Annotated in this window: 48 protein-coding genes and 6 tRNA genes; 11 read left to right on the top strand and 43 right to left on the bottom strand. The window is 65.9% G+C overall.

Going from position 1 to position 55,158, the window contains the following annotated elements:
• On the top strand, positions 1-784 hold a 784-nt coding region (locus tag QZ994_RS02020; RefSeq protein ID WP_290867469.1), incomplete at its 5' end, for a DUF2779 domain-containing protein.
• Between the two features lie 62 nt (positions 785-846).
• Here QZ994_RS02020 and QZ994_RS02015 read toward each other — a convergent pair.
• From QZ994_RS02015 to QZ994_RS01825, 39 genes are all read right to left on the bottom strand, one after another.
• Entirely contained in the window at positions 847-1,059 is a 213-nt protein-coding gene (locus QZ994_RS02015; RefSeq protein WP_290867466.1) for a hypothetical protein, read from the bottom strand.
• 150 nt (positions 1,060-1,209) lie between these two features.
• Positions 1,210-1,464: a DUF6156 family protein gene (locus QZ994_RS02010; RefSeq protein WP_290867464.1), complete on the bottom strand. Its 255-nt coding sequence runs from the start codon at positions 1,462-1,464 to the stop codon at positions 1,210-1,212.
• A gap of 7 nt (positions 1,465-1,471) precedes the next feature.
• Positions 1,472-1,711, bottom strand: coding sequence for a hypothetical protein (locus QZ994_RS02005; protein ID WP_290867462.1), 240 nt, complete (start codon positions 1,709-1,711; stop codon positions 1,472-1,474).
• Positions 1,712-1,735: 24 nt separating this feature from the next.
• Positions 1,736-2,173, bottom strand: coding sequence for an Ohr family peroxiredoxin (locus QZ994_RS02000; RefSeq protein WP_290867459.1), 438 nt, complete (start codon positions 2,171-2,173; stop codon positions 1,736-1,738).
• A 48-nt stretch (positions 2,174-2,221) separates the two neighbouring features.
• On the bottom strand, positions 2,222-2,677 hold the full coding sequence (locus tag QZ994_RS01995; protein WP_290867456.1) for an ArsC/Spx/MgsR family protein: 456 nt from the start codon (positions 2,675-2,677) through the stop codon (positions 2,222-2,224).
• A 9-nt stretch (positions 2,678-2,686) separates the two neighbouring features.
• Positions 2,687-3,529 (bottom strand): ankyrin repeat domain-containing protein, encoded by an 843-nt coding sequence (locus QZ994_RS01990; protein ID WP_290867454.1) that lies wholly within the window; start codon positions 3,527-3,529, stop codon positions 2,687-2,689.
• 15 nt (positions 3,530-3,544) lie between these two features.
• Positions 3,545-5,305, bottom strand: coding sequence for a SagB family peptide dehydrogenase (locus tag QZ994_RS01985; protein ID WP_290867451.1), 1,761 nt, complete (start codon positions 5,303-5,305; stop codon positions 3,545-3,547).
• Positions 5,306-5,314: 9 nt separating this feature from the next.
• Positions 5,315-5,911, bottom strand: a complete 597-nt coding sequence (locus QZ994_RS01980) for a hypothetical protein (protein ID WP_290867448.1) — start codon at positions 5,909-5,911, stop codon at positions 5,315-5,317.
• Between the two features lie 45 nt (positions 5,912-5,956).
• On the bottom strand, positions 5,957-6,469 hold the full coding sequence (locus QZ994_RS01975; protein ID WP_367172247.1) for a group II truncated hemoglobin: 513 nt from the start codon (positions 6,467-6,469) through the stop codon (positions 5,957-5,959).
• A gap of 272 nt (positions 6,470-6,741) precedes the next feature.
• Positions 6,742-6,818, bottom strand: a tRNA-Asp gene (locus tag QZ994_RS01970).
• 64 nt (positions 6,819-6,882) lie between these two features.
• Positions 6,883-6,958: transfer RNA gene (locus QZ994_RS01965), tRNA-Glu, on the bottom strand.
• 96 nt (positions 6,959-7,054) lie between these two features.
• A tRNA-Ala gene (locus QZ994_RS01960) sits at positions 7,055-7,130 on the bottom strand.
• 94 nt (positions 7,131-7,224) lie between these two features.
• A tRNA-Asp gene (locus QZ994_RS01955) sits at positions 7,225-7,301 on the bottom strand.
• Positions 7,302-7,352: 51 nt separating this feature from the next.
• Positions 7,353-7,428 (bottom strand) — tRNA-Glu (locus QZ994_RS01950).
• Between the two features lie 79 nt (positions 7,429-7,507).
• Positions 7,508-7,583: transfer RNA gene (locus QZ994_RS01945), tRNA-Ala, on the bottom strand.
• 124 nt (positions 7,584-7,707) lie between these two features.
• Entirely contained in the window at positions 7,708-9,099 is a 1,392-nt protein-coding gene (gene gltX / locus QZ994_RS01940; protein ID WP_290867447.1) for a glutamate--tRNA ligase, read from the bottom strand.
• Positions 9,096-10,382: an O-succinylhomoserine sulfhydrylase gene (locus QZ994_RS01935; protein WP_290867444.1), complete on the bottom strand. Its 1,287-nt coding sequence runs from the start codon at positions 10,380-10,382 to the stop codon at positions 9,096-9,098. The genes gltX and QZ994_RS01935 overlap by 4 nt, the downstream gene beginning before the upstream one ends.
• 4 nt (positions 10,383-10,386) lie before the next feature.
• A complete protein-coding gene (gene purF, locus QZ994_RS01930) occupies positions 10,387-11,913 on the bottom strand; it encodes an amidophosphoribosyltransferase (RefSeq protein WP_290867442.1) in 1,527 nt (508 codons plus the stop codon).
• 35 nt (positions 11,914-11,948) lie between these two features.
• Positions 11,949-12,476 carry a CvpA family protein gene (locus QZ994_RS01925; RefSeq protein WP_290867439.1) on the bottom strand — a complete coding sequence of 176 codons (528 nt, stop codon included), beginning with the start codon at positions 12,474-12,476 and terminating at the stop codon, positions 11,949-11,951.
• A gap of 22 nt (positions 12,477-12,498) precedes the next feature.
• Positions 12,499-13,458 (bottom strand): SPOR domain-containing protein, encoded by a 960-nt coding sequence (locus QZ994_RS01920; RefSeq protein WP_290867436.1) that lies wholly within the window; start codon positions 13,456-13,458, stop codon positions 12,499-12,501.
• A 49-nt stretch (positions 13,459-13,507) separates the two neighbouring features.
• On the bottom strand, positions 13,508-14,926 hold the full coding sequence (gene folC, locus QZ994_RS01915; protein ID WP_290867434.1) for a bifunctional tetrahydrofolate synthase/dihydrofolate synthase: 1,419 nt from the start codon (positions 14,924-14,926) through the stop codon (positions 13,508-13,510).
• A 108-nt stretch (positions 14,927-15,034) separates the two neighbouring features.
• Entirely contained in the window at positions 15,035-15,910 is an 876-nt protein-coding gene (gene accD / locus QZ994_RS01910; protein WP_290867431.1) for an acetyl-CoA carboxylase, carboxyltransferase subunit beta, read from the bottom strand.
• Between the two features lie 2 nt (positions 15,911-15,912).
• The gene (trpA, locus tag QZ994_RS01905) at positions 15,913-16,731 is read right to left on the bottom strand and encodes a tryptophan synthase subunit alpha (RefSeq protein ID WP_290867428.1); all 819 of its coding nucleotides are present in this window, start codon (positions 16,729-16,731) and stop codon (positions 15,913-15,915) included.
• Positions 16,728-17,975 (bottom strand): tryptophan synthase subunit beta, encoded by a 1,248-nt coding sequence (trpB, locus tag QZ994_RS01900; protein ID WP_290867426.1) that lies wholly within the window; start codon positions 17,973-17,975, stop codon positions 16,728-16,730. Before trpB ends, trpA begins: the two co-directional genes overlap by 4 nt.
• A 45-nt stretch (positions 17,976-18,020) precedes the next feature.
• Positions 18,021-18,683 (bottom strand): phosphoribosylanthranilate isomerase, encoded by a 663-nt coding sequence (locus QZ994_RS01895; RefSeq protein WP_290867424.1) that lies wholly within the window; start codon positions 18,681-18,683, stop codon positions 18,021-18,023.
• Between the two features lie 110 nt (positions 18,684-18,793).
• Positions 18,794-19,633 (bottom strand): tRNA pseudouridine(38-40) synthase TruA, encoded by an 840-nt coding sequence (gene truA / locus QZ994_RS01890; RefSeq protein WP_290867476.1) that lies wholly within the window; start codon positions 19,631-19,633, stop codon positions 18,794-18,796.
• A gap of 78 nt (positions 19,634-19,711) precedes the next feature.
• Positions 19,712-22,489, bottom strand: a complete 2,778-nt coding sequence (locus tag QZ994_RS01885; protein WP_290867423.1) for a FimV/HubP family polar landmark protein — start codon at positions 22,487-22,489, stop codon at positions 19,712-19,714.
• A gap of 302 nt (positions 22,490-22,791) precedes the next feature.
• Positions 22,792-23,925, bottom strand: a complete 1,134-nt coding sequence (gene asd, locus QZ994_RS01880; protein ID WP_290867421.1) for an aspartate-semialdehyde dehydrogenase — start codon at positions 23,923-23,925, stop codon at positions 22,792-22,794.
• Between the two features lie 42 nt (positions 23,926-23,967).
• Positions 23,968-25,053: a 3-isopropylmalate dehydrogenase gene (gene leuB, locus QZ994_RS01875; protein WP_290867419.1), complete on the bottom strand. Its 1,086-nt coding sequence runs from the start codon at positions 25,051-25,053 to the stop codon at positions 23,968-23,970.
• A 27-nt stretch (positions 25,054-25,080) separates the two neighbouring features.
• Positions 25,081-25,728 (bottom strand): 3-isopropylmalate dehydratase small subunit, encoded by a 648-nt coding sequence (leuD, locus tag QZ994_RS01870; protein ID WP_290867417.1) that lies wholly within the window; start codon positions 25,726-25,728, stop codon positions 25,081-25,083.
• A 5-nt stretch (positions 25,729-25,733) separates the two neighbouring features.
• On the bottom strand, positions 25,734-25,865 hold the full coding sequence (locus QZ994_RS01865) for an entericidin A/B family lipoprotein (RefSeq protein ID WP_290867416.1): 132 nt from the start codon (positions 25,863-25,865) through the stop codon (positions 25,734-25,736).
• A 37-nt stretch (positions 25,866-25,902) separates the two neighbouring features.
• Positions 25,903-27,312, bottom strand: a complete 1,410-nt coding sequence (gene leuC, locus QZ994_RS01860) for a 3-isopropylmalate dehydratase large subunit (RefSeq protein WP_290867414.1) — start codon at positions 27,310-27,312, stop codon at positions 25,903-25,905.
• A 170-nt stretch (positions 27,313-27,482) separates the two neighbouring features.
• Complete coding sequence (gene gltA, locus QZ994_RS01855; RefSeq protein WP_290867412.1) at positions 27,483-28,793, bottom strand: citrate synthase; 1,311 nt, start codon at positions 28,791-28,793, stop codon at positions 27,483-27,485.
• Between the two features lie 81 nt (positions 28,794-28,874).
• The gene (locus QZ994_RS01850) at positions 28,875-29,168 is read right to left on the bottom strand and encodes a succinate dehydrogenase assembly factor 2 (protein WP_290867410.1); all 294 of its coding nucleotides are present in this window, start codon (positions 29,166-29,168) and stop codon (positions 28,875-28,877) included.
• Between the two features lie 59 nt (positions 29,169-29,227).
• The gene (locus QZ994_RS01845; RefSeq protein WP_290867409.1) at positions 29,228-29,929 is read right to left on the bottom strand and encodes a succinate dehydrogenase iron-sulfur subunit; all 702 of its coding nucleotides are present in this window, start codon (positions 29,927-29,929) and stop codon (positions 29,228-29,230) included.
• A 29-nt stretch (positions 29,930-29,958) separates the two neighbouring features.
• Complete coding sequence (gene sdhA, locus QZ994_RS01840; protein WP_290867407.1) at positions 29,959-31,731, bottom strand: succinate dehydrogenase flavoprotein subunit; 1,773 nt, start codon at positions 31,729-31,731, stop codon at positions 29,959-29,961.
• Positions 31,732-31,734: 3 nt separating this feature from the next.
• A complete protein-coding gene (gene sdhD / locus QZ994_RS01835; protein WP_290867405.1) occupies positions 31,735-32,097 on the bottom strand; it encodes a succinate dehydrogenase, hydrophobic membrane anchor protein in 363 nt (120 codons plus the stop codon).
• Between the two features lie 24 nt (positions 32,098-32,121).
• On the bottom strand, positions 32,122-32,553 hold the full coding sequence (sdhC, locus tag QZ994_RS01830) for a succinate dehydrogenase, cytochrome b556 subunit (protein ID WP_290867403.1): 432 nt from the start codon (positions 32,551-32,553) through the stop codon (positions 32,122-32,124).
• A gap of 148 nt (positions 32,554-32,701) precedes the next feature.
• Complete coding sequence (locus QZ994_RS01825; RefSeq protein WP_290867474.1) at positions 32,702-33,406, bottom strand: GntR family transcriptional regulator; 705 nt, start codon at positions 33,404-33,406, stop codon at positions 32,702-32,704.
• Positions 33,407-33,749: 343 nt separating this feature from the next.
• Between QZ994_RS01825 and QZ994_RS01820 the strand changes: the two genes are divergently transcribed.
• Complete coding sequence (locus QZ994_RS01820) at positions 33,750-34,739, top strand: malate dehydrogenase (RefSeq protein ID WP_290867401.1); 990 nt, start codon at positions 33,750-33,752, stop codon at positions 34,737-34,739.
• A 116-nt stretch (positions 34,740-34,855) separates the two neighbouring features.
• Positions 34,856-35,884: an aldolase/citrate lyase family protein gene (locus tag QZ994_RS01815; protein ID WP_290867399.1), complete on the top strand. Its 1,029-nt coding sequence runs from the start codon at positions 34,856-34,858 to the stop codon at positions 35,882-35,884.
• A gap of 12 nt (positions 35,885-35,896) precedes the next feature.
• Here QZ994_RS01815 and QZ994_RS01810 read toward each other — a convergent pair whose 3' ends face one another.
• On the bottom strand, positions 35,897-37,519 hold the full coding sequence (locus QZ994_RS01810) for a GMC family oxidoreductase (protein ID WP_290867397.1): 1,623 nt from the start codon (positions 37,517-37,519) through the stop codon (positions 35,897-35,899).
• Between the two features lie 114 nt (positions 37,520-37,633).
• On the opposite strand from QZ994_RS01810, the gene QZ994_RS01805 reads away from it, so the two are divergent.
• The gene (locus tag QZ994_RS01805; RefSeq protein WP_290867396.1) at positions 37,634-38,056 is read left to right on the top strand and encodes a hypothetical protein; all 423 of its coding nucleotides are present in this window, start codon (positions 37,634-37,636) and stop codon (positions 38,054-38,056) included.
• A gap of 7 nt (positions 38,057-38,063) precedes the next feature.
• Here QZ994_RS01805 and prpR read toward each other — a convergent pair whose 3' ends face one another.
• Positions 38,064-40,058 carry a propionate catabolism operon regulatory protein PrpR gene (gene prpR / locus QZ994_RS01800; RefSeq protein ID WP_290867394.1) on the bottom strand — a complete coding sequence of 665 codons (1,995 nt, stop codon included), beginning with the start codon at positions 40,056-40,058 and terminating at the stop codon, positions 38,064-38,066.
• 245 nt (positions 40,059-40,303) lie between these two features.
• Here prpR and prpB point away from each other — a divergent pair, with 245 nt between their 5' ends.
• From prpB to acnB, 6 genes are all read left to right on the top strand, one after another.
• Positions 40,304-41,188 carry a methylisocitrate lyase gene (gene prpB / locus QZ994_RS01795; RefSeq protein WP_290867392.1) on the top strand — a complete coding sequence of 295 codons (885 nt, stop codon included), beginning with the start codon at positions 40,304-40,306 and terminating at the stop codon, positions 41,186-41,188.
• Positions 41,189-41,221: 33 nt separating this feature from the next.
• Complete coding sequence (gene prpC / locus QZ994_RS01790; RefSeq protein WP_290867390.1) at positions 41,222-42,385, top strand: 2-methylcitrate synthase; 1,164 nt, start codon at positions 41,222-41,224, stop codon at positions 42,383-42,385.
• 78 nt (positions 42,386-42,463) lie between these two features.
• Positions 42,464-45,082: a Fe/S-dependent 2-methylisocitrate dehydratase AcnD gene (acnD, locus tag QZ994_RS01785; RefSeq protein WP_290867471.1), complete on the top strand. Its 2,619-nt coding sequence runs from the start codon at positions 42,464-42,466 to the stop codon at positions 45,080-45,082.
• Between the two features lie 12 nt (positions 45,083-45,094).
• Positions 45,095-46,282 (top strand): 2-methylaconitate cis-trans isomerase PrpF, encoded by a 1,188-nt coding sequence (prpF, locus tag QZ994_RS01780; protein WP_290867388.1) that lies wholly within the window; start codon positions 45,095-45,097, stop codon positions 46,280-46,282.
• Between the two features lie 152 nt (positions 46,283-46,434).
• Positions 46,435-46,986, top strand: a complete 552-nt coding sequence (locus QZ994_RS01775) for a hypothetical protein (protein ID WP_290867386.1) — start codon at positions 46,435-46,437, stop codon at positions 46,984-46,986.
• A gap of 271 nt (positions 46,987-47,257) precedes the next feature.
• Positions 47,258-49,849, top strand: coding sequence for a bifunctional aconitate hydratase 2/2-methylisocitrate dehydratase (gene acnB / locus QZ994_RS01770; protein ID WP_290867385.1), 2,592 nt, complete (start codon positions 47,258-47,260; stop codon positions 49,847-49,849).
• A 98-nt stretch (positions 49,850-49,947) separates the two neighbouring features.
• Here the strand turns inward: acnB and QZ994_RS01765 are convergent, their stop codons facing one another.
• Positions 49,948-50,616: a hypothetical protein gene (locus QZ994_RS01765; protein ID WP_290867383.1), complete on the bottom strand. Its 669-nt coding sequence runs from the start codon at positions 50,614-50,616 to the stop codon at positions 49,948-49,950.
• Between the two features lie 119 nt (positions 50,617-50,735).
• Positions 50,736-52,532: a lipase family protein gene (locus QZ994_RS01760; protein ID WP_290867381.1), complete on the bottom strand. Its 1,797-nt coding sequence runs from the start codon at positions 52,530-52,532 to the stop codon at positions 50,736-50,738.
• Positions 52,533-52,893: 361 nt separating this feature from the next.
• On the opposite strand from QZ994_RS01760, the gene QZ994_RS01755 reads away from it, so the two are divergent.
• Positions 52,894-55,158 (top strand): penicillin-binding protein 1A (locus tag QZ994_RS01755; RefSeq protein WP_290867379.1); only part of this gene is annotated, 2,265 nt, incomplete at its 3' end.

Below are 55,158 nucleotides of genomic sequence, written 5' to 3'. Positions count from 1 at the left end.
GGAGGTCATGGGCCGCGAGCTGGCCGCCGAGTTGCGCGCCGAAGGCCACACCGACCTGCGCTCCGTGCCCGAAGCCCGCCTGCCCGACGCGCGCCGCCGCCGGGCCTGGCGCGCCGTCCAGCAAGGCTCGCCCGTGATCGAAGCCGAGCTGGGCCAGCAGCTGCGCGCCCTGCCCCGCCCCCGCGCCTTGCTGCGCATCGACACCATCGGCTACGCCACGCCCATCTGGGTCGGCACCCAGCCCTACCAGGTGCTGCCCTGCCAATGGACCGCCGAGATCGAAGACCCCGACACAGGCCGCTGGCAGACCCATGCCTTCCTGGCCGATGGCCTGAGCGACCCGCGCCGGCGCTTCGCCGAGACCCTGCTGTCCGCCCTGGGGCCCCGCGGCGCCGTCATCGCCTACAACGCCGGCTTCGAGCGCAACCGCCTGCGCGAGCTGGCCGCGCTCTTTGCCGACCTTGCCCCGGAGCTCGATGCCCTGCAAACCCGCATCGTCGACCTCTTCCAGCTGGCCCGCGCCCATGTCTACCACCCGGCCATGCGGGGATCCTGGTCCTTTGCCTCGGTCACCCGCGCCTTCGCGCCCGATCTCCCGGAAGACGGGCTCTCGCCCCAAGCTGCCTTTGCGCTGTGCATCAGCCCCAAACAGAGCGAAGCCCGCCGCCAGACGCTGCGTGCCCAGCTGCTGGCCCACGGGCAGCATGAAGTCACGGCCCTGATGCGCCTGCTGGTCAGCTTCGAGGCCCCTGGTCCGACCCTGAACGGAGCTGACGACGCTTGAGTGTTCGCCCCGGCCAAAAGCAAAGGCGCCGCACGGGCGCCCTTGGCATGGACGTCTGGCGCTCAGGCGGCCAACTTGCCCTTGCGCAAATCGGAAAGCAGCTTCTCTGCGCCCACCGCAAGACCGGATGCGTCAAAGCTCTTGCCGTACAACACCGTCCACACCAGCTTGGACAAAGACTGCTCCAGCCGGGTGGCCACCTCGGCCGACACGTAGCTGCCTGCAGGCACACCGGCTGCGTTGTCGGCCGCGATGTCGAAAGTCTGAATGGCCATGGTCACACTCCTCTATGGATGAGGGGCTCTCACCGCGAAAGCCCAGGCCTTCAAGATACGCAAGAGCCCTAATCCAAGGAGCATGCTGAGTCTTTGATCTGGCGCAAAACCCCGATGGCATCGGCCCTTTGCGCCGATGTCCTTTCACCTTCACAGGCTCAGCACGCGGGGCGCTTCGTCCTGCTCGGTCACCGTGGCTTCGCGCAGGGTGCCGTCTTCGCCATAGCGGTAGTCGTGGCGCATCTCCACCTCGCCATACACCAGCTTCTCCACCCACTGCATGCGGCCGGCGGTGTCATAGGCCGCACGGAAGTAGGTGTTGCGGTTGCGCAAGGCCTCGGGGTCCAACTCCTCGGCCATGCACAGAGGCAGGCTCACGCCACGGTAAGTCAGGAAGTAACGCAACGCCGCCTCAGTCATCCGGATTGCCCCAGGGGTGACTGCCCGGCACCAGCTTGGCCTTGATCCCAGCCTTCTCGATGGCGGCCATGTCTTTGTAGAAAGTGGCCTCGTGCACCAGGGTACCCGTCTTGGTGGTCACCCCCACGTAACGGGCCACCGTGTCCACGTCACACAGATACCCCCCGCCAGGGTCGGTCGTCGTGCGGATGTGGCCATTCCAGTCCACAAAAAAGCCTTCGGGCGTGCTCATGGTGCAAGGTCGCTTTCTCTGGATTCAAGCCGTCACCGGGGTGTCGAGCACCGCGCTCAGGGTCAGGCTCACGTTGTTCTTGGTCGCGTCCACATAAGGGCAGATGCCCTTGGCGCGCTCGATCAGGTTGTCGGCGTCGTCCTGGCTCAGGCTGCCGGCCATGTGCACGGTCAGGGTCAAGGCCATGCGGTAGGCGTCTTCGAAGGTCACGAACATCGACAGGTCGGCCTCGACGTAACAGCCCCGCAGCGGCACGTGCCCCTTCTTCGCAATGTGGCGCACCGAGTGCTCGAAACAGGCGGCAAACGCCCCGGCGAAAAGCTGCTCCGGATTCGGGCCATCGCCCTTGCCGCCCATGGCCGCGGGCACGGCCAGCTTGAGTTTCACGCTGCCGTCTTCGCTCTGCACTGTGCCGGTGCGGCCGCCTTGCGTCAGCATCTGGGCTTTGTAGACGAGGTCCATGGGGTGCTCCTGTTCCAGGGTCGAGGGTGGGGGAAACGGATGCCGACGTCAGGCGGCGGTATGAGGGCTCGGACAAGCTCTACGGGCGGCCACTTCGGGCGCAGCAGCACAGCCCTCCATCGAAGCCGATGTCGATGTCGATGTCGATGGGCCCAGGCCCACAAAGTCTTCGACCGCGGCCACCTCGAAGCCCACCATCCACGCGCCATCGGGGCGCTGCATCAGCGGCCGTCGGATCAACAAGGGCTCGGCCAGCAGCAGGTCCAGCGCGGCCTCGGCGTCCAGGGTCTCGGGCACCACCTCGCCCGACTTCACGCGGGGCGCCGCCCGGTTGAACCACTGCGCCACAGGCAGCCCCTGCAGACAGGGCATCAAGGTCTCGCGCGACCAGGCCGCGTCCAGCAGGCTGCGTCGCTCCAGGGTGTGGCCCGCGGCCTCCAGCATGGCGCGTTGCCGGGCATTGCCCCCGCAGCCAGGCTTCTCGTAGAACACAAGGTGGGTCATGGTCAAGGCTCAGGCCGGTGCGCCAGTCCGGGTGGCCGCACGCAGGAGTTGAAGGCATTCCAGGCTGGCCGCCATGTCCATGGCCGAAAACCCATCCTGGGTCTCGATGAACGGGTCGGCCCCCAGGTCCAGCAAGACCCGGACGATGCCCGGCTTGCTGCTGGAAGAGGCGTACATCAGGCTGGTGGCGCCGGTCGCATTGAGGTGGTCGATGGGCACACCCGCCTGGGCCAGCAAGGTCACCAGCTCCGGCTTGTTCGACACACAGGCCAGCCACAGGGCATTGTTGCCGTCGCCATTGGTGGCCTCCAGGCTCACCCCCTGAGCCAGCAGGGCCTGGGCCATGGCCAGGTCACCGCGCCAGGCCGCCTCCATCAAGGGCGTGTTGCCATGCGCGCCCGGGGTGTGCACATCGGGATAGGCGTGGGCGGCCAGCCAGTCGACCAAGGCTGGCGACAAGGGCTCGGTTTTGGCCAAAGACCGCTGCGGTGACAACGCATCGTGGTCCTGGTCCGGGTCTGCGTCGATCAAGGCCTGCGGTCCCGCCTGGGCCCAGGCTTCCCAGCCGCCGATCAGGTCCACCACGGTGTTGAACCCGAAGTCGCTGAACATCTCGGCATAGGTCTGGCTGGCATTGCCGTGGTAGCAATAGATGAACACCGGGCGCTGCTTGTCTTCGCGCAGCAGCAGGCGCTCGTGGTTGCGACCATCAAGGCGCTGGCTGCCGGGCAGATGGCCCCGGGCATGGTGGGCCGCGTCTCGGGCATCGAGCAGCAAGGCTTCAGGGTGAGCGGCCAGCCAGCTGGCAGCATCACGGGCCTTCAGGCGCAGGAATCGGGTGGAGGCGTTCATCCTTGGCTCCGGGGTTCAGGCATCGCTCAGGCTCACCTCAGGGCGGCCGGCATACGGGGGCTCGGAGCCGATGCGTGCGTCCACGATCGGCGCCCCCACGGTGAAGTGGTACAACGCCTGCAGGCCATCGCCATGCAGGCCCAGCAACTCGTGCACCGCGTCGTCGAAATAGCAGCCGATGCCCGTGCCACGGAAGCCCTCGGCCTCGGCCTGCATGTAGAGCACCTGCCCCAGCAGCCCCGACTCCTGAAACAGCGTGCGGTAGCGCGCGGGCGACTCGCTGACGGGCCCATCGAATTCGGCCAGCAGGCTCACGGCAAAGCAGGCATCGCTGGCGATGGCCTGATGGCAACTCAGCGTGCGCAGCGTGCCCGACAAGGTGGGGTGCGCCACCAGACGGTAGAGCGGCAGCCCTTGGGGCGCCTCGTCCACGCTTTGCCAATCCTGACCGGTCTGCAGGTGCTGGCGCAAGAGCGCCTCACCGTCCAGCGAACGAGGCAGCACATAGGCCCCGGGGGTCAGGCCCTCCACACGGTGCACAAACAGCACCGGGTGCACACAAGGCGCAGCCGGCCAGGCGTCAAAAGGCAGCCCGGCTGTGGGCAGGATCGCGTCCAGCAGGCGGAAAAACGCACCAGCCGGCATCTGCGCACGCTTGTCGAAATGCTGCGCACTGCGGCGCTCGCGGATCAGGTCGGCGGCCGGCAGGCCCCAGCGAGGCGGCAGCACGTCCGGTGGCATCTGACGCCAGCCTGTGCCCAGCCCCGGCACCGGATCTGGATCTGGATCTGGATCTGGATCTGGATCGATCGGAACCATCCCACACGGCGTCTGCTCACCACCTCCCCCCTCCCCTGCCGACACGGCCCGGGTGGCGCGGGCCACCTCGTCAATCACCGGCCAGCGGTACATCGGGTGGGCATCCAGCCGGCTGGCCTGCCCCTGCCATTCGCCCGAGGCGGCGGCCATCCGCGCCTGCAATGCCCACAGGCTGCCCTGCGCGTCGACCGTGGATTCGGCCGTCCATTCGGCCAACTCCCCAGGCCCCACCCGGATCAGCATTTCCGCCTCCTCACGCTCGGCCTTGCCGAAGTCGGCATCGCGGTCCACACCCAGCATCGTGGCCAGGGTCGCGTGGTCCAGCGCGGGCAGCAGCCGTGCCTGCCACCCCAGGGTGGACGCCGCATAACGCAGGCCTCCCAGGGCATGACCCGCGTCCAGCTGGCAATAGCGAAAGGCCCGCTCGCCGTACTTCCAGGCTTCGCGCCACTGGATCGAGCTCAAGCCCACCCACACGCCGGGCCCGGTCGCATCGTCCAGCGGCATCGCCCAAGGCTGCCGGAGCACCAGCGCGTGCTCGTAGGGCGCATAGTGGTACAGTCCATCGGCCAGACCGGCCACACCCAGCGCCATCACATAGGCCTCGGTGGGGTGCAGGTTGCCGCTCGAGGGGTTCGCCCGAACGGCCCAGCGGTCCGGCCCCTGCTGCTTCCAGGCCGTGAGCCCGAAGCTGAGCTCCAGCAGGGCAGACACCGCCTGCAGCGAGAGGGGCCACACGGCCGGCGCGTCATGGCCCGTCACGCCCAACACCCCTGCCCAGCTGGCCGAAAGGCCATCGGCAACCAGGGGCAGCCTTCGCACCGGGGCGCCATCCCAACGCCGAAATGGCGCGGGTTGGGCGTCCCAGTCCAGGGTCTCGGGCCCGGCCGCATAGCGCTGCAAGCGGTGCTTGCTGCGCTCATGGTAGGCCTTGACCTGGGCGTCTGCGCTGGCCATCGCGCGTCCTCAGACGGGGCGGTTTTCGTAAAGGTTGCGCACCGGGCCCATCAGCTTGCAACCCTCTTCGAAGGTGATGCTCGGGAAGGTCTGCGTGAAGCTGGCGGCCTTGTCGACGATGGCGTCCACCTTGCCCGCGGTATCGAGCTTCTTCAGGTCGTTCTTTTCCAGATACAGCAACTCCAGGGTCTCGTTGTAGACCGTGGCTTCGTCGATCGGGAGGATGTAGAACGTGGCCGGGCCCAGGGTCACCTGGTAGCGCTTAGAGAGGTCGATGTTGTCGCAATAGAAAAAGTACTTGCCCTTGGGCGAGAGCGCAGTGCCCAGCACGTCGACCACCATCTGCAGGTACTCGAAACTCAGCAGAAAGCCGGCGATGAAGGCGATGTGGTCTTCACCTTCCTGAGCGGCCGCAATGATCTGGTCTGTGCTGATCTCCGGCGGGCGGGCCTCGTCGGCACGCTTCTCGGCCAGCTTCAAGGCGATGTCACCGCGGAAACCCACGCGGCCGGGCTTTTTGGTCGGGCCCTTGAGCACACTGTTGAGCAAGCGGCCCTGTGCCTCCAGGGTGGCCAGGGCGGTGTTTTGGATGGCGGCGGTGGTCATGGTTGGCTTTCTTGGTTGGTGAGCGGAAACACGGAACAAGGGGGATCAGGTCTGGGACTGGTGCGGCGCAGCCACCTGGCCGGGCGCCACCTCACGCGGCCGACCGGGATGCGGTCGCATGTCCCCACCGGCATCGGTGTTGCGAATGAAGTCGGCGACCTTGTAGAAGGCCGCGTCGAGCTCGGCGCGCAGGCCCTCGTCGGGGCACTCCTGGGCCAAGGCCTGTCGCATGCAGGCCATCCAGGCGTCACGCGCCGCGGCATCAATGGGGAAAGGCTGGTGGCGACGGCGCAACATCGGTGCGCCGCGCTGGGGGGTGTAGGCCTTCGGCCCTCCCATCCATTCGCTGAGGTAGGCGACCAGCACGGCCTTGGTCGGCCCCAGATCGGGCTCGTGCATGGCCCGCACGGCCGCGGCCTCGGGCAAGGTGTCCATCGCGCGGTAAAACGCGTCGACCAGGCGAACCACCACGGCGTGCCCACCCAGGCGGATGAAGTGGTCGTTGCTCGGGGCCGCCGTGACGGCGGGCAAGGTCGCGTGGGGGTGGGGCTGGCTCATGCTCAGCCTGACCGCAACTGTTGTACCTGAGCATCACACCCGGTCTTTCAGGGGCCAGGAAGCCCGTTTTCCCTGGGGAAACGGCCGCGAGACCAAGCCACAAGCCCAGGAGCGACCACGGCCTGCCACGGGCCCTTTGTCGCGTTGCCCACAAACCGGACGGACACTGGCCGCCGTCCGGGTGCACGCACCCACGGCCCGCAAACACACAGGAAAGCGAGGCGCGCAAAGCAAAAAGCCCTGACGCTTTCGCATCAGGGCTTTGCTTTTTTTGGCGGAGTGGACGGGACTCGAACCCGCGACCCCCGGCGTGACAGGCCGGTATTCTAACCAACTGAACTACCACTCCGCAGTGGCAAACGACTTCGTTGATCTTGAGCACATGCTCTCGATCCACCAAGCGCCGTCAAGCTTGGTGACCCCTAGGGGATTCGAACCCCTGTAGCCACCGTGAAAGGGTGGTGTCCTAGGCCTCTAGACGAAGGGGCCTCCGTCAATCATCAAATTGTATACGATTTTTACTGCGTCTCGCTACCGGTCCTGACGCCACCTGCGATTTCCTGGGGCCAAACCCCAGGGCATCTTTGGTGGAGGTAAGCGGGATCGAACCGCTGACCTCTTGCATGCCATGCAAGCGCTCTCCCAGCTGAGCTATACCCCCACGTGATTCCTCACGACAGGGCGCCAGACTGGCACCGAGACTTCGTATCCATCGTCACCTTGCTGCGTCACCAGCAAGGCTTTCTTCAAACCTTTGGCGGAGTGGACGGGACTCGAACCCGCGACCCCCGGCGTGACAGGCCGGTATTCTAACCAACTGAACTACCACTCCGCAGTGGCTGACGTCTGTGGCTGCTTTCGCAACCCAAGTGCCGTCAAAACTTGGCGTCCCCTAGGGGATTCGAACCCCTGTAGCCACCGTGAAAGGGTGGTGTCCTAGGCCTCTAGACGAAGGGGACTGAATCCTTCTAAGTTCTCATCTCTTCGACGCCTTGCGACACAATCCGCAACCGGATCACCGACCCAACCAGATGTTGGTGGTGGAGGTAAGCGGGATCGAACCGCTGACCTCTTGCATGCCATGCAAGCGCTCTCCCAGCTGAGCTATACCCCCGTCGTGATTTCTATCCTTGCGGATCGTCATCGTTTCGGTTTGCCCGGCTGCCTTGTTGTTTCAAACAAAGCGTCGTTGAAGCGAGAATGAGAGTATAGAACGGTTTCGAAGTTTTTGGCAAGCCTCACGCTGTTTTCAGCAAACGTTGCAAAACAACGTCACGTTCAAACAACGCCAGCACGGCGTCCACAGAAGGCGTCTGGGCGCGACCGCACACCAGCAGGCGCACAGGGATGGCCAGCAAGGGCATCTTCAGACCGTGCTCACCCAGGGTCTCCTTCAGGGCCGCGGCCACACCGGCCTTGTCCCAGGACGCGGTTTCCAGGCGCTTGGCCAGCGAGGCCACTGCGGCCTTCACGGCATCGGTCAACAATGGGGTCAGCTCTTCGGCAGGCGGCGCCACATCGGCCACGTACATGCTCAGCCAGTCGGCCAACTCCACCGTGGTGCTGCAGCGGTCCTTGAAGAGCGCGCAATGGGCCACCAGGGCGTCATCGGCCACGCTCAGTCCGCGGGTGCGCAGGTGCTGGGCCACCAGGGCGGCCAGACGGGTGTCGTCCGCCGTCTTCACGTAGTGGGCGTTCACCCACGACAGCTTGGCCGCATCCCACTGAGCGGGGCTCTTGTTCAGGTGCGTGCCATCGAACCACGACACCATCTGCTCGATGCTGAAGAGCTCTTCGTCACCATGGCTCCAGCCCAGGCGCGCGAGGTAGTTCAGCATGGCCTCTGGCAGGTAGCCCAGTTCTTCGTAGTTGGACACGGCCACGGCGCCACGGCGCTTCGAAAGCTTGGCGCCGTCGTCCCCCAGGATCACGGGCAGGTGGCCAAAGGCGGGCAGCGTCGCACCCAGGGCCTTGTAGATGTTGATCTGCCAGGGGGTGTTGTTGATGTGCTCGTCGCCACGGAAAACATGGGTGATGGCCATGTCCCAGTCGTCGACCACCACGGCGAAGTTGTAGGTGGGCACGCCGTCGGCACGCTGGATGATCAGGTCGTCGATCTCCTTGTTGCCCACGGTGATCGGACCCTTGACCAGGTCGTCCCAGGTCACTTCGCCATCCAGCGGGTTCGCAAAGCGCACCACGGGCTTCACGCCCTCCGGCACAGGCGGCAGCACCTTGCCCGGGGCCGGACGCCAGCGGCCGTCGTAGCCGGTCTTCTCGCCACGGGCCTTCTGGGCTTCGCGCAAGGCGTTGAGCTCTTCGGGGGTGGTGTAGCAGAGGTAAGCCGTGCCGGCGGCCAGCATCTGGTCGATCACGGCCTGGTAGCGGTCCAGACGTTGCATCTGGTAGATCGGACCTTCGTCGTAGTCCAGCCCCAGCCAGTGCATGGACTGCAGGATCTGCTCGACCGAATCCTGGGTGGAGCGGGCGACGTCGGTGTCTTCGATGCGCAGCACGAACTGGCCGCCGTGGTGGCGGGCGTAGGCCCAGGAATACAGGGCCGTGCGGGCGGTGCCCAGGTGCAGGTAACCGGTGGGCGACGGGGCGATGCGGGTGCGGACTTGGGTCATACGGTGTGGGTGCTCAGACCGCGGGCCAGGTCGGCCTTGAGGTCGTCAATGTGTTCGAGGCCGACCGCAACGCGGATCATGCCCTGGGTGATGCCCGCGGCCAGGCGCTGCGCTTCGGCCAGGCGGCCATGCGAGGTGCTGGAGGGGTGGGTGATGAGGGTCTTGGTGTCGCCCAGGTTGGACGTGATGGAGCACAGACGGGTCTGGTCGATCACGTGGAAAGCCCCCTGACGCAGGCGTAGGGCGGGCTCTTCCAGGCCGTTGACCGGCGGCACCGTCAGGGGCGCACTGCTGGGCTTGACGGTGAAGGACACCACGGCGCCACCACAGCCGCTTTGCTGGCGCATGGCCAGTTCGTGCTGCGGGTGGCTGGGCAGACCTGGGTAGAAGACCTGGTCGACCGCGGGCTGGGCTTCCAGCCATTGGGCAAGCTGCAGTGCGTTCTCGCTCTGGGCCCGCATGCGGATCGACAAGGTTTCCAGGCCCTTGAGCACGACCCAGGCGTTGAAAGGCGAGAGCGTCATGCCCGCGCCGCGCAGGGTGGTCATCAGGGGGCCGTTGATGATGGCGTCGGGGCCACACACGGCGCCGGCCAGCACGCGGCCCTGGCCATCCAGGTACTTGGTGCCCGAATGGATGATGAGGTCGGCACCCAGCTTGGCCGGCTGCTGCAGCGCAGGCGAGCAGAAGCAGTTGTCGACCGCCAGCAGGGCTCCTGCCCCATGGGCGATGTCGGCCAGCCCGGCAATGTCGCAGACCTCGGTCAGCGGGTTGCTGGGGGTCTCGGCAAACAGGAGCCGGGTGTTGGGCTTGACGGCGGCGCGCCACTCGGCCAGGTCGGTCTGCGAGACAAAGGTGGTCTCGATGCCGAACTTGCCGAACTCGCGCTGCAACAGCGTGATGGTCGAGCCGAACACGCTTTGCGAACAGACCACGTGGTCACCCGCCTTGAGCAGGGCCATCACGGTCAAGAGGATGGCCGCCATGCCGCTGGCCGTGGCAATGCAGGCCTCGGTGCCTTCGAGCGCGGCCAGGCGGCGCTCGAACATCATCGTCGTCGGGTTGGTGAAACGCGAGTAGACGAAGGCCTCTTCTTCGTTGGCGAAGCGGGCCGCGGCCGTGGCCGCATCCGGGTGGTTGAAGCTGCTGGTCAGGAACAGGGCTTCGGAGTTCTCGCCCCATTGCGTGGCCGGCAGGCCCTCGCGCACGGCCAGGGTCTCGATGCGCACGCCGGACGGGAAGTCCTTGCGGGGCAGGCGTTTCTTGTCGTCGGAGGCGGCCATGGGCTCAGTCCTGTTTGTTTTGCAGGGCCAGACGGGAGTTGCTCGCGGCCTCTTCGTCCTTTTGCGTCAGGCGCTGGGACTCGATGGCGGCGAAGTCGGCGGCGCTGACGTCACCGGTGATGTACTCGCCGTCGAAACAGGAGGCCTCGAAGCCCTTGATGGCCGGGTTGAGCTGACCGATCACGCGCTTCATCGCATCCACGTCCTGGTAGATCAGGGCGTCGCAGCCGATGATCTGGCGGATGTCTTCGAGGGTGCGGCCATGGGCCACGAGCTCGGCCTTGGTGGGCATGTCGATGCCATAGACGTTGGGGAAGCGCACCGGGGGCGCGGCCGAAGCGAGGTAGACCTTGGCGGCACCGGCTTCGCGGGCCATCTGCACGATCTCCTTGGACGTGGTGCCACGCACGATGGAGTCATCGACCAGCAGCACGTTGCGGCCCTTGAACTCCAGGCCGATGGCATTGAGCTTCTGGCGAACCGACTTCTTGCGCGCGCTCTGGCCGGGCATGATGAAAGTGCGGCCGACGTAGCGGTTCTTGACGAAGCCTTCGCGGTAAGGCTTGCCCAGCTTCTGGGCCAGCTGCATGGCCGAGGGGCGGCTGGATTCGGGGATGGGGATGACCACGTCGATGTCGGACGGGGGCATGGTCGAGATCACGCGCTGGGCCAGCGTCTCGCCCATGTTGAGGCGAGCCTGGTAGACGGAGACGCCGTCGATGACCGAGTCCGGGCGGGCCAGGTAGACGAACTCGAACACGCAGGGGTGCAGGGTCGGGTTCTCGGCGCATTGCTTGGCGTGGACCACGCCGTCGAGGTCGACGAACAGGGCTTCACCCGGCTGCACATCGCGCACGAAGCGGTGGCTGGTGCCTTCCAGGGCCACCGATTCGCTGGCCACCATGACTTCGCGACCTTCGGGCAGATCGGCCTCGCCATAGCACAGGGGGCGGATGCCGTAAGGGTCACGGAAGGCGACCATGCCGTAGCCGGCGATCAGGCACACCACGGCGTAAGAGCCCTTGATGCGCTTGTGCACGGCGGCCACGGCCTTGAAGACGGCCTCGGGCGTCAGGGGCAGCTCACGGCCAGCAAGCTCCAGTTCGTGCGCCATCACGTTGATCAGGACTTCGGTGTCGCTGTCGGTGTTGAGGTGACGGCGGTCGATGTCGAACAGCTCCTTGCGCAGGTCGTGGGCGTTGGTCAGGTTGCCGTTGTGCACCAGCACCAGGCCAAAAGGCGCGTTCACGTAGAAGGGCTGTGCCTCTTCTTCGTTGAAGGCGTTGCCGGCGGTGGGGTAGCGGACCTGGCCGAGGCCCACGGTGCCGGGCAGCGCGCGCATGTCGCGGGTGCGGAACACGTCCTTCACCATGCCGCGGGCCTTGTGCATGAAGAACTTGCGGCCCAGCGCATCGGGGCCGGCCGTCACGATGCCGGCAGCGTCCTGACCGCGGTGCTGCAGCAGCAGCAGCGCGTCATAGATCAGCTGGTTGACGGGCGCCTTGGAAATCACACCAACGATGCCGCACATGGTTCACCTCTTCCAGATAACAAAAAGCAAAAAATTCAGGACTGCTCGGGCAGGAATTTGACCACCTGCTCGGGCAACGCGGGGCGGAGCCCCTCCAATAACACTGCAAGCCAGCCGACGCCGCGTGAAGCCTGCCACGGCTCCCAGCGCGCCAACGGCGTCATGTTCACCAGCGTGGCGACCACCAGGGCCACGAGCACGCCGCGTATCAGGCCGAACCCACCGCCCAGCAGCCGATCGGGGCCACTCAGGGGGGATTCGCGCATCAATTGGGTCACAGCCCAGGACAGGGCCGCCCAGGTCAACCAGGCGGCGACAAAAGCGCAGACCATGCCGGCCACCACATTGAGCCGGCCGCCGGCCTCGCCCACAGGCACGTGCAAGCCCACCGCCGGGCCCAGTGCGTTGGCCGCCGTGTAGGACACCAGCCATCCGCCCAGCGACATCACTTCGCTGACCAGGCCGCGCCAAAGCCCCATCACGACCGACAGGCCAAGGCCGATCAGCAGCAACAGGTCGACGATCGACCAGGGGCTGGCTGTGGCTGGGGTGACGCCCTCCATGGTGTGCTCTCAGGCTGCCGCGTCAGAGCGTGAGCAGGTTGCCGCCCAGGCCAGCCTTGCGCAGGGTCGCCATGGCCTTGTCAGCCTCGGCCTTGTCGGCATAAGGCCCCACGCGCACGCGGATGCGCTTGCCATCGGGCGTGTCGACCGCCTGCGTGTAGGTCTTGATGCCCAGGCGCTCGACCTTCTGGCGCACATCCTGCGCCTTGGTGGCATCGCCAAATGCGCCAATCTGCACGATGTAGCGGCTGGCATCCTTGTCTGCGGCTTTCTCTGCCACCTTCTCGACCGGCTTGCTGGCCGCGGCCTTGGCCTTCTCGGCCTTGTCCTTCTCGGCCAGCTTCACCGCCTTGTCCTTGTCTGCGGACTTCTCAGCCACCTTCTCCAACGGCTTGTCCGATGGTTTGTCCGATGGTTTGTCGTGCGACTTGGCCGGCTCGGGCTTCCTCTCGACATGGGGCTCGGTTTTGCGTTCGGCCACGCGCGCCTCCGCAGGCTCGGCGGCCTTCTTCACCGGGGGCTTGTCGCTGAGGATTTCTTCGCGGGGCTCGCGAGGCTCATGGGATTCGGCTTTGGCGGCGGCCTTCGGCGCGTCCTTCACGGGCTCCGCGGCCTTGGGTTCCGGGGCCACAAGCCCGGTGGCGGGCGCCTCGTCATCGGCTTCGGAAGCCTGGGGCGCCACGATGCCGGCCACGGCGACCTTGCCCGAGGCCATCGGACGCGGATGACCGTTGGGCGTGGTACGGCCCTCACCAGCCTGCACGATCTGGACATCGGCCGACAGAGGACGCGGCTGGGTCTCGAACAACCAGGGGAAGCCCACCACACCGGCGCCCACCAGCACCACCATGCCGACCAGGCGGCGGCGTGCGCGGGTGCGGGTGGCCTCGATGTCGGCTTGGGACAGGGGCACGGCATCGGCCACGGACTTGGTGTCGGCGGCACCTTGACGGAGGCGCTGAAGGAAAGAAGGCAGCGGCATGCTCGGTGTGGATCAGGGTCTGTTCAGGGGATGCAGACGGCCATACCGCTCAGGGCGCGTCCGGGGTGGTCTGCTCCGCTGACGCCATGTGCGGCGCATTCAGCTTGGGCAAGCCCTCATGCAGCACGCCCCCAACGGTGTAGAACGACCCGAAAACCACGATTCTATCCGTCGGGTCGGCCGCAGCCAGCGCCGCCTTGAGCGCACTCATGGGATCGGCGTGGGTGCTGACGGTGGCCTTTGGCGCTGTGGCCGAGGGGTTGGCAGACACCACCTCGGTGATGGTCTGGGCCAACTGGGCCGCGGTGGCGGCACGGTCGGTCGGCAGATCGGTGAGGTACCAGGCGTCGATCAGGGGACGCAGCTTGGCCACCATGCCCGCGGCGTCCTTGTCGGCCATGGCGCCCCACACGGCGTGCGTGCGAGGGAAGAAGCCCATCTGGTCCAAGTTGGCGGCCAGGGTGGCCACCGCATGCGGGTTGTGCGCCACATCCAGGATCAACGTGGGCTGCCCCGGGATGATCTGAAAGCGCCCCGGCAGCTCGACCGTGGCCAGCCCCGTGCGCACCGCCTGTGCCGTGACCGGCAGGCGTGGGCGCATGGCCTCGAGCGCGGCCAGCACCCCTGACGCGTTGAGCAACTGGTTGGCACCGCGCAAGGCGGGGTAGGCCATGCCATTGAAGCGCTTGCTGCGACCGCCCCACGACCACTGCTGGCGGTCGCCTGCATAGTTGTGGTCGCGGCCAAACAGCCACAGGTCGGCACCGATGTCGGTCGCATGGTCGATCAGGCGTTGCGGCGCCTGCGGATCGGACACGATGGCCGGGCGCCCTGCCCTCATGATGCCGGCCTTCTCGAAGCCGATGGCCTCGCGGTCCGGACCCAGCCAGTCCATGTGGTCCAGGTCGATGCTGGTGACGATGGCGCAGTCGGTGTCGATGATGTTGACCGCATCCAACCGACCGCCCAGTCCCACTTCCAGCACCACCGCGTCCAGCCCGGAGGTGGCCAACAGGCGCATGATGGCCAGGGTGGTGAACTCGAAATAGGTCAGCGGGATGTCGCCACGAGCCGCCTCGATGGCCGCGAAATGCGGAATCAGCTGCTCGGCCGTGACCAGGTCGCCCTGGATGCGGCAGCGCTCCTCGAAGCGCACCAGGTGCGGCGAACCATAGACCCCCACCCGAAAGCCATTCGCCATGAGGATGCCTTCGAGCATGGCGCAGGTCGAGCCCTTGCCATTGGTACCCGCCACGGTGAAGACCACAGGCGGCGTGCTGCCGTCGGCACGCTCGGCGTCTTCCTGGCCCAGCGGCGTGCCCAGCACGACGCCACTGCGAGACCAGACCTCGCCCACACGGGTCAGGCCCATGTCGATGCCCACCGGATGCAGGCGCTCACAGTGCGTCAGCCAGTCGTCGAGGGTATGCAGGTCGGCCACGTTCAGAGGGGTGTCAGGGGCGCTCATGGCAGCTCAGGTGGGGCAGGATCAGAAAAACAAAAGGGCTGCACTCAACGCGCAGCCCGGTGGCGACAAGGCCCAGGCCGAAACCCGGACCCTGGCTCAACAGGAGACTCAGCTGGCCACGGCGTCGGCCGGCTGGCGCAGCATGATGGCGCACTGGCGGGCGATGGCTTCGCGCAGTTCGCGGCGGTCCGTGATCATGTCGACGGCACCCTTTTGCAGCAGGAACTCTGCGCGCTGGAAGCCCTCGGGCAGCACTTCGCGAACGGTGTTCTCGATCACGCGGGGGCCGGCGAAACCAATCAGGGCCTTGGGTTCGGCGATGACCACGTCACCCATGAAGGCGAACGAGGCCGAGACGCCACCCATGGTCGGATCGGTCAGCACGCTGATGTAGGGCAGCTTGGCTTTGGCCAGGCGTGTGAGGGCCGCGTTGGTCTTGGCCATCTGCATCAGGCTCAGCAGGCCCTCCTGCATGCGGGCACCACCGGTGGCGGTGAAGGAGATGAAGGGGGTCTTCTGTTCGACGGCGGTTTCCACGCCGCGCACAAAGCGCTCACCCACCACCGACCCCATGGAGCCACCCATGAAATCGAACTCGAAGCAGGCCGCCACCACGGGGATGCTTAGCACCGAGCCACCCATGACGATCAGGGCGTCGGTCTCGCCCGTGGACTCCATGGCCTGCTTGATGCGGTCCGGGTACTTCTTGCTGTCGCGGAACTTCAGGGCGTCGACAGGCAGGACTTCCTGGCCCAGTTCGTAGCGTCCCTCGGCATCGAGGAAGGCGTCCAGACGGGCGCGCGCACCGATGCGGTGGTGGTGGCCGCACTTAGGGCAGACGTTGACGTTGGCTTCCAGGTCGTTCTTGTAGAGGACCGTTTCACACGAAGGGCACTTGACCCACAGACCTTCCGGGACGGACCGGCGCTCGGACGGGTCGGTCGGTTGGATCTTGGGGGGCAGCAGTTTTTCAAGCCAGCTCATGTTCAGCCTTTCAAAGAGTCAAGCGCCACACGGATCTCGGTCATGAAATCGCGAGCGGCAGCGGCCACGGTGGCCGGGCTTTGCACTTCGAGCAACTGCACGAGGCGCGAGCCAATCACCACGGCGTCCGACACCGCACCCACCGCCTTGGCGGTTTCGGCGTCACGGATGCCAAAGCCCACACCAACGGGCACGTTCACGTGCGCCTTGATGCGGGGAACCATGTCGGCCACGGCGGCGGTGTCGAGGTGTCCCGCACCCGTCACGCCCTTGAGCGACACGTAATACACATAGCCTGCGGCCACGCGGCCCACCTGGGCCATGCGGGCTTCCGACGAGGTCGGCGCCAGCAGGAAGATGGGCGCGAGGCCTTCGGCCTTGAGGCGTGCGGCAAAGTCCTCGCACTCCTCGGGCGGGTAGTCCACCACGAGCACGCCATCGACACCGGCGGCCTTGGCATCGCGCACAAAGCTGCCCGCACCGTGGCGGAGATCGTGGTTTTCAATCGGGTTGGCATAGCCCATCAGCACCACAGGCGTGGTGTTGTCGCGCTCACGGAAGGCCTTCACATCGGCCAGCACGTGGTTGAGCGAAATGCCATGCACCAGGGCGCGCTCGGCAGCCTTCTGGATCACCGGGCCGTCGGCCATGGGATCAGAGAACGGCACACCCAGTTCGATCACGTCGGCACCGCCCTCGGCCAGGGCCAACATGACCTCGACCGTCTGTTCGGGGAAGGGGTCACCGCAGGTGATGTAAGGGATCAGGGCCTTGCGCCCCTCGGCCTTCAGGGCAGCAAACTTGGCTTCCAGGCGGCTCATGCGACACCCCCCTTCACCGATTGACCACGGCAGGACGGGCGGCAGTAGAACTCGGCGCCCGTCAGATCGGCCACGGTGCCGATGTCCTTGTCGCCACGGCCCGACAGGTTGACCAGAATGTGCTGATCGGGGCGCATGGTGGCGGCCAGCTTCATGGCGTAGGCCGCCGCATGGCTGGACTCCAGCGCAGGGATGATGCCCTCGGTGCGGCACAGGCGGTGGAAGGCGTCCAGCGCCTCCTTGTCGGTGATGCCGACGTACTCGGCCCGACCGATGTCCTTCAGGTACGCGTGCTCGGGGCCCACGCCAGGATAGTCAAGGCCGGCCGACACCGAATGGGTTTCGGTGATCTGGCCGTTTTCGTCCTGCAGCAGGTAGGTGCGGTTGCCATGCAGCACGCCTGGCACACCCTTTTGCAGCGACATCGAGTGCTTGCCACTCTCGTAACCTTCACCCGCTGCCTCCACACCGATCAGGCGCGTGCCTTCGTGCGGGATGTACGGGTAGAAAATGCCCATGGCGTTGGAGCCGCCGCCCACGCAGGCGACCACGGCATCAGGCTGCCGGCCAATGGCCAGGGGCATCTGCTGCAGACATTCTTCACCGATCACGGCCTGGAAATCGCGCACCATCGCAGGATACGGGTGCGGACCCGCCACGGTTCCGATGATGTAGAAGGTGTTTTCCACATTGGTCACCCAGTCGCGCATGGCTTCGTTCAGCGCGTCTTTGAGGGTCTTGCTGCCAGACTCCACTGGCACGACCTTGGCACCCAGCAGGTGCATGCGGTAGACGTTGGGCGACTGGCGCTTCACGTCTTCCGCCCCCATGTAGACCACGCACTCCATGCCGTATCGGGCACAGATGGTGGCCGTGGCCACACCGTGCTGACCAGCCCCGGTCTCGGCGATCACGCGGGGCTTGCCCATGCGCTTGGCCAGCAGGGCCTGACCGATGGTGTTGTTGATCTTGTGGGCGCCCGTGTGATTGAGGTCTTCGCGCTTGAAGTGGATCTGAGCGCCGCCCAGTTCGCGGCTGAGGCGGTCGGCGTGGTAGATCGGGCTGGGGCGGCCCACGAAGTTGGCGAGTTCCCGACGGAACTCAGCCTTGAAGGTTTCGTCGTGGCGGTAGTGCTCGTAGACGTTCTTGAGTTCTTCGAGGGCGTAGATCAGCGTCTCGGAAACAAAGGTCCCGCCGTAGGGGCCAAAGTGGCCGCGGGCGTCGGGCTGTTGGTAATTCAGCATGTGACTCTCAATGAACTCAGGGTGCGGCGCAACGAGGCACCGCGCTCATGCGGCTTCGGCACAAAGCCGATCGGCCGTCCGCACGGCCTGGCAAAACTGGCGCATCAGCGCGGCGTCCTTGACGCCCTTGCTGGCTTCCACGCCGGAACTGACGTCCACAGCCCATGGCCGCACACGCCGGATCCCCTCTTCCACATTCCCCGGGTGCAATCCACCCGACAGGACCATGGGCCGCGGCAACTGCGGCGGCAGCAAGGACCAGTCAAACACCTGTCCTCCCCCACCGTAACCCTCGACATGGGCATCGACCAACAGGGCCTGGGCAGCGGGGAACGACAGGGCGAAGTCTAACAAATCAAAACCAGGGGCCATTCGGGCGGCCCGCAACCAGGGTCGGCCCAGGGCCAGGCGCTCGCACTCGGCGGGGGTTTCGTCGCCATGGAACTGGAGCAAGGCCTGAGGCAGCGCCTCCCGGACTTCGGCCGCCAGGGTGTCATCGGCATTGACCAGCAGCGCCACCGGCGTCACGAATGGCGGCAAGCGGCGCGCCAGTTCGGCGGCCCGGGCCACGCTCACATGACGGGGGCTTTTGGCGTAGAGCACCAACCCGATGGCATCGGCGCCGGCCTCGACCGCGGCGTCGACATCGGCTTCGCGGGTGAGGCCGCAGATCTTGATGCGCGTGCGGTGGTCTGAAGAAATGGGCATCCCGGGGTGGGCACCAACTGCAGGCACCCTCTTGGTGAGGACACCTGATTGTCGCAAAAATACCGGGATTGACCTAATCCGGGACGGGATCTCGGCGGTACCAACGTGCTTCAAATCGGGTGCGGCAACCAAGACAGCCCCGGCACCTGGCTGGGCAGCCCCCAATCGGTGTCGTATTGCGGCCCCAGAAAGTACAGCCCATCTGGTGAAAAAGTGGGGGCAGCCACCTTGCGGTCACGCGCCTCCAGCACCCACTTCACCCAGGCGGGTTCTTGCGTCCCCGTGCCCACGGCCAGCAGGCATCCCATGATGTTGCGGATCATGTGGTGCAGGAAAGCCTGACCTTCGAAATCGAAGCGCCAGTAGCGATGGGGCACGTCGGCCGGCTGCGGGGGCGCAAAAGGCGTGGCGGGGTGGCAGGCCTCGATGCGGATCTGACGCAGGTTTTTGACCGGGGTGGGCGACTGGCACATCGAGGATCGGAACGAACTGAAATCGTGCTCGCCGATGAGGTGCTCGGCCGCCTCTCGCATGGCGTCGAGGTTCAGCGGACGGAAAATCCAACCCACCTGCCCCGCTTCCAGTGCCGGCCTGATGGGCGACTCCAGCAGGACATAGGCGTAACGCCGCCCCCGGGCGCTGTTGCGCGCATGGAAGGCAGGTGTGACTTCGGCCGCCCACTGCACGGCGATGTCGGGCGGCAGAAAAGCGTTGGTGCCCCTTACCCAGGAAAACGGCGTGCGGCTCAAAGGCGTGTCGAGGTGCACCACCTGGTTGATGCCGTGCACGCCTGCATCGGTGCGCCCGGCGCAGACGGTCTTGACCTTCTGCACACAAAACGCTGACAAGGCCGACTCCAGCGCATCCTGCACCGTCCCGCCAGAAGGCTGGCTCTGCCACCCTTTGTACGCACCGCCCCGGTAAGAAACGCCAAGGGCGACCCGGTGGATCGCCCTTGGTGCCTCCTCGGGGGCCGCCGGGCTGTGAGGCCCCGACGTCACCCTTGGATCCTGCTCACTCATGTCGCATCAACTGAGACCATCAAGCATGGCCTGGGCCTTGGCGCGCAAGGGGCCGTCGGTGGCGTTGTCGAGCACCTCGTGCAGGAGCTCTCGGGCACCGTCGACGTCACCGATCTGGCGGAATTCCTCGGCCAGCTCGAACTTGCGGGCCATCGGATCGTTGGCAACCGCCTCATCGTGCGCGGAGGTCAGCCAGTCTTCTTCCTCGACCTCGGGCAGCATCTCGGCAACAGGCTCGGCCACGGGTGCCGGAGCCGGGGCATCCAGATCCAGGCTGATGCTGTTCATGTCGAAGGCCGGCGCGGCGGCAGGCGCCGCGGGCGAGCCAAAGGCATCGGATGAGAGGTCGAAGTCCAGACCGTTGTCATCGGCGGGCGCCGAGATCGGTGGAAACTCGTCCAAGGCTTGCGCTGCGGATGGCGCCGGCTCGACCACGGTGTTGACCTGGGTGGTCAGGCCGTCGTCCAGCGGCAAGGTCAGCGGAGGCAGGTCACCCGCTTCGGTGGTCGGCGGCGACACCGAATCGTTCACCTCGTCCAGCGGGGCGGGCGAGGAGATGTCGAGGTCGAGGTCCACGAAATCGACGTCGTCAGGCGATGCTGCGGGCAGAGGCTCGGGCGACAGAGACGGGGCCACCGTGTCCAGCACGCTGGGCGCAGGCATCACCGAATGCGGAATGGTGCTGGCACCCAGCATGTCGGGCGAGGTGTCCAGACTCAGCGGCGCGGCCGAGGGCTGCCCCCCAGGCTGGTAGAGCGGGTTCTCCGGGTCGATGCCCAGGCCCATCTCCTGCGCCTTGGCCCAGTCTTCACCCTGACCGTTGGTCAACGTGTACAGCTGGCCAGCCAGTTGCTCGTAGCCCTTGGTGTCTCGACGCTTGGCGTAGACCTCGAGCAGCTTGGTTCGCACGGCCAGGCGATCCGGCGTGCTGCGCAACGCTTCCTTGAGGATTTCCTCGGCCTGCAGGTCGCGGCCATAGGCCAGGTAGACGTCTGCCTCGGCCACGGGGTCCACGTCACCGATGGCATCGAGCTGGCTGAGCGAGTAGCTCATGGAAGACGGGCCGCCGGTGGCGTCCCGCGTGTCGACACGCTGACCGCCGCTGGCGCCAAAGAACGAATCCGGTTGCAGGCGGCTCTCCAGGAAGGAGGTTTCCCCCGAATCGGAGCGACGGCGCGAACGCAGGAACATGGCCACACCGGCCAACAGGGCCACGCCAGCGCCACCTGCGGCCAGCAACATCGGGTTCAGGGATTCAAGGAAGCCGGAGGATTCGGCAGGTGCTTCGCCCTCAGGGCTTGCCATGGGCAGGCTGGGAAGGCCAGAGGCTGCCGCTGAGGCCGACGCGGGCGCGCTGTCGGCACCGCTGGTGGCCGTGGCCGAGGCGACATCGACCGGCAGCGAAGCTGGCACCTCCGGTGCGGAGGACACCACCGGCGCCGGAGGCGTGGGCTCGGGTGCTGGCGCAGGAGCCGACGCAACCACCGGGGCCGGTGCGGGCGCCGCCACGGCAGGCTTGCTCGGCACCACCGGCGCGGGTGCCGGCGCCGACGCCGCTGCGGTCTTGTCCTTCAGCTTGCGCAGTTCGTCGAGGTTTTTGGACAGCTCGGCCACACGGGTCGCGCTGTCTTCCTTGGCACGGCTCTTGGCCAGCCGGTCTTCCGCGGCAGGGGCCGACGCGCTCCCCATGCCGCCCTTGCTCAGGGTGAGCTTGTCGGGAGTCGGCGCGGCAGCCTGTTTCTGGTCCTTGACCTCGGCTTCGACCTTGCCCTTCACCTGTCGCTGGGGCGCCTCGGGAGCGGTCGGGGCCACGGTGGAGGCGAGTTGCTGGCGGTAAGCGGCAAAGTCGGCGCTCTGTGCCTGGATGACCTTGCGCGCTTCGTCCTGCGTGAGGGACTTCAGCTTGTCGGTATCCGGCACGTTCAACACCACGCCCGACTTCAGTCGGTTCATGTTGTTGCCGACGAAGGCATCAGGGTTCTGGCGGTAGAGACCCACCAACATCTGATCGAGCGAGACGCCGGGCTGCTGCGCGCGGGACGCAATGGCCGAAAGGGAATCGCCACGCTTGACGCGCACCGCCTGCGCATCCGCTGCAGGGCTGGACGCGCTGGATTGGGCAACCTTGGGCGCCGGAGCAGGCGCGGGCACAGGGGCCACCTCGGCCGCGCTGGAAACAGGCGCAGGCGCAGGCGCAGCGGCCTTGGCCACCGGCTTGCTGCGCGGCTTGCTGGCCTCGACCGGCGCAGAAGCCGGGGCCTTCGTCACAGCCTTGGGCTCGGCAACGGGCTTGCTGGCCTCTGACGACGCCGTGGCATCGATCACCGGGGCGGCGGTTTGCACCGGTGCACGGCTGGCAGGAGGGTCAAACAGCAGGGTGTATTCGCGAACCAGGCGACCAGAGGACCATGCCAGATCCAGGATCACGTCGACAAAGGGCTCCTGCACAGAGCGGTCGCTGGTGATGCGCAAGTAGGGACGACCATCTGCGCGCCGCTGCAGGGAAATGCCGGTGGCGCCCAGGACCTGGTTGTAGTCCACCCCCGCTGCGCGGTAGGTTTCGGGAGAGGCCACCTTCACCTGAAGGGATGCCCCCTCTTCCGGTGTGAGGTTGGTGATGTCGATTTCTGCACGCAGCGACTCGCCCAAGGCGGACTGCACGTTGAGCTTGCCCAGGCCCAGGGCCCAGGACGCCGCAGGCAAGGCCCCCAACACGGCACAGGCCGTGGCAACGGCAACCCGATTCAGGGCAAAGCGCCCTGCGGACAACGAATGATCTTTCAAGGCGTCTCCCAAGTCGTCATGAGGTCGGTGTCAGGACCGGTGGCACGTGCTGGCCAGACAGTGGCTCGCACACGCGCCATCACCTGCAGACGGTACGCAGCAGAAAACACAATAGCAGCCGGTAGATACGGTGACAAGCTCACGTTCCGCCTGATCATGCGTCGCATGGCGCCGCATGAACCCGACCCGCATTCAAATGGGCTTGATTGTCGTCCGACGGCAACAAGCCCTGATCCTGATTTTGTGACCAGACGTTGCCAGCGCTTGACGGATCAGCGCGGCAAAGTCTGGCCTTATCTGGCTCAGGCGTCCAGCAGGATGCGCAGCATGCGGCGCAGAGGCTCGGCGGCACCCCACAGCAGCTGATCGCCCACTGTGAAGGCGCCCACGTATTCCGGCCCCATGGCCAGCTTGCGGATGCGCCCCACGGGGATGGTCAGCGTGCCGGTGGTGGCCACGGGCGTCAGGTCACGGATCGTGGCCTCGCGCGTGTTCGGCACGACCTTCACCCAAGGGTTGTCGGCGGCGATCATGGCCTCGATCTCTTCGGTCGAAATGTCCTTCTTGAGCTTGAAGGTCAGAGCCTGGCTGTGGCAACGCATCGCACCAATGCGCACACAGAAGCCATCGACGGGCACCGCGGCCGTGCCGAAGCCTTCGCCCTGTCCCAGGATCTTGTTGGTCTCGGCCATGCCCTTCCACTCTTCCTTCGACTGGCCATTGCCCAGGTCCTTGTCGATCCAGGGGATGAGCGAACCACCCAGCGGCACGCCGAAATTGGCGGTCTCGGAGGCGGTCAGGGCGCGCTGCTTGGTGATGATCTGACGGTCGATCTCGAGGATGGCGCTCTTGGGGTCGTCCAGCAACGAACGCACTTCGGCATTCAGGGTGCCAAACTGGGTCAGCAGTTCGCGCATGTGCTGTGCGCCCCCACCGGATGCAGCCTGGTAGGTCTGGGTGGACATCCACTCGACCAGGCCGGCCTTGTACAGCGCGCCCACGCCGATCAGCATGCAGCTGACGGTGCAGTTGCCGCCGATCCAGTTCTTGCCACCCTTGGCCAGCGCGTCCTTGATCACCGGCATGTTGACCGGGTCCAGCACGATCACGGCGTCATCGGACATGCGCAGGGTCGAGGCAGCGTCGATCCAGTGGCCGTTCCAGCCGGCGGCACGCAGCTTGGGGTAGACCTCGCTGGTGTAGTCGCCACCCTGAGCGGTCAGGATGATGTCGCAACGCTTGAGGGCGTCGATGTTGAAGGCATCCTGCAGCGTGGTTTCGTTCTTCGCCATCGAGGGGGCCTTGCCGCCCGAGTTCGAGGTCGAGAAGAACAGAGGTTCGATCAGATCGAAGTCACCTTCGGCCTGCATGCGGTCCATCAGCACCGAGCCGACCATGCCGCGCCAACCCACCAAACCAACCAGAGTCGTTGCCATTTTTCGTGTCCTTGTCAGATTCAATTGCGATGGCCCGGGCGATCAGCCCTGGGCCTTGAGCGCGGCCACCACGGCCTCGCCCATCTCGGTCGTACCGACCTTCTTCGTGCCTTCGCTGAAGATGTCGGGCGTGCGCAGGCCTTGTTCCAGCACCGTCTGCACGGCGGCTTCGATGCGGCTGGCGGCCTCTTCCTGGTTCAGGCTGAAGCGCAGCATCATGGCGGCGCTCAGGATGGTGGCCAGAGGGTTGGCCACGCCCTTGCCGGCGATGTCCGGGGCCGAGCCGTGGCTGGGCTCGTACAGGCCCTGGCCCTTGGCGTTCAGAGAGGCCGAGGGCAGCATGCCGATCGAGCCGGTCAGCATGGCGGCCGCGTCGGACAGGATGTCGCCGAACATGTTGCCGGTGAACAGCACGTCGAACTTCTTGGGCGCCTTGACCAGCTGCATCGCGGCGTTGTCCACGTACATGTGGTCGAGTTCGATGTCGGGGTACTGGGCGTGCACCTCGGTGACCACGTCCTTCCAGAACTGGAAGGTCTCCAGGACGTTGGCCTTGTCGACGCTGGTCACGCGCTTGCCGCGCTTGCGGGCCGCCTGGAAGGCCACGTGAGCGATGCGTTCGATCTCCGGACGCGAGTAGCGCATGGTGTCGAAGGCTTCCGGTGCGCCCTTGAACTCGCCATCCGGCGATTCACGCCGACCACGGGGCTGACCGAAGTAGATGTCGCCGGTCAGCTCGCGAATGATCAGGATGTCGAGGCCGGCCACCAGTTCAGGCTTGAGGCTGGAGGCGTGGGTCAGCTGCGGGTAGCAGATGGCCGGGCGGAAGTTGGCGAACAGACCCATGTTCTTGCGCAGGCCCAGGATGGCCTGCTCAGGACGCAGGGGGCGGTCCAGCGTGTCGTACTTCCAGTCGCCCACGGCACCGAACAGCACGGCATCGGAGGCCATGGCCAGCTTCAGGGTGTGCTCGGGCAGTGGATGACCGTGGGCGTCGTAGGCGGCGCCACCCACCTTGGCTTCCTCCAGCTGGAGCGGCAGGTCGAGCACGTTCAGGACCTTGACGGCCTCCGCAACGATCTCCGGGCCGATGCCGTCACCCGGCAGCACTGCAATCTTCTTGACCATGTCTGGTGTCTCTTCAGTCTTGTGCAATCAAACGATGCGGTGGTTGAGCCAGGGCTTGGTGGCCAGGCGCTCGGCCTCATAGGCCTTGATCTTGTCGGCGTGCTGCAAGGTCAGGCCGATGTCGTCGAAGCCGTTGAGCAGGCAGTGCTTGCGGAAAGGCTGGACGTCAAAGGGCAGCTCGACGCCGTCGGCCTTGATGACCACCTGACGCTCCAGGTCGATCGTCAGCTCGTAGCCAGGGAAAGCAAACACCTCGTTGAAGAGGGTGTCAACCTGCAACTCGCTCAGCTGGATCGGCAGCAGGCCGTTCTTGAAGCTGTTGTTGAAAAAGATGTCGGCAAAGCTGGGCGCAATGATGGCGCGGAAGCCGTACTGATCGAGCGCCCACGGAGCGTGCTCGCGGCTGGAGCCACAGCCGAAGTTCTTGCGGGCCAGCAGCACCGAAGCGCCCTTGTAGCGAGGCTGGTTCAGCACGAAGTCCGGGTTGATCTTGCGCGTGGCCGGGTCCTGGCCGGGCTCGCCCGCATCCAGGTAGCGCCATTCATCGAACAGGTTGGGGCCAAAGCCCGTGCGCTTGATCGACTTCAGGAACTGTTTGGGGATGATGGCGTCGGTGTCGACGTTGTCCCGGTCCATCGGGGCCACCAGGCCCTTGTGAATGCGAAATGCTTGCATGGTGTTTACTTTTTCGCTGCGTTGGAGATGGCCTCACCGGCCTTTTCCAGATCCTGCCCGATACCATGGACGGTGTTGCAGCCAGACAAGGCCAGGAGGCACAGGGACAAGGCGGCGATCAGAGGCAGTCGGGTCATGGGAGGTCTCTCAAACAGCAAGAACGGGTTGCGACGGTCAGGCGATGCGGCGGATGTCGACGAAGTGGCCCTGCATCGCGGCGGCAGCGGCCATGGCGGGGCTCACGAGGTGGGTGCGGCCACCAGCGCCCTGACGGCCTTCGAAGTTGCGATTGCTGGTCGACGCGCAGCGCTCGCCGGGTTCGAGACGGTCGGCATTCATCGCCAGGCACATGGAGCAGCCGGGCTCACGCCACTCGAAACCGGCAGCCTTGAAGACCAGGTCCAGACCTTCACGCTCGGCCTGGGCCTTGACCAGGCCGGAGCCAGGCACCACCAGGGCCAGCTTGATGTTCGAGGCCACCTTGCCGCCGATGCGCTTGACCACGGCAGCGGCCTCGCGCATGTCTTCGATGCGGCTGTTGGTGCAGGAACCGATGAACACCTTGTCGACACGGATGTCGCTCAGGGCCTTGTTGGGCTCCAGGGCCATGTACTGCAGGGCACGCTCGGTGGCAGAACGCTGGATCGGGTCCTTGATCTTGTCGGGATCGGGCACACGGTCTTCGATGGACAGCACCATCTCGGGCGAGGTGCCCCAGGTGACCTGCGGCTTGATTTCGGCGGCGTCCAGTTCGACCACGGTGTCGAAGACGGCATCCGCATCGGAATGCAGTGTCTTCCAGTAGGCCACGGCCTGGTCCCACTCGACACCCGTCGGCGTGAAAGGGCGCCCCTTGACGTAGTTGATCGTGGTGTCGTCCACGGCCACCAGACCGGCACGTGCACCGCCCTCGATGGCCATGTTGCAGACCGTCATGCGGCCTTCCATGCTCAGGGCGCGGATGGCCGAGCCAGCGAACTCGATGGTGTAGCCCGTGCCGCCAGCGGTGCCGATCTTGCCGATGATGGCCAGCACGATGTCCTTGGCGCTCACGCCCTTGGCCACGGTGCCCTCCACCTTGATCAGCATGTTCTTGGCCTTCTTGGCCAGCAGCGTCTGGGTGGCCAGCACATGCTCGACCTCCGAGGTGCCGATGCCGTGGGCCAGCGCGCCAAACGCGCCATGCGTGGAGGTGTGGCTGTCACCGCAGACCACGGTCATGCCGGGCAGCGTGGCGCCCTGCTCCGGGCCGATCACGTGCACGATGCCCTGGCGCTTGTCACCCATCTTGAACTGGGTGATGCCGACGCGGTCGCAATTCGCATCCAGCGTGTCGACCTGCAGCTTGGACACCGGGTCCTTGATGCCTTCGGAGCGGTCGGTCGTCGGCACGTTGTGATCGCTCACGGCCAGGTTGGCCGACAGGCGCCACACCTTGCGACCGGCCAGCTCCAGCCCCTCGAAGGCCTGCGGGCTGGTGACTTCGTGCACCAGGTGGCGGTCGATGTAGAGGGTGGCGGTGCCGTCTTCTTCGGTGTGGACGACGTGCTCGTCCCAGATCTTGTCGTAGAGGGTGCGTCCCATGGTGCTGCTGCGCAAAAGGCCGATGGCGTGCGCCATTCGACCGTTGGTGGGGGAATCCGAGATTTTAAGCCACAGGGGCGAAAAAAAACCCCGGCGCGAACCGGGGTTCGCATCGGGGCTCCGTGGCTGGTGCCCGAGGCGGTTGAAAAACCGCCAGGGGCTCAAGCAGATCAGCGTGCGCCGATGGGCTTGACGTCGCGCTTTTCGGCGCCAACGAACAGCTGACGGGGACGGCCGATCTTGTATTCGGGGTCGCCGATCATTTCGTTCAACTGAGCGATCCAGCCGACCGTGCGGGCCAGGGCGAAGATGGCGGTGAACAGCGGCACCGGGATGCCGATCGCGCGCTGAACGATGCCGGAGTAGAAGTCGACGTTCGGGTACAGCTTGCGCGACACGAAGTAATCGTCTTCCAGGGCGATCTTTTCCAGGGCCATGGCCAGCTTGAACATCGGGTCATTCTGCAGACCCAGCTCGTTCAGCACTTCATGGCAGGTTTCGCGCATCAGCTTGGCACGCGGGTCGTAGTTCTTGTAGACGCGGTGACCGAAGCCCATCAGCTTGACGTTGGAGTTCTTGTCCTTCACCTGGCTGATGAACTCGCCGATCTTCTCCACGCCACCGTTCTTCTGGATGTCTGCCAGCATGTTCAGGGCGGCCTCGTTGGCACCACCGTGAGCGGGGCCCCAGAGGCAGGCCACGCCAGCGGCGATGGCGGCAAACGGGTTCGTGCCCGACGAACCGCACAGGCGGACGGTCGAGGTCGAGGCGTTCTGCTCGTGGTCAGCGTGCAGGATGAAGATGCGGTCCATGGCGCGCACCAGCACGTCGTTGACCTTGTACTCTTCGCACGGCGTCGCGAACATCATGCGCATGAAGTTCTCGGTGTACGACAGGTCGTTCTTCGGGTACACGTAGGGTTGACCGATCGTGTACTTGTAGGCCATGGCCACGAGCGTCGGCATCTTGGCGATCAGGCGGATCGCTGCAATCTTGCGGTGCTCGGGGTTGTTGATGTCGGTGCTGTCGTGATAGAAGGCCGACAGAGCACCCACCAGACCGGTCATCACGGCCATGGGGTGTGCGTCACGACGGAAGCCGCGCAGGAAGAACTGCATCTGCTCGTTGACCATCGTGTGGTTGGTCACGCTGGCCACGAAGTCAGACTTCTCGGTGGCATTCGGCAGTTCGCCGTTCAGCAGCAGGTAGCAGGTCTCCAGGAAGTCGCAGTTGGTGGCCAGCTGCTCGATGGGGTAACCACGGTACAGCAGCTCACCCTTGTCACCGTCGATGTAGGTGATCGTGGAGTTGCACGAAGCCGTCGACAGGAAGCCTGGGTCGTAAGTGAACTTGCCGGTCTGGCCGTACAGCTTGCGGATGTCGATCACATCCGGGCCGATGGAGCCCTTGTAGATGGGCAGATCCATGCTGGGGCTGCCGTCAGAGAACGACAAGGTGGCTTTCACGTCGGACGGGGTCATGAGCACTCCTAGGGGTCGGTATTGTGGAAAGGGTGTGGGTGACGAGCTTGGTTTCCAGGTCGGCAGCCTTGGCGCGGCAGGTCAGTCCTGCCGGACCCGCATCATGGACAGCACCTGCAGGACATCCGGATCGCGCAGCTCCCCTTCCGGCTCCTTGCGGGCCAGGAGGAGATCCAGCAGATCATTGTCAGACAGGTCCATCAGCTGAAGCAAGCCCTGTACCAGTGGCGTGGTGAGACTTCCTTCGTGCTGCTCGAAAAAACGATCAATGAAAATGTCGTTTTCCAGCAGCCCACGGCGACAACGCCAGCGCAAGCGCCGCAACACGTCCGGGTCGGGCGTCAGATCGGCGGCAGGCGTAGGGGCGTTGGTCATCGGAATAGTAGGGCTGTGCAGCACGGAGGAAATCAGGAACCAGGCTCTTCAGAACGGGATCAGACGGCGCGACGCACCATCAGTTCCTTGATCTTGCCGATGGCCTTCGTGGGGTTCAAACCCTTGGGGCAAACATCGACGCAGTTCATGATCGTGTGGCAACGGAAGAGACGGTACGGGTCTTCCAGGTTGTCCAGGCGACCTGCGGTGTCCTGGTCGCGGCTGTCCGCGATGAAGCGGTAAGCCTGCAGCAGACCAGCGGGGCCCACGAACTTGTCGGGGTTCCACCAGAAGCTGGGGCAGCTGGTCGAGCAGCTGGCGCACAGGATGCACTCGTACAGGCCATCCAGCTCTTCGCGCTCTTCAGGCGACTGCAGGCGCTCCTTTTCGGGCGGCGGCGTGTCGTTGACGAGGTAAGGCTTGATCGAGTTGTACTGCTTGAAGAACTGCGTCATGTCCACGATCAGGTCGCGAACCACGGGCAGACCGGGCAGCGGCTTGAGGGTGATCACGCCAGGCAGCGTGCGCATGTTGGTCAGGCAGGCCAGGCCGTTCTTGCCGTTGATGTTCATGGCGTCCGAGCCACAAACGCCTTCGCGGCACGAGCGACGGAACGACAGGGTGGGGTCAACCGCCTTGAGCTTGACCAGGGCATCCAGCAGCATGCGCTCGTGACCGTCGAGTTCGATCTCGATGGTCTGCATGTAGGGCTTGGCATCCTTGTCCGGATCGTAGCGGTAGATGTTGAAAGTGCGCTTCATGATGCGTTCCTAATTCGTTTGACCGTCGATCAGAAGGTACGGACCTTCGGGGGCACGGATTCCACCGTCAGCGGGGTGAGGTTCACGGGCTTGTAGTCCAGGCGGTTGCCTTCGGAGTACCAGAGCGAGTGCTTCATCCAGTTGGCGTCGTCGCGGTTGGGGAAGTCGTCGTGGGCGTGGGCGCCACGCGATTCCGGACGGGCTGCGGCGGCCACCATGGTGGCTTGTGCGGCTTCGATCAGGTTGTCGACTTCCAGTGCTTCGATGCGGGCGGTGTTGAAGACCTTGGAGTTGTCCTTCAGGCCGATGGCCTTGACGCGCTCGCGCACGTCGGCGATGCGCTTGACGCCTTCGTCCATGGACTTCTGGGTGCGGAACACGCCGGCGTGCTTCTGCATGGTGGCACGAATCTCGTTGGCCACGTCCTGCGAGTACTCGCCGTTCTTGGCCGAATCCAGGCGGGCCAGGCGCGACAGGGTGTAGTCGGCGGCGTCCTTGGGCAGCGGCTTGTGGTTCTTCGTCTTGAGGTTGGTCTCGACGATGTGGTTGCCAGCAGCGCGGCCGAAGACCACCAGGTCCAGCAGCGAGTTGGTGCCCAGGCGGTTGGCGCCGTGCACCGACACGCAGGAGCACTCACCCACGGCGTACAGGCCGTTGATGATGTCGTTGTGCTTGCCGTTCTTGGGCACGACCACCTGGCCGTAGACGTTGGTGGGGATGCCACCCATCTGGTAGTGGATGGTCGGCACCACGGGGATCGGCTCCTTGGTGATGTCGACGTTGGCGAAGTTGTGGCCGATCTCGAACACCGAAGGCAGGCGCTTCATGATGGTCTCGGCGCCCAGGTGGGTCATGTCCAGCAGGACGTAGTCCTTATTGGGACCGCAGCCACGACCCTCCTTGATTTCCTGGTCCATCGAGCGGGACACGAAGTCACGGGGAGCCAGGTCCTTCAGGGTGGGGGCGTAACGTTCCATGAAGCGCTCGCCATTGCTGTTGCGCAGGATCGCGCCTTCGCCACGGCAGCCTTCGGTCAGCAGCACGCCCGCGCCGGCCACGCCGGTGGGGTGGAACTGCCAGAACTCCATGTCTTCCAGGGGGATGCCGGCGCGTGCCGCCATGCCCAGGCCGTCACCGGTGTTGATGAAGGCGTTGGTGGAAGCCTGGTAGATGCGGCCGGCGCCACCGGTGGCGAACAGCACGGTCTTGGCGTGCAGCACGTGCACGTCGCCGGTTTCCATTTCCAGGGCGGTCACGCCCACGGCGTCGCCATCGGCGTCACGGATGATGTCAAGGGCCATCCATTCCACGAAGAACTGGGTGCGGGCCTTGACGTTTTGCTGGTACAGCGTGTGCAGCAGGGCGTGGCCGGTGCGGTCGGCTGCGGCGCAGGCGCGTTGCACGGGCTTTTCGCCGTAGTTGGCGGTGTGGCCGCCGAAGGGACGCTGGTAGATGGTGCCGTCGGCGTTGCGGTCAAACGGCATGCCGAAGTGTTCCAGCTCGTACACCACCTTGGGTGCTTCACGGCACATGAACTCGATGGCGTCCTGGTCGCCCAGCCAGTCGGAACCCTTGACGGTGTCGAAGAAGTGGTAGTGCCAGTTGTCTTCGGACATGTTGCCCAGCGAGGCACCGATGCCGCCCTGGGCGGCCACCGTGTGCGAACGCGTGGGGAAGACCTTGGACAGCACGGCCACGTTCAGGCCGGCCAGAGACAGTTGCAGCGACGCGCGCATGCCGGAGCCGCCGGCCCCCACGATCACGACGTCAAATTTGCGGGTAGGAAGGGAAGTAGCGCTCATTTTTTACAGTCTCCACAGCACTTGGATGGCCCAGCCAGCGCAGCCCACGAGCCACACGATGCTGAACACTTGCAGGGCAAGGCGGATGCCCACCGGCTTGATGTAGTCCATCCAGATGTCACGCACGCCAACCCAGACGTGGTACAGCAGGGCCACGATGACCACGAAGGTCAGGGTCTTCATCCATTGCTGGGAGAAGATGCCGGCCCAGCGGTCGTAACCGATGGGGCCACCGAAGATGACCTGGGCCAGCAGCACGATGGTGAACAGGGCCATCAGCACGGCGGTGATGCGCTGTGCCAGCCAGTCACGCAGGCCATAGTGCGCACCGGTCACGATGCGCTTGGTTCCGTAGTTTTGAGACATGGTTTGGGGTTCCCGGAGACGAAATCAGAACAGACCGAAGAGCTTGGCGCCCAGGATCACCGTCAGACCCACGCTGAGAGCGAGGGTGATGATGGCCGAGCTGTGACCTTGCTGCTTGCTCACCGAGTGGGTGGCGTCCATGATCAGGTGGCGCACGCCAGCGATGAAGTGGTGCAGGTAGGCCCAGATCAAGGCCAGGGCGATGAGCTTCATGAACCAGCCAGGCAGGAAGCCGCAGCCGGCCACGAACACCGAGGTGAAGGTGTCGTAGGAGATCTCGGTCGAGACACTGGTGTCGAACATCCAGATGATGAAGGGCATCAGGAGGAACATCACGACGCCGCTGATCCGGTGGAGGATCGAAACGATGCCGGCCGGGGGCAAGCGGTAGCTCGCCAGGTCGGTGACGTGGATGTTCCGGTAGACGGGGCGTGGGTTTTTCGCGTTGTCAGCCATGGTGTAGGGGGGCTCCTGCCGAGCGTCGTTACTTTGTCAAGTGAAGGGGAGATTTTAGGGCAATCCCCAAGCCGAGGGACCCGCTTAGCCATTGGTCAATCCGAGGACAGGTCGCAGGCTTTGCGTGAACAAGGTCATGAACGGGGCGTCAACTCAGTTCGTTTCGGTAATAGTGGTGATCGGTGCGGTACAGACCCCGGCGCAGCTCGACAGGCTGGTCGCCATAGGTGAGCGAAAGGCGCTCGACGCTCAACAGCGGCGAGCCCACCGGCACCTGCAAGGCCTGCGCGGTGTCGGCCGTGGCCGCGACAGCGCGCAACTGCTCTTCGGCGCGGATCATGCGCACACCGAATTCGGATTCGAACAGGCCGTACATCGGGCCGCGGTATTCGCTGAGGCGGTCGGCGGTGAGACCTTTGAAGAGGCGACCGGGCAGCCAGATGTCGTCATAGACCACGGGACGACCGGAGAAGTGCAGCACCCGGCGAATTTCGACCACCATGTCGCCTGCCTTGAGGTGCAGGGCGCGGGCCACATCGGCCGGGGCGCGCAGGCGACGGCAGTCGAGGAACTCACGGCGCGAGCTGCTGGCGCCGGTCTCGGGCTGGTCGGGCATGAGGCGCAGGAAGCGGTACTGAACCTGCTCCTCGGCATGGGTGGCCACGAACGTGCCTTTGCCCTGACGGCGCATGAGCAGGTTCTCGGCGGCAAGCTCGTCAACCGCCTTGCGCACGGTGCCCTGACTGACCTTGAAGCGGGCCGCGAGGTCGATCTCGGACGGAATGGCCTCGCCCGGGCGCCACTCACCGGCCTGCAGGCTGCGCAGGATGAGGACCTTGATCTGCTGGTACAGCGGGCTGAACGAAGGTCCCTGGACCGACTGGCCCGCGCTCGCGCCACCACCAGCGGCGTCGGCGTCTTGTGCAGCAGAGAGAGGGAAAGGGGTCACCACGGAGGGTCGGCTCGTGTTGTTGTCGATCAGGGTCAGATCGGGCTGGCCTGGCGGGCAGTCCGGATGGGGCTGACCGGGCGGTATTGCACCACAAATGGAGCGCTTTTGTCCAACGAACTGACGAAAGATGTCTTATATAAGACATAAGAGCGTTGACGGAAAGGGACACTGGCCATAAACTGCCGCGCGAAGCTACACTTGTGGGTTTTCCACTAATCCGCCACCCTTCCTTTCGGAGTTGCATATGAGCAAAGCACCCGTTCGCGTCGCCGTCACCGGCGCCGCTGGTCAAATCGGTTACGCCCTCCTGTTCCGCATCGCCTCTGGCGAAATGCTGGGCAAGGACCAGCCCGTCATCCTGCAACTGCTGGAAATCCCCGACGAAAAGGCTCAGAACGCGCTCAAGGGCGTGATCATGGAGCTGGAAGACTGCGCTTTCCCGCTGCTGGCCGGCATCGAAGCCCACTCCGACCCCCTGACCGCCTTCAAGGACACCGACTACGCCCTGCTGGTGGGTGCACGCCCCCGCGGCCCCGGCATGGAGCGCGCCGACCTGCTGGCCGCCAACGCCCAGATCTTCACGGCCCAGGGCAAGGCCCTGAACGCCGTGGCTTCGCGCAATGTGAAGGTGCTGGTCGTCGGCAACCCCGCCAACACCAACGCCTACATCGCCATGAAGTCGGCTCCGGACCTGCCGGCCAAGAACTTCACCGCCATGCTGCGCCTGGACCACAACCGTGCCGCCTCGCAACTGGCCGCCAAGGCTGGCTTCAAGGTTGGCGACATCAAGAAGCTGACCGTCTGGGGCAACCACTCGCCCACGATGTACGCCGACTACCGTTTCGCCACGGTCGATGGCAAGTCCGTCAAGGAAGCCATCAACGACCAGGTCTGGAACGCTGAAACCTTCCTGCCGACCGTGGGCAAGCGTGGCGCTGCCATCATCGCCGCACGCGGCCTGTCGTCGGCCGCTTCGGCTGCCAACGCTGCCATCGACCACATGCGCGACTGGGCCCTGGGCTCCAACGGCGAATGGGTGACCATGGGCGTGCCTTCGAATGGCGAGTACGGCATCCCCGCCGGCATCGTGTTCGGCTTCCCCGTGACCACCACCCCTGACGGCGAGTACAAGATCGTCACCGGCCTGGAAATCGATGCCTTCTCGCAAGAGTGCATCAACAAGACCCTGGCCGAGCTGCAGGGCGAACAAGACGGCGTCAAGCACCTGCTGTGATGCGTCTGCACACCCGATCGGGGCACTGACTCGATCGCTGTGTCAAAAAGCCGGTTTGCGCGAGCAGGCCGGCTTTTTTTCGTTCAGACTGGCAGGGTTTGAAGAAGGAAAACACCGTGTCGACGCTGACCGCCATCCACCCCCGCCACGCCCTGTTCGGCTCAGAAAAGCCCGCCCCGCTGTTGCCGGTGTGCGACCACTACGCAGGCGTCGAAGCGCGCATGCGCAAAAGCCTGGCCTTGCAGGCGGAGATGGCCGCCCAGGCCGGTCACGCCGTGTTCGACGTGACACTGGACCTGGAAGACGGCGCGCCCGTGGGCGGAGAGCACGAACAGGCCCTGCTGGTGGCCGCCCTGGTGGCCGGCCCCGAAAACGCCACGGGGCGTGTGGGCGTACGGGTCCACGACTTTCGACACCGCCGCTTTGAAGACGATGTGGACACGGTGATCCGGCTGGCCGGCGAGCGGCTGGCCTACATCATGGTGCCCAAGCTGGCCGATGCGGCCGACGCCCAGCGTGCCATCGAGGCGATCAAGGCGGCGCGGGTCAAGCACGGGGTGACGCGGGTCGTGCCGGTGCACGGCCTGATCGAGACGCACCGGGCCGTGCAGCAGGTGCACGACATCGCAGCCCTGCCCGGCGTGGAATCGCTGTCCTTCGGGCTGATGGATTTCGTGTCGGATCACCGGGGGGCGGTGCCGGCCTCGGCCATGGGTGTGCAGGGGCAGTTCAGCCACCCGCTGGTGCTGCGGGCCAAACTGGAAATCTCGGCGGCCTGCCATGCGGCGGGCATCACGCCGTCGCATTGCGTGGTCACGGAGTTCAAGGACACGCGGGCGCTGGGCAAGGCGGCGGAACGCGCCTGCAGAGAACTCGCCTACACGCGCATGTGGAGCATCCACCCGGATCAGATCCCTGTGATCGTGGAGGCGTTCGCACCGGTATCGGCCGAGGTGGACGATGCGATCGAGATCCTGAGCGCGGCGCAAGCGGCTCATTGGGCGCCGACCTCACACCGCCATGTGCTGCACGACCGGGCCAGTTACCGCCACTACTGGCATGTGCTGGAGCGCGCATGGCTGACCGGGCAGCCTTTGCCGGTGGAAATCCGTTCGGCGTTTTTCGAGACGCCCCCCGGGCACTGACGTCCGCCGGATTCAGGCCCTGCGAATCAGCGCGGCGGCCCGCTCGGCGATCATCAGGGTCGGGGCATTGGTGTTGCCGCTGACGATGGTGGGCATGACGCCCGCGTCGACCACGCGCAAGCCCGCGATGCCTCGCACCCGCAACTGGCTGTCGACCACGGCCTCGGGGTCATCGGCATGTCCCATGCGGGTGGTGCCCACAGGATGGAAGATGGTGGTCGCGCACCGGGATGCGGCCTCGGCCAGGGCCTCGTCGCTCTGGCAGTCTGGCCCTGGGCGCCAGGCCTGGGGCTGGTAGGGCGCCAACGCAGGCTGGGACACGATGTGGCGGGCCACGCGAAGTGCCCGGATGGCCACCTCGCGGTCTTCCGGGGTGCTGAGGTAGCCCGGAGCGATCGCAGGTGCCGCTGCCAGATCGGCCGAACGGATCTCCACCGAACCACGGCTGCTGGGGTTGAGTGGGCAGACGCTGGCGGTGAAGGCCGGAAATCGGTGCAGGGGCTCACCAAAGGCGTCCAGGCTCAGGGGCTGGACGTGGAATTCCAGGTCGGGGTGCGCCAGGGACGGATGGCTGCGGGTGAAGACGCCCAGTTGACTGGGGGCCATGCTCATGGGACCGCTGCGGCGCAAGGCGTATTCCAACGCGATGCGGGCCTGGCCCCAAAGGCTGGCCATTCGGGTGTTGAGGGTGTCGACGCCCTGCACGGTGAAGACGCTGCGAATCTGGAGATGGTCCTGCAGGTTGGCGCCGACGCCAGGCAGTGCGTGCACCAGGGGCACCCCGGCCCGCGCCAGCACCTCGGCCGGACCGATGCCGGAGCGCTGCAGGATGGCGGGCGAACCGATGCTGCCGGCACAGAGTTGAACCTCGCGGGTGGCATGGGCCTCAACCATTTCGGTGCCGGTCCAGACGCGCACGCCGGTGCAACGCAAAGCGCCGTCCTCGCCCCGCCCTGTGATCAGGCGGTCGACCTGGGCGCGGGTCCACATCTCGAAATTGGGGCGGGCAAAGCAGGCGGGGCGCAGAAAGGCCTGCGCCGCATTCCACCGCATGCCTTTGCGCTGGTTGACCTCGAAGTAGCCGACACCCTCGTTGTCGCCGCGGTTGAAGTCGGCATTGGCAGGGATGCCGGCCTGTTGGGCGGCCAGGGCAAAGGCATCCAGCAGGTCCCAGCGCAGGCGCTGGCGCTCGACACGCCACTCGCCACCGGCGCCATGGTGGGCACTGGCGCCCAGGTGGTGGTCTTCGTGGCGCTTGAAGAGGGGCAGGACCTCGTTCCAGGCCCAGGACGGGTCACCGGTGAGCGCGGCCCAGTGGTCGTAATCGCGGGCTTGGCCGCGCATGTAGATCATGCCGTTGATGCTGGAGCAACCGCCCAGCACCTTGCCCCGCGGGTAACGCAGGCTGCGCCCACCCAGCCCGGGCTCGGGTTCGGTCTGATAGAGCCAGTCCGTGCGGGGGTTGCCGATGCAGTGGAGGTAGCCCACCGGGATGTGGATCCAGTGGTAATCGTCGGCGCCACCCGCTTCGATGAGCAGCACGCGCACCCTGGGGTCGGCGGACAGGCGGTTGGCGAGCAGGCAACCGGCGGTGCCGGCGCCGATGACGATGTGGTCGAAGGTGGTGTCGCTCAAGTGGGGCCCCATGGTCGACCGCGCAGACATGGCGCCATGTGTCCATGCCCACGCGGGTGGGGCCATCGTATGCCGCGGCACCACCCTGCCCCTCCCAGCGTTTACGCTAGGTGCATGACACAGACGACTTTCCTGTTTGAAGGCAGCGAATTGCGGAACCTGAGCCTGAGCGCCCCGAAGGGCGAGCAAGGTGCCTCAGGTGGCCAGACGCTGACCTTGCACTTTGCCGTGGCCTGCGTGCTGCAGGAGACCGCACCCGGCCAGGCGGCCGAGGAGGCCTACATGCAGCCGCTGGCCTTGGTGCTGGAGGGCGCGCAACTCGATGGTGAAGTGCGCGACGGCATCGGCGCGCTCGCAGAAGGGGTGCTGCGGGTGGGCGACGAACGCCTGTCTCGCCTGCCCCTGCCCTGGACGCAGGACGCACCGTTCAGCCTGAGCCTTCGCTTTCGCAACGGCACGCCATGGACCTTGCGCGCCCGCCGCGGCCACTGCACCCCCGGCCCCGATGCGCGTCTGCTGACGTCCTACGCCTGCTGAAAAGGGATCAGGCCAGACCGTGGGCCTTGAGCTTGCGCCACAGGGTGGTGCGGGCAATGCCGAGGCGCGCACAGGCCTGAAGGCGGTCTCCATCGCATTCGGCGAGCACACGGCTGAGCTGGGCACGCTCAGCCTCGGCTTGCTGCGCTTTCAGGGCGGGAGGGCGCAGGGCTCCGAGTGAAGGCGCTGCGCTGACCGCCAAGGGTTCGACCGGAAAGAGCTCGGGCGCCATCTGATGCAAGACCGCCACGACGCCCCCCGCCGGGTCCACCCCTGATCCGGGGCCAGGCGCCGCGCAGGCCACCACACGCTCGACCAGGTTGCCCAGTTCACGCACATTGCCCGGCCAGGCGTGGTGGCGCCCCTGTTGCACCAGGGCATCGATGAGGCCCTCGCTCCAACTCGGGTCGGTCTGCAGGCGGCGACAGGCCTCGCGCTGCAGAGCCCGGGCCAGGAGCGGCAGGTCGTCCAGGCGCTCACGCAGCGGCGGCACGCTCAGGCGCAGGATGTTGAGGCGGTAGTAGAGGTCGAGCCGGAAGCGGCCAGCCTGCACCTGCTGGAGCAGGTCCTGGTGGGTGGCTGCGATCACACGCACGTTGACAGGCGTGGGCTCGGTGGCCCCCACCCGCAGCACCTCCCGCTCCTGCAGCACGCGCAGCAGCCGGGTCTGCAAGGAAAGCGGCATCTCGCCGATCTCGTCCAGGAAGATGGTGCCCTTGTGCGCCGCCTCGAAGAGCCCGACCTTGCCGCCACGGCGCGCGCCGGTGAAAGCGCCTTCTTCGTGGCCAAAGAGCTCGCTCTCCAGCAAGGTCTCGGACAGGGCCGCGCAGTTCACCGCGACAAAGGGCAGATCGCGCCGGTCGCTGGCCATGTGGATGCCCTGGGCGATGAGCTCCTTGCCGGTGCCGCTCTCGCCGGTGACGAGCACGGTGGCAGGGCTGCGGGCGCAGCGCAGGGCCATCTCCTTGAGCTGGCGGATGGCGGTGCTCGCGCCCAGGAACTCGTCCAGCTCGTGGCGCGAGGCCGCTGCGCTGGGCTTGATGCGGGTGCGGATCTGGCGGTCGACACGCTGGATGCTGATCGGATCCTGACAGCTCAGCACCGCGCCGGTCAGCTGGCCCTGCTCCATGATGGGCATGCGGTTCACGATGAGGGCCTTGCCCCGTACCCGCTCGATTTTTTCCAGTTCGGGCAAGGCCAGGCGCAGGGTGGACTGCAGGCTGAGCTCGGGGCAGACCTCGCTCAAGGCTCGCCCCAGCCAGTCGCCCGGGTTCACGCCCAGCAACTGGGCCATGGCGGGATTCAGGGTCTGGATGCCCTCGTGCCGGTCCACCGCGATCACCCCGTCGCTCAACTGCGCCAGGATGGTGTTGAGGCGCTCTCGCTTGGCCAGCTCGATGCGGGCGGCGCGGGCCACCTCCAGGGCGTCCTCCAGGGCCTCGCGCACGGCATCGGGCGAATAGAGGAAGACCCCGGCCAGCCCGAGTTGCTCGGCCAGATCCGCGACCACGCCGGTGCCCACCACCACCTCGACGCCCTGCCCCCGCAAGGCCACCACACAGGCTCGGGCTTCGTCTTCGGTGCGGTAGCTGCGCTGCTGCACCCCCAGCTCGAACAGCCCGCCAAATTCACTGAGATCCGGGGCCATGCCTTCGTAGGTGACCAGGCCCACGCGGCCGGAGAGGCGCTTGGCTTCGGCCAGGGCCTTCATGAGGTCGAAGCCGCCGACCTTGACCAGCACCACCGGCGTGTCGAGCCGCTGACGCAGGTAGGCCCCGTTGGAGCCTGCCGCCACGATCACGTCCACAGGCTGGACAGCCTGCAGCGCCTGCACGCGGCTCACAGCCTGGTCGAAGCCGACGTCGAGCAGGTCGACCGTGGCACGCAGGGCAAACTCGGGGGCCACTTCCTGCAGCATCTTGTTGATGCGCCGAAAACCGACGGCCACAATCCGTGGAAGGGGACTGACGCCTGCCGCGCCAAACAAAGGGGAGTCGCGCATGAGAGGGTTCCGGGCGTGATGTGCTGTTTCACCATTGTTCCACAAGAGCCGAAAACACGTTTCATTTTTGGAACACCAATGAAACAACGCCGGAACCTGCCCCTGCCCTCGCCTTCCCAAAATTGAGACAAATCAAAGACTTGGCGGCGCCATCGGGGCCACAGTGAAGCCGCCCGAACGCTGGCACACGCGTTGCGAACCATCCCTGCAGTCACCCAACGACCGCATCCCACAGGAGAACGTGCATGGCCAACTTGACACCGGGCGCCCGCTTCCGAGCCGCCCTCGCCGCCGAAGCCCCCCTTCAGATCATCGGCGCCATCAACGCCAACCACGCCTTGCTGGCCAAGCGCGCGGGTTACCAGGCCATCTACCTCTCGGGTGGTGGCGTGGCCGCGGGCTCCCTGGGCCTGCCTGATCTGGGCATCAACACGCTGGACGACGTGCTCATCGACGTGCGCCGCATCACCGACGTGTGCGACGTGCCCCTGCTCGTCGACATCGACACCGGCTTCGGCCCCAGCGCCTTCAACATCGAGCGCACGGTCAAAAGCCTGATCAAGGCCGGCGCTGCGGCCTGCCACATCGAAGACCAGGTGGGCGCCAAGCGCTGCGGCCACCGCCCTGGCAAGGAAATCGTCACCACCGAAGAGATGGTGGACCGCGTCAAGGCCGCCGCCGACGCCAAGACGGACGCCGACTTTTTCCTGATCGCCCGCACCGATGCCATCCAGGTGCACGGCGTGGATGCCGCCATCGAGCGCGCCATCGCCTGCGTGGAAGCCGGCGCCGACGGCATCTTTGCCGAAGCCGCCTACGACCTGCCCACCTACGAAAAATTCGTCAAGGCGGTGAAGGTGCCGGTGCTGGCCAACATCACCGAGTTCGGCAAGACCCCGCTGTTCAGCGTGGACGACCTCCGCCCCACCGGCGTGGGCATGGTGCTCTACCCGCTGAGCGCCTTCCGCGCCATGAACAAGGCTGCCGAGGCCGTCTACACCGCCATCCGTCGTGACGGCCACCAGCGCAACGTGGTCGACACCATGCAGACCCGCGAAGAACTCTACGACCGCATCGGCTATCACGCGTTCGAGGGCAAGCTCGACGCGCTGTTCGCCGCCAAGAAGTGACCCCCGCCCATTTTTGACATCCAGGAGACCCCCATGAGCGCCACGCCTGAAACCACCACCCCTGGCTTCAAACCCAAGAAGTCGGTCGCCCTGTCTGGCACCGCCGCCGGCAACACCGCCCTGTGCACCGTGGGCCGCACCGGCAATGACCTGGCCTACCGCGGCTACGACATCCTCGACGTCGCCACCACCTGCGAGTTCGAAGAAATCGCCCACCTGCTGGTGCACGGCAAGCTGCCCACCGTGGCCGAACTGGCTGGCTACAAGGCCAAGCTGAAGTCGCTGCGCGGCCTGCCCGCCGGCCTGAAGACCGCGCTGGAACAGCTGCCCCCCTCCAGCCACCCGATGGACGTGATGCGCACCGGCGTGTCCGTGCTGGGCTGCCTGTCGCCCGAGAAGGACGACCACAACCACCCCGGCGCCCGCGACATCGCCGACAAGCTGATGGCCTCGCTGGGCTCGATGCTGCTGTACTGGTACCACTACAGCCACAACGGCAAGCGCATCGACGTGGAAACCGATGACGACTCCATCGGCGGCCACTTCCTGCACCTGCTGCACGGCGAGAAGCCGCGTGACAGCTGGGTGCGCGCCATGCACACTTCGCTGATCCTGTACGCCGAGCACGAGTTCAACGCCTCGACCTTCACCTCGCGCGTGGTGGCCGGCACGGGCTCGGACATGTTCTCTGCCATCACCGGCGGCATCGGCGCCCTGCGTGGCCCGAAGCACGGCGGCGCCAACGAAGTCGCCTTCGAGATCCAGAAGCGCTACGACAACCCGAATGAGGCGGAAGCCGACATCCGAGCCCGCGTGGAGCGCAAGGAAGTCGTGATCGGCTTCGGTCACCCCGTCTACACCGTGAGCGACCCGCGCAACGTGGTCATCAAGAAGGTGGCCGAAGACCTGAGCAAGGAACAGTCGAACATGAAGATGTACGACATCGCCGAGCGCCTGGAATCGGTGATGTGGGAAATCAAGAAGATGTTCCCCAACCTCGACTGGTTCTCTGCCGTGAGCTACCACATGATGGGCGTGCCCACCGCCATGTTCACGCCGCTGTTCGTGATCGCCCGCACCAGCGGCTGGTCGGCCCACGTGATCGAACAGCGCATCGACGGCAAGATCATCCGCCCGAGCGCCAACTACACCGGCCCTGAAGACCAGAAGTTCGTGCCCATCAAGGACCGCAAGTAAACAGCACGAAGGGCGCCTCGGGCGCCCTTTCACCTTGAAGCGACCTTCACTCTCCTGAACGCCCCGGCCATGAGCAACATCAACACCCAATTCCGCAAGCCGCTGCCCGGCACCCAGCTGGATTATTTCGACACCCAAGCCGCCGTGGAGGCCATCAAGCCCGGTGCCTGGGCCACCCTGCCCTACACCTCGCGCGTGCACGCCGAAAACATCGTGCGCAAGGCCGATCCGGCCATCGTCAACGACTGCCTGACGCAGCTGATCGAGCGCAAGCGTGACCTGGACTTCCCCTGGTTCCCGGCCCGCGTGGCCTGCCACGACATCCTGGGCCAGACCGCCCTGGTGGACCTGGCCGGCCTGCGCGATGCCATCGCCAAGGAAGGCGGCGACCCGGCCAAGGTGAACCCCGTGGTGCCCGTGCAGCTGATCGTGGACCACTCGCTGGCCGTGGAGTGCGGTGGCTTCGACCCTGACGCGTTCAAGAAGAACCGCGACATTGAAGAGCGCCGCAACGAAGACCGTTTCCACTTCATCGAGTGGACCAAGAACGCCTTCGCCAATGTGGACGTGATCCCCGCGGGCAACGGCATCATGCACCAGATCAACCTGGAGAAGATGTCGCCCGTGATCCATGCCGACCAGGGCGTGGCCTACCCCGACACCTGCGTGGGCACGGACTCGCACACGCCGCACGTGGACGCCTTGGGCGTGATCGCCATTGGCGTGGGCGGCCTGGAAGCCGAGAACGTGATGCTGGGCCGCGCCTCGTGGATGCGCCTGCCTGAAATCGTCGGCGTGAAGCTGACGGGCCAGCGCCAACCGGGCATCACCGCCACCGACGTGGTGCTGGCGCTGACCGAGTTCCTGCGCAAATCCAAGGTCGTGGGCGCTTACCTCGAGTTCTACGGCGAAGGCGCATCCAAGCTGACCATTGGCGATCGCGCCACCATCTCGAACATGGCGCCTGAATATGGCGCCACGGCCGCGATGTTCAGCATCGACGACCAGACGCTGGACTACCTGACCCTGACCGGCCGCGATGCCGCCCAGGTCAAGCTGGTGGAAACGTATGCCAAGGTGGCCGGCCTGTGGTCGGATTCGCTGGCAGGCGCCGTGTACGAACGTGACCTGACCTTCGATCTGAGCACCGTGGTGCGCAACATGGCCGGCCCGTCGAACCCGCACGCCCGCGTCGCCACCAGCGACCTGGCCGCCAAGGGCATCTCGGGCAAGTGGCAGATGCCATCGGCACAAGAGGGCACCATGCCCGACGGCGCCGTGATCATCGCCGCCATCACCAGCTGCACCAACACCTCCAACCCGCGCAACGTGATTGCGGCCGCCCTGCTGGCACGCAACGCCAACAAGCTGGGCCTGACGCGCAAGCCCTGGGTGAAGTCCTCGCTCGCTCCTGGCTCGAAGGCTGTGGAGCTGTACCTCAAGGAAGCCGGCCTGCTGGGCGACCTGGAGAAGCTGGGCTTCGGCATCGTGGCCTTTGCCTGCACCACCTGCAACGGCATGTCGGGCGCGCTCGACCCGAAGATCCAGCAAGAGATCATCGACCGCGACCTCTACGCCACCGCCGTGTTGTCGGGCAACCGCAACTTCGACGGCCGCATCCACCCCTATGCCAAGCAGGCCTTCCTGGCCTCGCCCCCGCTGGTGGTGGCCTACGCCATCGCCGGCACCGTGCGCTTCGACATCGAAAACGACGTGCTGACGGTGGTCGACGGCAAGGAAATCCGCCTGAAGGACATCTGGCCATCGGACGACGAGATTGACGCCATCGTCAAGGCCAGCGTGAAGCCGGAGATGTTCCGCGCCGTGTACGAGCCCATGTTTGCCATCCAGGCCGACAAGGGCGTGAAGGTGAGCCCGCAGTACGACTGGCGCCCGCAATCGACCTACATCCGCCGCCCGCCTTACTGGGACACGGAAGGTGTGGGCGCGCTGGCCGCCAACCCGCGCACCTTGAAGGGCATGCGCCCGCTGGCCATCCTGCCGGACAACATCACCACCGATCACCTGTCGCCGTCCAACGCGATTTTGATGAACTCGGCCGCCGGTGAGTACCTGCACAAGATGGGCCTGCCGGAAGAAGACTTCAACTCCTACGCCACCCACCGTGGTGACCACCTCACCGCCATGCGCGCGACGTTCGCCAACCCCACGTTGAAGAACGAGATGGTGGTTGACGCCGAAGGCAAGGTGAAGGCCGGCTCGCTGGCCCGCATCGAGCCCGAGGGCAAGGTGGTGCGCATGTGGGAAGCCATGGAGACCTACTACGAGCGCAAGCAGCCGCTGATCATCGTGGCCGGCGCCGACTACGGCCAGGGCTCGTCGCGTGACTGGGCCGCCAAGGGCGTGCGCCTGGCGGGTGTGGAAGCGATTGCGGCCGAAGGCTTCGAGCGCATCCACCGCACCAACCTGATCGGCATGGGCGTGATGCCGCTGGAGTTCAAGCCGGGCACCAACCGCCTGACCTTGGCCCTGGACGGCACCGAGACCTATGACGTGGAAGGCGACCTGAAGCCCCGCGCCGACCTCAACCTGGTCATCACCCGCAAGAACGGCGAAGTGATCAAGGTGCCGATGACCTGCCGACTGGACACGGCCGAAGAGGTGTCGGTGTACCAGGCGGGTGGTGTGCTCCAACGGTTCGCCCAAGACTTCCTCGCGGCCAACAAGGCCGCCTGAAAGGACACGACCATGGCCTTCGCCCCTCAAGTCAAGATCCCCGCCACCTACATCCGTGGCGGCACCAGCAAGGGCGTGTTCTTCCGCCTGGCTGACCTGCCGGCCTCGTGCCAGGTGCCCGGTGAAGCGCGCGACAAGCTGTTCATGCGCGTCATCGGCAGCCCGGACGCGTATGCCGCCCACATCGACGGCATGGGGGGCGCCACCTCGTCCACCAGCAAGTGCGTGATCCTGTCCAAGTCCAGCGTGCCCGATCACGATGTGGACTACCTGTATGGCCAGGTGTCCATCGACAAGCCTTTTGTGGACTGGTCGGGCAACTGCGGCAACCTGTCGACGGCAGCGGGTTCGTTCGCGATCCATGCGGGCCTGGTGGACCCGTCGCGCATCCCTGAGAACGGCACGGCCGTCGTCCGCATCTGGCAGGCCAACATCCAGAAAACCATCATCGCGCACGTGCCCGTCACCAACGGCCAGGTGCAGGAGACGGGTGATTTCGAGCTCGACGGCGTGACCTTCCCCGCCGCCGAGATCGTGTTGGAGTTCATGGACCCGTCGGACGATGGCGACGAGGGTGGCTCGATGTTCCCCACCGGCAACCTGGTCGACGACCTGGACGTGCCCGGCGTGGGCACCTTCAAGGCCACGATGATCACGGCCGGCATCCCCACCGTGTTCGTCAACGCCGCCGAGATCGGCTACACCGGCACCGAACTGCGCGAGCAGATCAACACCGACCCGGAAGCCTTGAAGCGCTTCGAGGCCATCCGTGTGGCCGGCGCGCTGCGCATGGGCCTGATCAAGGCGCCCGAAGAAGCGCTCACCCGCCAGCACACGCCCAAGATCGCCTTCGTGGCGCCGCCCACGGCCTACAAGGCCTCCAGCGGCAAGGCCATCGAGCCGGGCGATGTGGACCTGCTGGTGCGCGCGCTCTCGATGGGCAAGCTGCACCACGCCATGATGGGCACCTGCGCAGTGGCCATCGGCACGGCGGCCGCCATCCCCGGCACGCTGGTCAACCTGGCCGCCGGTGGCGGTGAACGCGAAGCCGTGCGCTTCGGTCACCCATCGGGCACGCTGCGCGTGGGCGCACAGGCCAAACTGGTCAACGGCCAGTGGACGGTCACCAAGGCCATCATGAGCCGCAGCTCGCGCATCCTCATGGAAGGCTGGGTGCGCGTGCCCGGCGACGCGTTCTGAGTCGCCAACGGATCACGCGCTCGGTACAAATGCTTGCGAGCTGGCCCCTTCCCGCCCGCCAGGTCGGGCAGGAAAGGTGGCAAGATCCGGCCTCTGCGCCGCGTTTCACCTCGCCTGCGCCACCCCCTCAACGTCTGTTCAGTCCCACAGCCATGAAGTCTCCTGCCAGCCGCGCCATGCAGCGCATGCAACGCATCCGTACCCTTGCCATGACGGCAGGCGTCGTCCTCGGCATGGCCGCTGCCACCTTTGGCCCGCAACTGGCCCATGCCAGCACCACCAAGGGCGGCAAAAAGACCCTCGCCGAGAAGATCACCGCATTGCCTGAAGCCACAGCCGAGCAACTGCAGGCGGCCGAACGCGTGCTGGTGGGGCACTACCAGTGCGAGTTCGGCAAGACCGTCTCGGTGGACCGCGATGCCAAGCGCAACGGCTACTTCAACCTCAGCCTGGGCAAGCAGGCCTGGACCATGAAGCCCGTGCTCTCCAGCACCGGCGCCATCCGCCTGGAAGACATCAAGGGCGCAGCACTGATGATCCAGATTCTGACCAAGTCCATGCTGATGGACCCGAAAGCCGGTCGCCGCATGGTCGATGGCTGCGTGCACGACACCCAGCGCGCCGCCGAAGAAGAGCTGAAGCTTCACCCCCGGGCATCGGTCTTCAACCTGGCCAACGACACGCCGGCCGACACCCCGAAATGACCCCGAGCAGCCGGTTTCCCCGGCTGTTTTCCCATCCTGGCCCGAGTCCTGCAAGCCCACCACGCGGTCGAGCGTCGGTTTCTGATGCAGATCGACACCGTACCGCTGTTGAAATCGCAGTTTTTCCGCTGTCAATGTGGCATTCCCGGCGGTCATGGGCGAGAATACAGGGCTGACTCAAGTCTTCTATAAGACTTGGGGCTCCGAGGCCCAGATTTCCGCCCCGCCGCGGTGAATTCCTTTCTGTCCCCGCCCCATCAAGGTGAACACCATGTTGCAAGCCTACCGCCAACACGTTGCCGAGCGCGCCGCGCTGGGTATCCCCCCCCTGGCCCTGTCTGCCAGCCAAGTCGCTGAACTGATCGAGCTGATCAAGAACCCGCCGGCTGGTGAAGACGCTTTCCTGCTTGACCTGCTGACCCACCGCGTGCCCCCCGGCGTGGACGACGCTGCCAAGGTGAAGGCCTCCTTCCTGTCGGCCGTGGCCCATGGCGACGTGACCGTGGCCCTGATCTCCAAGGCCAAGGCCACCGAGCTGCTCGGCACCATGGTCGGCGGCTACAACGTCAAGCCCCTGATCGACCTGCTGTCCGATGCCGAAGTGGGCACCGTGGCCGCCGAAGCCCTGAAGAAGACCTTGCTCATGTTCGACGCGTTCCACGACGTCGCCGAGCTGGTCAAGGCCGGCAACGCCAACGCCAAGGCCGTGATGCAGTCGTGGGCCGATGCCGAGTGGTTCACCACCCGCCCGAAGGTCGCCGAAAAGATCACCGTGACCGTGTTCAAGGTGCCTGGCGAAACCAACACCGACGACCTGTCGCCCGCTCCGGACGCCTGGAGCCGCCCTGACATCCCGATGCACTATCTGGCGATGCTCAAGAACACCCGTCCTGACGCGGCCTTCAAGCCCGAAGAAGACGGCAAGCGCGGCCCGATGCAGTTCATCGAAGACCTGAAGAAAAAGGGCAACCTGGTTGCCTACGTTGGCGACGTGGTCGGCACCGGTTCTTCGCGCAAGTCGGCCACCAACAGCGTGATCTGGGCCACCGGCGAAGACATCCCCTTCGTGCCCAACAAGCGCTTCGGCGGCGTGACCCTGGGCGGCAAGATCGCCCCCATCTTCTTCAACACGCAGGAAGACTCGGGCTCCCTGCCCATCGAAGTGGACGTGACCGCGTTCGAAATGGGTGACGTGATCGACGTCTACCCCTACGAAGGCAAGATCGAAAAGAACGGCGCCGTCGCCGCCAAGTTCGAACTGAAGTCGCAGGTGCTGCTGGACGAAGTCCAGGCTGGTGGCCGCATCAACCTGATCATCGGCCGCTCGCTGACCGGCAAGGCCCGCGAGTTCCTGGGTCTGCCTGCCTCTACCGCCTTCCGCCTGCCGCAAGCCCCTGCCGACAGCGGCAAGGGCTTCACCCTGGCCCAGAAGATGGTCGGCCGCGCGGTCGGTCTGCCTGAAGGCAAGGGCGTGCGTCCTGGCACCTACTGCGAACCCAAGATGACAACCGTCGGTTCGCAAGACACCACCGGCCCGATGACCCGCGACGAGCTGAAGGACCTGGCTTGCCTGGGCTTCTCGGCCGACCTGGTCATGCAATCGTTCTGCCACACGGCCGCTTACCCCAAGCCCGTGGACGTGAAGATGCACCGCGAGCTGCCCGCCTTCATCTCGAACCGCGGTGGCGTGGCCCTGCGTCCGGGCGACGGCGTGATCCACTCGTGGCTGAACCGCCTGCTGCTGCCCGACACCGTCGGCACCGGTGGCGACTCGCACACCCGCTTCCCCATCGGCATCTCCTTCCCCGCTGGTTCGGGCCTGGTCGCCTTCGGTGCCGCCACCGGCGTGATGCCGCTGGACATGCCTGAGTCGGTGCTGGTGCGCTTCAAGGGTCAGATGCAGCCTGGCGTCACCCTGCGTGACCTGGTGCATGCCATCCCCCTGTACGCCATCAAGGCCGGTCTGCTGACCGTGGCCAAGGCCGGCAAGAAGAACATCTTCTCGGGTCGCATCCTGGAAATCGAAGGCCTGCCTGACCTGAAGGTCGAGCAAGCGTTCGAGCTGTCCGACGCTTCCGCTGAACGCTCGGCTGCGGGTTGCACCATCAAGCTGAACAAGGAACCGGTTGCCGAGTACCTGAAGTCGAACATCGTTCTGATGAAGAACATGATCGCCGACGGTTACGCCGACGCCCGCACCCTGCAGCGCCGCATCGACGCTCAAGAAGCCTGGCTGGCCAACCAGACCCTGCTGGAAGCCGACGCCGACGCCGAGTACGCTGCCGTCATCGAGATCGACCTGGCCGACATCAAGGAGCCGATCGTCTGCTGCCCGAACGACCCGGACGACGCCAAGTTCCTGTCCGAAGTCGCCGGCACCAAGATCGACGAGGCCTTCATCGGTTCGTGCATGACCAACATCGGTCACTTCCGCGCCGCCGGCAAGCTGCTGGAAGGCAAGAAGGACATCCCGGTGCGCCTGTGGGTGGCCCCGCCCACCAAGATGGACGCCGCCGAGCTGACCAAGGAAGGCTTCTACAACACCTTCGGCACGGCCGGTGCACGCACCGAAATGCCGGGCTGCTCGCTGTGCATGGGCAACCAGGCGCAGATCAAGGAAGGCTCGACCTGCATCTCCACCTCGACGCGTAACTTCCCGAACCGTCTGGGCAAGAACACCAATGTGTTCCTGGGCTCGGCCGAGCTGACGGCAGTGGCCTCGAAGCTGGGCAAGCTGCCAACGCCGGCAGAGTACCTGGCCGAGATCGGCGTGGTGTCCAAGGACGCCGACAAGATCTACAAGTACATGAACTTCAACCAGATCGACGAGTACGTCGAGACGGCCAAGGGCGTGCAGGCCTGATCGGCCCCACCCCAGACTGGGCGCTGCGCAGGCGCCCGGCCAGGTTCAAAAGCCCGCGGGACGCGATGTCCAGCGGGCTTTTTTCATGGGAGCAGGATTCAGGGGCGCTTGACCTCGGCCACAGCGTGCTGGGCTTCGGCGGCTTTCAGGCGCTGCAGTTCAGCCTCGAGGCGCCTGGGTCGCGCCTCGGCATCGGGCTCCAGGGCAGCCAGGGTGTCATCGAGCACCTGGCGGGCACCGGGCAGGTCCATGTCGCCATGCTGGACCCGAGCGGGCAGGTCATCGACCAGGCTGCGGGCCAGGGCCTGTCGCTCGGCCGGCGGCAGGGACAGGGCCGTGTCCTGCCAGCGCTCCAGCTGCTTGTTGAAACGCAGCGAATTGACCAGACGGGTGAGTTCGGCCTCGGGGTGCAGGTGCTGCCTGGCAACGGCCTGCAGCAGGGTCCACTCCATCACCGAGACGTAGTCCGGTCGCTCCCTCACCAGGCCTTTCACCGGCGCCGGGGCCGACTGCGAGGCCAGCGCCTGGGCCGCGGCCTGCTGCATGGCCACCAGTGCGGGATCGGGCGGTGCCTGCACGGTCGCGGGGGCAGACGGCGGCACGGCTTCAGGCTGCGGCAAGGCAGCCCGTTCCTGTAGCGGCGCAAGGGGTGTCACGCTTTCGGAGCGGGCCCACCAGGCCAACGCAATGGCCAGGGGCACCGCTGCCAGCATGATCCCGGCCCATTTGCCTCCGCGGCCGCGTTTGTTCACCTGAACGATTGCCATGGCGTCCTCCTGACATGCCAATGCCCGGGGAGGCCACCGTGCCCGCCCCGAGCGGATCCCACAACACACCGCACCACCGAGGTGGCACGGGCGGCCGGGTCAGCCCCGACCACGGAGACTCACCACTTCTGCGGGGCGGGCGGTGCCACCGAGAAGCTGAAGGTCTGCCCAGGACCGGACATGATCGACGACAGGATGGCCGAGATGATGCAGCCCTTCAGTTGCGGGAAGGTGGTGGTGCCCGTGAAGGTCAGGCCGCCATTGCCCAGCGACGACACCGGACCGGTGAAGTCGAGGGGGAAGTCCACCGGGGTCACGGTCTTGCAGTTGCCGAAGGGGATGCCCCACACCGAGGTGACGGTGATGTCGGCCTTGGCGTTGCCCTTCACGCGCAGGATGCCCTGGTTGTCGACCGTGGACGTGCCCGTGGTCTGGCCCACCGGGGTGATCTTCAGCTTGACATCGGTGTTGATGCCCAGCAGCTTGATGGTCGAGGTGAAGTCAGGCACCGAGAGGCTGCCCGTCAGCTTGCCGGCCGTGATGTCGCTGTCGGCCGTGAAGCTGGAGGTGGCCGGCAGGGCGATGGTCTGACCCAGGGTCTTCAGGCCCACGGTGGCGGTCAGGGGCCAGCTCTTGAGCGAGACCACGAAGTTGCCGCCACCCGGATTGGGGTTGGCGACCGGGTCACCCTTGGTGGTCGAGCAGGTGCCTTGCGTGGGTTTGCCGGCAAAGCGATCGCCCAGCCACGACATCACATAGGGCGCCGCCTGGAACTGGGTGACGATGTGCTCGCTGGGGTAGAGGTCGAAGGTGACGTCGGTGAATTTGCTGCAATAAGCCTTCTTCAGGGCGTAATCCTGGGCCAGGGGAATGAACTCGTCGGCCGAGCCATGGTACTGGTACAGCGGCGCCGGGACCTTGTTGCCGCCCAGGTTCTGGGCCTTGAGCGTGGCGTTGACCGTGCGCAGGTTCAGCAGGGTCTCGAGCGGCACGTTGTCGGTCGTGTAGGGCGAGATCGACTTGTTCTGGTTCTCGAACAGGGCCTCGAACACGCACTGGGTCTTGAGGCGATCGAGCGCGGCCTTGCCCGCGTCGTTGGCGATCAGGTTGATGGGGACCGAGGTGGGGTACTGTTGGGCCAGACCGGCGATGGCCGAGGCAAAGAAGGCAAAGCCGATGTTGCCGTTGAGCATGGGGGCCGTGGCGATGAAGTCGGCGGGCACACCGCCTGCGGCCACACCGACCACGTTCAGTTCGGGCGCATAGCTGCTGATCAACTCGGCGGCCCAGGCGGCGCTCTGGCCGCCCTGCGAGTAGCCCCAGATGGCGGTCTTGGCACCCGCGGTGACGCCCGCGCCAGGGATGGCCGTCGCGGCCTTGAAGATGTCGAGCACGGCATGGCCCTGCGACTCACCCGCCAGGTAGGTGGAGGCGTCACCCGTGATGTAGCCCTGGTAGTCGGTCACGAGCACGGAATAGCCCTGCTTGAGCGCGGCCACGATGTTGGCGTTTTCGTAATCGGTGCCCTTTTCGAATTGGCGCGAGGGCGCGCAGCCCTGGGCCAGGCCATGGGTACCGACCGCGTACAGCACCACCGGGCGGGCGCCGCTGCCAGACCAGGCCGTGGAGGGCACGATCACCGTGCCGGAAACCACATTGGTTTCGCCTTCGGAATCGGTGGACTGGTACAGCACGTTCCAGGCTTTGGTCGCCGGCGCGCCAGTGCCCAGCTTGACCGTGGCCTGGCGGTAGGAGAGCAGGTCACCGTGGTTGCCGGCGGGCAGGGTGGCCGGCAGGGTGTAGAAGGAGGCGTCGGAGGGGCCGACCACGGGTGCTGCGCAGGCGCTGGAGGCCGCCAGGGCCAGAGCGGCCAGCGGGGCCATCAAAACGGGGTGACGCAGAACGGTGCGGATCATGGGTGCTCCTGGGTGGACAAAAGGGCCGTCTGGCAGGGGCCAAAACGGTTGAACGCTGTGCATTCATTGAGCGCCATGCCGTCCGCGAGCACGAACAGGGTTTTTGCCAGAATCCGGCCTGCGGGCACCCGAACCCCTCATTCACGTGGGCGCTTTTCCAGGGGGAACGGTCTGGGTTCACCCGCTCTACCAGAACGGGTTAACCCACTTTGGCGCGGGCTGCCGTGGCACCAAAGGGGACCCCACCGCGGCACGCAAAGTGTCACAAGCGCGTGCAGCAGGTCAGCGGAGGCACCGGGTCCAGCACCGATAATCGGCAGCCCGCCGCACCCTGCGCCTGCGGGCCCTCACCTTGATGCGCATGACAGATCCAACCCGGCCCTCGTCCTCTCTTTTTGCCCGCCCCTGGCGGCTGCTGGCCTGGGTGACCCTGGGTGGCGGCGCCGCCTTGCTGCTGGCCCTGCTGGTCTCCATCGCGGTGCTCTACCCGCAGTTGCCCGACACCAGCGGCCTGGCCCACTACCAGCCCAAACAGCCGCTGCGGGTCTACACGGCCGACGGCGTGGAGATCGGCGGCTTTGGCAGCGAGAAGCGCCAGTACCTCCCCTTCGATGAAATCCCCAAGCTGATGCGAGACAGCCTGCTGGCCGTGGAAGACACCCGCTTCTACGAGCACCCGGGCGTGGACGTGATCGGCGTGCTGCGGGCCGTGGTCGCCAACCTGACCGGCGGGCGCACCCAGGGCGCCTCGACCATCACCCAGCAGGTGGCGCGCACCTTCCTGCTGACCCGCGAGAAGACGCTCAGCCGCAAGCTCAAGGAGGCGATGCTGTCGCTCAAGATCGAGCGCGAACTGGGCAAGGACCAGATCCTGGCGCTCTACATGAACCAGATCTACCTGGGTGCCCGCTCCTATGGTTTTGCCGAAGCCGCCCAGACCTACTTCGGCAAGCCACTGAAAGCCCTGAGTGCCGCCGAATGCGCCATGCTGGCCGGCCTGCCGCAGAACCCGGCCCATGTGAACCCGATCAAGAACCCGGAGCGCGCACGCGCCCGGCAGCTGGTGGCGCTGTCGCGCATGCACTCGGCTGGCGTGCTGGACGACGCCCAGTACGAAGCCGCCAAGGCCGAAAAGCTCAATGTGCGCAACCCGGGTGACGTGGACGTGCACGCCGAATACGTGGCCGAAATGGCACGGCAGCAGGTGTTCGCCCAGTATGGCGACAAGGCCTATACCGCCGGCTACAAGGTGGTGACCACCCTGCGCGCCACCGAGCAGCAGGCCGCCTGGAAAGCCCTGCGTCGCACCCTGATCGACCGCGAGCTGGGTCAACCCTGGCGCGGCCCGGAAGAGGTCGCCGACCTGGACAGTGGCCTGGAAGACGAAGACCCGCTCGTGGCCCAGCAGCTCTCGGACGTGAACGACGACGAGGTGCTGCACGCCGCCATCGTGACCCGCGCCAGCCCCAAGGCGGTGACCGTGGTGCTGGCCTCGGGTGAAGTGATCGAGGTGCGTGGCAAGGGCCTGCGCCAGGCTCAGAGCGGGCTGGCCCCCAAGGCCAGCGACAAGCTGAAGATCGGGCGGGGCGCCATCGTCCGCGTGATCCAGCAGGGGCAGGACTGGGCCATCACCCAGTGGCCCGAGGCCGAAGGTGCCCTGGTCGCCATGGACCCGGCCAATGGCGAGGTGCGGGCCCTGGTGGGCGGCTTCGACTTCCGCCAGAACCAGTTCAACCATGTGACCCAGGGCTGGCGCCAGCCGGGCTCGAGCTTCAAGCCCTTCCTCTACGCCGCAGCCATGGAAAACGGCGTGATGCCCGAAACCCTGGTCAACGATGCCCCGCTGACCGACGTGGGCGACTGGAACCCGCAAAACGCAGACGGCACCTTCGACGGCCCCATGGCCCTGCACACGGCCCTGGCCAAGTCGAAGAACATGGTCAGCATCCGACTGGTGCAGCTGCTGGGTCCGCAAAAGGCCCGCGAGTGGACCAGCCACTTCGGTTTCGATGCGGGCAAACAGCCCGACAACCTGACCCTGGCCCTGGGAGCCGGCTCGACCACGCCCATGCAGCTGGCCGGGGCGTATGCGGTGATCGCCAACGGCGGCCTGAAGGTGAACCCGGTGGTGATCAAGCGCATCAGCGATGGCGAGGGCAAGACGGTGTTCGAAGCGCCCACGCCCACGGTGGGTGAGGACCAGCGCGTGGTACCCGCCCGCAATGCCTTCATGACGGCCACCCTGCTGCAGGAGGTGGCCCGCAGCGGCACGGCGGCCCGCGCCCAGGCCCAACTGAAACGACCCGACCTGTACGGCAAGACGGGCACCACCAACGACGTCTACGACGCCTGGTTTGCCGGCTTTCAGCCCCGCCTGGTGGCGGTGGTCTGGCTGGGTTACGACACCCCACGCAGCCTGGGCAGCCACGCCTCGGGCAGTTCGCTGGCCCTGCCGGTGTGGATCCAGTTCATGGCCACGGCCCTGGGGCGCCAGCCGGTGCAGGAAGTGGCCGTGCCCGATGGGGTCGTGCACACCGACACGGGCTGGCGTTATGCCGAATGGGCGCATGGTGGCTTCTTGACCGAACTGGGCATGGGCGAGGCGCCCATCACCCCGGCCCTGATC

Origin of the sequence: Aquabacterium sp., assembly GCF_021768455.1 — a bacterium.
GTDB lineage: Bacteria > Pseudomonadota > Gammaproteobacteria > Burkholderiales > Burkholderiaceae_C > Aquabacterium.
Note: the sequence above shows the minus strand (reverse complement) of the source record. Positions and strands in the feature narration are given on the sequence as shown.

Excerpts from the sequence above, each read along its gene's own strand:
- QZ994_RS02015 (WP_290867466.1), bottom strand. The coding sequence starts at position 1,059 with ATGGCCATTCAGACTTTCGACATCGCGGCCGACAACGCAGCCGGTGTG.
- QZ994_RS02005 (WP_290867462.1), bottom strand. The coding sequence starts at position 1,711 with ATGAGCACGCCCGAAGGCTTTTTTGTGGACTGGAATGGCCACATCCGC.
- QZ994_RS02000 (WP_290867459.1), bottom strand. The coding sequence starts at position 2,173 with ATGGACCTCGTCTACAAAGCCCAGATGCTGACGCAAGGCGGCCGCACC.
- QZ994_RS01995 (WP_290867456.1), bottom strand. The coding sequence starts at position 2,677 with ATGACCCACCTTGTGTTCTACGAGAAGCCTGGCTGCGGGGGCAATGCC.
- QZ994_RS01990 (WP_290867454.1), bottom strand. The coding sequence starts at position 3,529 with ATGAACGCCTCCACCCGATTCCTGCGCCTGAAGGCCCGTGATGCTGCC.
- QZ994_RS01985 (WP_290867451.1), bottom strand. The coding sequence starts at position 5,305 with ATGGCCAGCGCAGACGCCCAGGTCAAGGCCTACCATGAGCGCAGCAAG.
- QZ994_RS01980 (WP_290867448.1), bottom strand. The coding sequence starts at position 5,911 with ATGACCACCGCCGCCATCCAAAACACCGCCCTGGCCACCCTGGAGGCA.
- QZ994_RS01975 (WP_367172247.1), bottom strand. The coding sequence starts at position 6,469 with ATGAGCCAGCCCCACCCCCACGCGACCTTGCCCGCCGTCACGGCGGCC.
- gltX (WP_290867447.1), bottom strand. The coding sequence starts at position 9,099 with ATGACCCAAGTCCGCACCCGCATCGCCCCGTCGCCCACCGGTTACCTG.
- QZ994_RS01935 (WP_290867444.1), bottom strand. The coding sequence starts at position 10,382 with ATGGCCGCCTCCGACGACAAGAAACGCCTGCCCCGCAAGGACTTCCCG.
- purF (WP_290867442.1), bottom strand. The coding sequence starts at position 11,913 with ATGTGCGGCATCGTTGGTGTGATTTCCAAGGCGCCCGTCAACCAGCTG.
- QZ994_RS01925 (WP_290867439.1), bottom strand. The coding sequence starts at position 12,476 with ATGGAGGGCGTCACCCCAGCCACAGCCAGCCCCTGGTCGATCGTCGAC.
- QZ994_RS01920 (WP_290867436.1), bottom strand. The coding sequence starts at position 13,458 with ATGCCGCTGCCTTCTTTCCTTCAGCGCCTCCGTCAAGGTGCCGCCGAC.
- folC (WP_290867434.1), bottom strand. The coding sequence starts at position 14,926 with ATGAGCGCCCCTGACACCCCTCTGAACGTGGCCGACCTGCATACCCTC.
- accD (WP_290867431.1), bottom strand. The coding sequence starts at position 15,910 with ATGAGCTGGCTTGAAAAACTGCTGCCCCCCAAGATCCAACCGACCGAC.
- trpA (WP_290867428.1), bottom strand. The coding sequence starts at position 16,731 with ATGAGCCGCCTGGAAGCCAAGTTTGCTGCCCTGAAGGCCGAGGGGCGC.
- trpB (WP_290867426.1), bottom strand. The coding sequence starts at position 17,975 with ATGCTGAATTACCAACAGCCCGACGCCCGCGGCCACTTTGGCCCCTAC.
- QZ994_RS01895 (WP_290867424.1), bottom strand. The coding sequence starts at position 18,683 with ATGCCCATTTCTTCAGACCACCGCACGCGCATCAAGATCTGCGGCCTC.
- asd (WP_290867421.1), bottom strand. The coding sequence starts at position 23,925 with ATGGCAACGACTCTGGTTGGTTTGGTGGGTTGGCGCGGCATGGTCGGC.
- leuB (WP_290867419.1), bottom strand. The coding sequence starts at position 25,053 with ATGGTCAAGAAGATTGCAGTGCTGCCGGGTGACGGCATCGGCCCGGAG.
- leuD (WP_290867417.1), bottom strand. The coding sequence starts at position 25,728 with ATGCAAGCATTTCGCATTCACAAGGGCCTGGTGGCCCCGATGGACCGG.
- QZ994_RS01865 (WP_290867416.1), bottom strand. The coding sequence starts at position 25,865 with ATGACCCGACTGCCTCTGATCGCCGCCTTGTCCCTGTGCCTCCTGGCC.
- leuC (WP_290867414.1), bottom strand. The coding sequence starts at position 27,312 with ATGGGACGCACCCTCTACGACAAGATCTGGGACGAGCACGTCGTCCAC.
- gltA (WP_290867412.1), bottom strand. The coding sequence starts at position 28,793 with ATGACCCCGTCCGACGTGAAAGCCACCTTGTCGTTCTCTGACGGCAGC.
- QZ994_RS01850 (WP_290867410.1), bottom strand. The coding sequence starts at position 29,168 with ATGACCAACGCCCCTACGCCTGCCGCCGATCTGACGCCCGACCCGGAC.
- QZ994_RS01845 (WP_290867409.1), bottom strand. The coding sequence starts at position 29,929 with ATGAAGCGCACTTTCAACATCTACCGCTACGATCCGGACAAGGATGCC.
- sdhA (WP_290867407.1), bottom strand. The coding sequence starts at position 31,731 with ATGAGCGCTACTTCCCTTCCTACCCGCAAATTTGACGTCGTGATCGTG.
- sdhD (WP_290867405.1), bottom strand. The coding sequence starts at position 32,097 with ATGTCTCAAAACTACGGAACCAAGCGCATCGTGACCGGTGCGCACTAT.
- sdhC (WP_290867403.1), bottom strand. The coding sequence starts at position 32,553 with ATGGCTGACAACGCGAAAAACCCACGCCCCGTCTACCGGAACATCCAC.
- QZ994_RS01820 (WP_290867401.1), top strand. The coding sequence starts at position 33,750 with ATGAGCAAAGCACCCGTTCGCGTCGCCGTCACCGGCGCCGCTGGTCAA.
- QZ994_RS01805 (WP_290867396.1), top strand. The coding sequence starts at position 37,634 with ATGACACAGACGACTTTCCTGTTTGAAGGCAGCGAATTGCGGAACCTG.
- prpR (WP_290867394.1), bottom strand. The coding sequence starts at position 40,058 with ATGCGCGACTCCCCTTTGTTTGGCGCGGCAGGCGTCAGTCCCCTTCCA.
- prpB (WP_290867392.1), top strand. The coding sequence starts at position 40,304 with ATGGCCAACTTGACACCGGGCGCCCGCTTCCGAGCCGCCCTCGCCGCC.
- prpC (WP_290867390.1), top strand. The coding sequence starts at position 41,222 with ATGAGCGCCACGCCTGAAACCACCACCCCTGGCTTCAAACCCAAGAAG.
- prpF (WP_290867388.1), top strand. The coding sequence starts at position 45,095 with ATGGCCTTCGCCCCTCAAGTCAAGATCCCCGCCACCTACATCCGTGGC.
- QZ994_RS01775 (WP_290867386.1), top strand. The coding sequence starts at position 46,435 with ATGAAGTCTCCTGCCAGCCGCGCCATGCAGCGCATGCAACGCATCCGT.
- acnB (WP_290867385.1), top strand. The coding sequence starts at position 47,258 with ATGTTGCAAGCCTACCGCCAACACGTTGCCGAGCGCGCCGCGCTGGGT.
- QZ994_RS01765 (WP_290867383.1), bottom strand. The coding sequence starts at position 50,616 with ATGGCAATCGTTCAGGTGAACAAACGCGGCCGCGGAGGCAAATGGGCC.
- QZ994_RS01760 (WP_290867381.1), bottom strand. The coding sequence starts at position 52,532 with ATGATCCGCACCGTTCTGCGTCACCCCGTTTTGATGGCCCCGCTGGCC.